Source organism: Kocuria sp. UBA5001 (genome assembly GCF_002398425.1).
In the GTDB taxonomy this organism is placed as follows: Bacteria; Actinomycetota; Actinomycetes; order Actinomycetales; family Micrococcaceae; genus Kocuria; species Kocuria salsicia.
Map to the genome: position 1 here is coordinate 187526 of NZ_DGYR01000001.1, position 57344 is coordinate 244869.

A 57344-nucleotide genomic window follows, 5' to 3' on the forward strand; every position below is an offset into this window, starting at 1 on the left:
ACTGTTCCCGCGGGTCCGGCGCCCGCACCTGTCTCCTGCATGGCACCCAGTGTCCCACGACACGCACGGGGCGCGGCGCCGGGGCCCCGCCGTGCCCCTGAGCCCACGGGCGCGCACCGACGCTCCCCCCGGGTGCCAGGGCGGGCAACCGCGGCACGGACCGCTCTCCCCCCGCGCTTGTATCCTTGGCGGGTGGCTCATCTGATCGGCGGAGAAAACCTGCACCTCGAGTACCCCACCAAGACCGTGTTCGACGCGGTCACCGTGGGGGTGAACGAGGGTGACCGGATCGGCATCGTCGGGCGCAACGGGGACGGCAAGTCCACCCTGATGCGCCTGCTGGCGGGGCGGATCCAGCCGGACTCCGGGAGGGTGACCGTGCGCTCGGGCACCACCGTGGGAATGCTGGACCAGGCGGACACCCTGGACCCGGAGCAGACGGTGGGCCACGCCGTCGTCGGCGACGTCCCCGACTACGTGTGGGCCGCGGACGCCAAGGTGCGGGACGTGGTCGAGGGCCTCGTCGCGGACGTGGACTGGGACACCCCCGTGGGCCGGCTCTCCGGCGGGCAGCGGCGCCGCGTGGCGCTCGCGAGCCTGCTGACCGGGGACTGGGACGTGATCTTCCTGGACGAGCCCACCAACCACCTGGACGTGGACGGCATCACGTGGCTCGCCAGGCACCTGAACTCGCGCTGGTCGAGGACCTCGGGCGCGCTGGCCGTGGTGACCCACGACCGCTGGTTCCTCGACGCCGTGTGCACGGACACGTGGGAGGTCCACGACCGCCTCGTGGAGCCCTTCGAGGGCGGGTACGCGGCGTACGTGCTGCAGCGCGTAGAGCGTGACCGCCAGGCCGCCGTGGTGGAGCAGAAGCGGCAGAACCTGATGCGCAAGGAGCTCGCGTGGCTGCGCCGCGGCGCCCCGGCGCGCACCTCCAAGCCGAAGTTCCGCATCGAGGCGGCCAACACCCTGATCGAGGACGTCCCCCCGCCCCGGGACACCGTGTCCCTGTCCCGCATGGCCGTCTCCCGGCTCGGCAAGGACGTGGTGGACATCGAGGACGTCTCGGTCGCCTTCCCTGCCGAGGACGGCTCCGGCGAGACCCGGGTGCTGCGTGACGTCACGTGGCTGATCGCCCCCGGCGAGCGCACCGGCATCCTGGGCGTCAACGGGGCGGGCAAGTCCACGCTGCTGGGCCTCGTCACGGGCGAGGTGGAGCCCACCTCCGGGCGGGTCAAGCGGGGTAAGACGGTGAAGATCGCCACGCTCACGCAGCAGCTGGACGAGCTCGCTGACGTGGCGCAGGACCGTGTCTCCGACGTGGTCGCGCAGAAGAAGACCTCCTACCTCACCGGCGGCAAGGAGATGACGCCCACGCAGCTGCTGGAACGCCTCGGGTTCACCTCCGCGCAGCTGAAGACCCCGGTCAAGGACCTCTCCGGCGGGCAGAAGCGGCGCCTGCAGCTGCTGCTGATCCTGCTGGACGAGCCCAACGTGCTGATCCTGGACGAGCCGTCCAACGACCTCGACACGGACATGCTCGCTGCCATGGAGGACCTTCTGGACACCTGGCCGGGCACGCTGCTGGTGGTCTCCCACGACCGCTACCTGCTCGAACGTGTGACGGACCAGCAGTACGCGGTGATCGACGGCCGATTCCGCCACCTGCCCGGCGGGGTGGAGGAGTACCTCAAGCTCTCGGCGTCCTCGGCCTCGGGCTCCGCGGCCGGGTCGAAGGGCGCGTCCAACCCGCTGGCGGGCGGCTCTGCATCCGCGGGCTCCGCAGCCCCGGGCACGGCGGCCTCGGATGCCGGTTCGTCCGGCGACGACGCCGCACCGTCGCGTCCCGCGCTCGGCGGCGCCGAGGCGCGTGCGGCCCAGAAGGAGCTCGGCGCCGTGGAGCGCAGGCTGCAGAAGCTGCAGAAGGAGACCGAGTCGCTGGACGCCACCATGGCGGAGGCGGACCCCTCCGACTTCGAGGGTCTCGGCAAGCTCGCGGCCCGGAAGTCCGAGCTTCAGGAGCAGGTCGACGAGCTCGAGATGCGCTGGCTCGAACTGGGCGAGGCGCTGGAGTAGAGGAGCCCCTACCCGACAGGCGGGCGCGGGCGCGGCGCCCGCCCAGTCGCGCCGCTCGGACACCACCGACCACGCCGGAAACGGATCACGGTCTTCGGTCCGCGCCACGGGACCGGTGGCGAGTTGCGAGAAGGGGATCGGGCGGCCCACGTGGCTCCCGCGGGCGGTGACGCGCGAGCGAGTGGCGCAGCGGCAGAAGCCCACCGAGCGAACCCACCGTGCCGACCTCCCCGACCTCGATGCGCCGGGCCAGCAGCCGCTTCAGCCGTCCGGGGCGCAGGGGCCGCACGTTCTCCGAGCGCAGGGCTGTCACGCGGGGGTCCGTCAGGGACGGGCCGTCCTCCACGTTGAGCAGGGCGCGGGCCGTGTGCCGCCAGCGCCCCGAATCGCAGCCGCCCACCACGGCGACGACGTCGAAAAGGTCCATGGGTGCCTTCTGGCTGTCGGAACCGACCGGGTCGAGTCCGGTCGGTGCTTGATAGTTATTCCCACAATTCCTGCCAGGGGCGACACCAGAAATCGCGGCCCCTGCCCGGCGAGTTCCGAGCGGGGCCGCGCAAGGCTGAAGGGAGACTCACTCGCTCCAGCCGTTGCCCTTGATGATCTCCACGAAGTCGTCCCGCTCGAAGCCGGGCTCGAAGTGTGCGAGGACGTCCGCGTTCATGGTGCCGAACGTGGAGCCCGGGCGGTGCGCCATGCCGTGGTGGAACGCGGAGAGGATGCGGTTCTTGAAGTCCGGGCGCGGGTGCAGCTCCACCACGGCTCGGCGGGCATCCTCGCTCACCTCGTCGAAGTGCATGCCCAGCACGTCCGTCTCCACGCCCGCGCTCACGAGGGCGACCTCCGGGGCCATGAACTCCGGGATCCCGGGAGTCGTGTGCAGGGCGATGCCGAGCCACGCGCTGTGCGCCCTGTCCCGGGACGCCCCGCGCTCCATGAGGAACTCGAAGACGTCGTTCGCGCCGTCCACCTCGAAGCGCAGCATCGACTCCTGGTGGTCCTGGGTGAGACCGCGGTCGTGGAACATGGCACCCGCGTAGAGCAGTTCATGGTCGACGCTGAGCTCCTGCGCCTGACCCACCAGCGCACCGAAGAAGAAGACCCGGCGGGAGTGGTGGTAGAGCAGGTCGTCCTCGGTGTCACGGATGTACTCGGTGATCTCGCGGGTCAGTGCGGTGTCCGGCACCGCGATTCCTGCGACGGTATCTGTCATGTCGGTTCTCCTTCGATGGTTGTGCGTGGGTGGGTGTTACGCGCCGAGGTCCACGACCTCGAACTCCAGCAGGGACGCCCCCGTGGCCACGGGCTTCTTGCCGCCGCCGTTCCCGCCAGCGTGGGCGGCCTTGGCGTTGCCGTCACGCCACGCTTCGAAGTCCTGCTGCGTGGCCCACGTCGTCACCACGAAGTAGCGGTTCTCCCCCGCCACCGGCCGCAGCAGCTGGAAGCCCTCGAAACCGGCCTGGCCGTCCACTGTGTGCTTGCGGGCGGCGAAGCGCGCCTCCAGCTCCTGGCCCGATCCCTCCGGGACCTCAATGGCGTTGATCTTCACGACGGACATCTGTGCCTCCTCGTCGGTGTGCTGACCCGTCCACTGTAGGCACAGCCCCCACGAGCTAACGTGAGGTGCGCGGCGGAACCGGACCGGGCGGCGGCGTCGTCGTCGTCGTCGTACATGGTGAAGGTCTGCAGCCCGAGGCTCGCGGCGAGCAGATCGGCGGCGGTGAGCCCGGAGGTTCCGGCCCCGACGACCTCGACGTCGTGGCTGCCAAGCAGCGGTGCCTGTTCTCCAGCGGTGATCTTGTGCATGTGGTCCTCCTGTGCGGTAGGGGGCACTCAGTGCTGCGGGACAGGGCTCTGACCGGGCGTCGCCTCCGGGGCCTGCCGCGGCGTCGTCCCCTGCACCAGCTCGAACTCGCTGCGTCCCTCGGAGACGTCCACGTTGGCGAGCCGCACGGTGATGGCGCCGCCCAGCGGCAGGCCGGGGACGGCCAGGGAGACCTCCACCGCGGGGTCCCGGATCACGATGGTGCCACGCGAGCCGTCCGGCTTCACGTCTACGACCGTGGCTGTGAAGGCCTCCCCCGCATGGGGTGCGAGGGTCATGGCCTCGACCATGTTCACGATGCCCCGCTCGTAGGCAGAGGCCGTGCGGCTGGACGCGGCCATCTCCGCCGGAAGCTGCGGCAGGGCGGCGAGCACCCAGTCGGGAACGGGACGCCCCGCGCTGATCGCCAGGCAGATTTCGCTGCCGTAGCGGTCCACGAGACGGCGCAGGGGCGCGGTCACGTGGGCGTACGGCGTCGCCAGTGCGGAGTGGGCACGCTGCTCGGGGAGCGCACCGTTGAAGGCCTCGTAGCCGGCGCCCCGGAACAGCAGGGTGCACGAGTACAGCATTGCGGCGTGCGCCCCAATCTCGGGGTCGAGTCCGTGCACGAAGTCCGGATAGCTCATGTCCCCGGGCCACGGGATGCTCAGGGCCTCGGCCGTGGTTCGCAGCTTGCGGACGGAGGACTCTGCGGCGGGTGGCAGCGTGCGCAGCAGGCCCACGCGGGCGTCGAGCATCAGACGTGCGGCGGCGATCCCCGTGAGCAGGGAGATCTGGGCGTTCCAGCCCTCCACCGGCAGGGCGCTGCGGTGCACCACGTGCCACTGTTCCTGCTCCACCACCACCTCCTGCTCCGGGATGCGCAGGCTCACGCCGCCGCGCTCACGCTCGATCCGCTCCCGCAGCTGCCCCACGGTGCGCAGCAGCTGCCACGCCTGCGGGGCGGTCCCCGCGTCCAGCTGCTCCTGCACCTCGCGGTAGGTCAGCTGGACACGGCTGCGCACCAGCGAACGCGTGACGGGGGTGCTCTCCAGCTCGCCGCGGGCATCCAGCCCCAGGCACCACAGCACGGCGGGACGGTCCTGCCCGGGCAGCAGGCTCGCCGTGTCCTCCGAGAGCTCCGGTGGGTGCAGCGGTGTGCGCTGGTGCGGCGCATAGAGGGTCTGGCCGCGGCGGTGCGCCTCGAGGTCCACGGGGTCCCCCGCCGTCACGAACGCCGCGACGTCCGCGATGGCGTACCAGACCGTGAAACCGCCCTCCGTCTGCTCGATGAACACCGCCTGGTCGAGGTCCCGAGATCCCTCGGGGTCGATGGTCACCAGGGCGAGGTCGGTGTGGTCGGCCCGCTCCTCCTTCGGGACCGGGGAGCCCGGAGCACCCGGTGGGAATGGGGCTGCGGCCCGGGTGGCAGCGGCGTGGACCTCCGGCGGGAAGTCGTCAGGGATGCCCAGCTCACGACGCAGGGCGTCCAGCGCGGCGACGAGCGGTGGCGGAACGGGACGGGCCTGCTGCGGACGGATGGCCATGCTGACTCCTCACCGGCGGCGGAACCGCGCCCCACCGGGCACCGGGGTCAGGCCCCGGGACCCGACACCGTGGTGACGCGGCCGTGCTGTCCCGATTGTGCCCCCGCCCGCGCCGGGCCACCAGTCACCCGGCGGATTCGACCCGCGCGCCCGGTGCCGGGGCGACCACGGCGAGCGCACGACGTCCTTCCCGCCCGAACGCGCCGACGAACGCCTGCGCGTCCTCGGCCGTGGCGGCCAGGAAGCACACCGTGGGCCCTGATCCGGAGACCCACCCCACCACAGCTCCCAGTTCCACCCCGTGCTCCAGCAGGGTCGCCAGTTCGGGGAGGAGGTGGACTGCCGGGGCCTGGAGGTCGTTGCGGACGAGAGCTGCCAACCGGGGCGCGCTGCCGTGGGCCAGCGCGTCGAGGACCTCGGCGGAGACGGGGTCCGGGGCGGTGCCGGCGGGTTGCTGCTCCACGATGCGGGGGATCATGACGGTGCGGTCTCCCGAGGTCAGTCCCGGAACGCCGTTCGCCGCGTCCCACTGCCGGTAGACCGCCGGCGTCGAGAGCCCCTGGTCCTGGGGGACGAAGACGAGGTGCAACCGGGCGTGCGCCGCAACGGGCTCAAGTTCGGTGCCCGTGCCGCGGCCGATCGCCGCACCCCCGAGGAGCATGAAGGGCACGTCCGCGCCGAGCGCCGCCCCGATCCGGTGCAGCTCCTCAGCCGTCAGCGGCCGGGTTCCCAGGTGGGAGGCCAGCAGCTGGTTGACCGCGACCAAAGCGGCGGCCGCGTCCGCGGACCCGCCGCCCATTCCTCCCGCGACCGGCACCGCCTTGCGCAGGTGCAGGCGCAGCCCCGGCACGGGAATCCCGAGCTCCGCACACACCGCGAGCGCGGCACGCACCGCCAGGTTGCTCTCGTCCAGCGGAATGTCAGCCAGGCGGGCCGTTCCCTCCTCCACCATCCGCTCGTACGCGCTGTCCGGAGCCGGTTCGACCGTGACGACGGCGCCGCTGCCGCGCCGCGCCAGAGCCGGGTCCAGGCTCGCGGACACCGTCTCCCGCAGGTCCACCGCCACGAACAGCGTCTCAAGCGGGTGGTAGCCGTCCGCGGTGGGGCTGCCCACGTGGAGGACGAGGTTCGTCTTGGCAGGTGCGCTCGCCGTGACGGTGGGGTGGGTCTCGGCGGCGGTTGCGGCGGCCCCGGTCATGCCCCTTCCTCTGGGTGCTGGTCGGACGTGAACGACGGGGTGGGGGCGTCCAGCGGCGCGGTGGAGGCGAGCGGTGCAGCGGTGCCTTCCGGCGCATCTTCGGGGACGGCGGCGTCGGCCTCGGCGATGCGCGCGAAGTCCGCGACGTCCAGCTTCTCTCCGCGCTCGGTGGGCTCCACCCCCGCTGCGCGCAGCACCCGCTCGGCCCGCGCACCGGAGCCCGCCCAGCCGCTCAGGGCCGCGCGAAGGGTCTTGCGGCGCTGGGCGAACGCGGCGTCGACCACGGCGAACGTGGGTACGCGCAGGCTCTCGTCGGCGGGAGGCTCCCGGCGGTCGAGGCGCACGAGCCCGGACGCGATCTTGGGCGCGGGCCAGAACACGTTCTTGCCGATCACCCCGGCCTTGCGCACGTCCGCGTACCAGGAGGCCTTCACGGACGGCACGCCGTACACGCGGGACCCGGGACCGGCGGCCAGACGGTCCGCGACCTCGTCCTGGACCATCACCAGCCCGTGGCGCACCGTGGGGAACGTCTCCAGGATGTGCAGCAGCACGGGCACGGCCACGTTGTAGGGCAGGTTCGCGACGAGCGCCGTGGGTTCCGGGCCGTCCCCCAGGTCCCGGACGCGGGCGGCATCGGCCTCCACCACCGTCAGACGGTCCGCGGCCTCCGGGAAGAACCGGGCCACGGTCGCGGGCAGCTGCCGGGCCAGGGGCGGGTCGATCTCCACTGCGGTCACGGACGACGCCGCCGCCAGCAGCCCCAGCGTCAGCGACCCCAGCCCGGGCCCCACCTCCAGGACGTGCTCCTCAGGTCCCAGGTGGGCGGCCGCCACGATGCGCCGGATGGTGTTCGGGTCGATCACGAAGTTCTGACCCAGGGTCTTGGTGGGGCGGATGCCCGCCTGCTCGGCGAGTTCCCTGATCTCCGCGGGCCCCAGGAGCGGTCCGTCTGTGCTGTGCTCGGTCACCGGACAATCCTACGGGCAGGGCGGGCAGGGCGGGCGGGGCACGGTGGGGTTGCCCGGGGCCCGTGCAACACCCGAGGCGCGAAACGCCCGGCAGGCGTTCGATGCAGCGGGCACTTCGTGCCGTAGATGTTCCGCAGCGGGGGCACTGCGGAATCCAGCCCGGTCTGGTGCACCCCCGTCGGACTCCGGCAGCGACCGGCAGGGGGTGGCCGGTGGGTGATGGAACTCCTTGGCGAGAGACATCCTCCTCGGGGCAGTGATCTCAGGCGGGCCCGGGAGTGGTGGGTGCACCTGGCATGGCGCACCCGACACCACTGCGGGCTCGAGGGGGTCCGCAGCACCAGGTCCTACGGCCTGGATCCGGTGAGGGGCCCGTAAGGAACCCTGCTGACCGATCCAGGGGAGGCTCTGGTGGTGACCCCCGGCGTGGTCCGTCTGCCTCATCGAGAACCGTCTCCTCCGGCTGCCGCCCGCCTCCCGAGCTGTCGTGGCGGTCCGTGCGGCACTGCAGCGCAGCGCTGCCGGGACGTGGTCGCCCATGAAGACGCTCGTGCGGCTGATCTCGGTGCACGCGGGGTTTCCCCCACCGATCATGGACCACAGAGTGGCCACCGGCTACGGCGACCGGCACCTGGACCTCGCCTGGCTGCAGAGCATGACCGCTCTCGAGTTCAACGGTCGGGTCCACGGCCAGGACCACGGCGCCTGCAGGGACGAGATGCACAGGCTGGAAGTCCTGCGGGACGAGAGGTGGGCCTTGCGGGGATGCTGGTCCACGATGACCTGAGGGACCGCGCCTCGTGACGAGTGGCTGACGTGGCTGGCCCGCCACCTGTCCACACGCCGCTTTGCTACCCAGAGGACCCCGTCACTGTGGAACGCGGCACAGCTGTCGCAGATCTCAGAAGCCCCTCTAGAACTGCCCGTAGACCCGCTCCGAGTTGTCCCAGATCCGCCCGCACAGAGTCTCCAGGTCCGTCTCCAGCTGCTCGGCCATGCCCCGCACCGTGTAGTTGACCATGTAGGGGGCGTTCGGGCGGCCGCGGAACGGGTGGGGAGTGAGGAAGGGGGCGTCCGTCTCGCACAGCACCAGCGCCGGGTCAGCCACCCGCAGGGCCGCCTGCAGGGGTTTCGCATTCTTGAACGTCACGGTCCCGGCGAAGGACATGTACCACCCGTTCTCGTTGCACACCCGCGCAAGCTCGGGGTCCCCGGAGAAGCAGTGGAACACCGTGCGCTCGGGTGCCCCGGCATCGCCCAGGACGCGCAGCACGTCCGCGTGGGCGTCCCGGTCGTGGATCTGCATGGCCAGCCCGTGGCGCTTGGCGATCTCGATGTGCGCGCGGAAGGACTCCTCCTGCGCGGGGATGCCCTGCTCGGACGTCTGGGCGCGGTCCATGCCGGTCTCCCCGACCACCCGCACCCGGTCTTCGGCGGCCAGCGCGTCGATCTCCCGCAGCGCGTCCTCGAGGGTTCCCACGAGCGCGAGCTCCGGTGTCTCGTTCGGGTGCACTGCCACCCCGGCGAGCACACCGGGCACGGCCTGGGCGGCGTCCACGGCGAAGCGGGAGGACTCGACGTCGCACCCCGCCTGCACCACCCCGGCCACGGAGGCGCCCCGCGCGGTGCCCACGGCGTCCGCCACGGAGACCCGCACGAGTCCGTCCTGCATGTCCAGGTGCGTGTGGTTGTCCACCACCGGGTGCGGCAGCGGCGCCGGCAGTGCCGGGAACACGAGGTTGCGGCGCTGGCCCTGCGGGTCGGTGTGCGCCCGCCGCTCGGTGCCCTCGCCGCTGGCGACATCCTCCCCGGCGTCCAGCGCGTAGCGCTCCGGGCGGTAGGCCCACGGGGTCTCGCCGACCACCGCCTCGCGGGGTGCATCGGCTCGGAACACGGTCTCGGTCAGGGGCGTCTCGATCACCCTCCCACGATAGGCGACCATGTCCTGACCGGAGAGGTTGATCGACCCGTCCTTAGCCAGCGCGGAACGTGCGCCGGTAGTTCGTGGGAGTCACGTCGATCTCTCGCCGCAGGTGACGCCGTAGCGTGCTGGCTGTTCCCAGGCCGGTGCGCTGGGCAATGACGTCGACTGGCAGGTGGCTGTTCTCCAGCAGGTGTCGGGCGGCAAGGACTCGCTGGTGCAGGATCCATTGCAGGGGGCTCTGCCCCGTCTCGGCAGCGAAGCGTCGCGCGAGCTGCCGCTCGGACAAGTGCGCATGGCGGGCCAGGTCGGCAACGGTGAGGCTCTGGTCGAGGTGGTCCACGATCCAGTCGGTGAGTTCGGCGAAGCCATGTGTTGTGGGAGCTGCCGCTGGCTCGATGTATTGGGCCTGGCCACCTGCCCGGTGGGGCGGTACCACCATGCGGCGGGCGATACGGGTGGCGACCCGCGCCCCAAGGTCCTCGCGCACCAGGTGCAGGCACAGGTCGATTCCGGCGGCCACGCCGGCACTGGTGGCGACCTGTCCGTGGTCGACGTAGAGCACATCGGGCTGCACCGTGAAGTTGGGGTACAACCGCTGCAACTCCACGGCGTCCTGCCAGTGCGTGGTGGCCGTCAGCCCGTCAAGGAGCCCGGTTGCAGCGAGGGCGAAGGCGCCAGTGCACACCGACGCGATGCGCGCACCCCTCCGGTGTGCATCGCGAACTGCCTCGAGTGTCGCGAGCTGTGGCCGTTCGTGAGGTCGGTAGCCGGGGATGATGATCGTGTGGGCGTGGTCCAGCGCATCCAGGCCATGGACGGCACCAATGCTGAATCCGCTGGAGGTCATGACGTCGTCACCATCGGGCGTCACCACCTCGAAGGTGTACTCCTCCTCCGCGGGGTGCCCGAAGACCTGGGCAACCGTCGACAGGTCGAAGGCAACCACTCCGGGCAGGGCGAGGGCGACGACGTGGTGTGGCATGCAGCGATCATGGCAGGAATTGCGTGCACTGCGTCATTCCAGCTGCTCGCACTGGACGGGGTGCCCCGGCAGGGTTGAGGCCATGAGCAAGCGCATAGTGATCGACCTGTTCGACGGCGCGGAGGAACTCGACGCCGTCGGCCCGTGGGAAGTGCTGTCGTACTGGACCCAGGCGTATCCGGAGGATGGCTGGCGGGTGGACCTCGTCACCGATGACGGCCAGACCCGCCGGTGCGCCAAGGGACTCCAGGTGGTGCCCACCGGAGCCAAGGCCGACGTGCCGCGCCCCGACCTCATCGTGGAGCCGGGAGGACGCGGCGCCAGGGCACGCCTCGCGGACACTGATCACCTGCGGTGGCTACAAGATGCCGCCGAGAACCGTGCCCTGGTGAGCAGTGTCTGCACCGGCGCCCTGGTACTTGCCGCCGCAGGGCTCCTGCACGGACGCCCCGCCACCACCCACCACGCAGCGTTCGAGGAACTCCTCGCCCTCGACCCGACCATCACGCCATGCCCTGACCAGCGCTGGGTTGACGATGGGCAGATCGTCACCGCCGCCGGCGTCTCGGCAGGCATCGACATGGCCCTTCACCTCGTCGGACGACTCGCCAGCCCCGAACGCGCCCGACAAGTACAGGACGGTGTCGAGTACCACCCGGCGCCGCGCACGTCGCCAATGCCCACAAACCACTGACACATCCCATTCCCAGATCACGGAGTACTCACATGACCGAAACCCGTAACCCCATCCCACCGTTCACCGCCGAAACCGCCGCCCGGAAGGTACAGGCCGCCGAGGACGCGTGGAACACGCGCGAGCCCGAGAAGGTCGCGCAGGCCTACAGCGTCGACACCGTCTGGCGAAACCGTGACCAGACGATCACCGGCCGCAACCAGGTGATCGCCTTCCTCACCGCCAAATGGGATCGGGAACTCGACTACCAACTCCGCAAGAACCTGTGGGCGTTCACCGACGACCAGATCGCCGTGCGATTCCAGTACGAATGGCACGGCCATGACGGACAGTGGTGGCGCTCCTACGGCAACGAACTGTGGCGCTTCGACGCACAGGGCTACATGACCCATCGCGAGGCCAGCATCAACGACCGTCCCATCGGCCAGGAGGAGCGACGCGTCACCCCAGGCCGGGGCGAGCTTCCCACCTGGTGACGCCCCGCCGGCCCACGCCCGGATGCCCCCAGTGTGCCGAAACGACGTGCGGGTGCATGTCTCGGGGCTGGACCATCCGCGCGACAGCACCGGCCAGCTGGCCGGCGACCGCAAGGTCGCCGGCCACTTCGCATCTGAATGGCTCTACGTGTTCCGCCCCCAACGCCGTTCTCACACCCCACCACTGCCTGATTGCCGGCCGTCCCGTGGTTGAGGAGGGCTGGCCGGTCACCGAACAAGACCAGCCAGGCCACGACCAAGCGCTGCATCCAGCTCCGGCTGCGTCTCCGCTAAGGACCGGTCCCGTTGACCAGTCGGCTGGGGATCGCGCCATCGACGGTCCACCGGAACCTTGTCGATGCCCGCCTGAGCCGGCTCTCGCACGTCGACCGCTCCACCGGTGAACCCGTCCGCAGCTACGAGCACGACCACCCCGGGGCGATGCTCCACGTCGACGTGAAGAAGCTCGGCAACATCCCCGACGGCGGAGGCTGGCGCTACGTCGGCCGCCGTCAAGGTGAGAAGAACCGGGCCGCCACACAGGGCAAGCCCCGCAACAAGTACGCCCATCCGTTGATGGGCAAGGCTTTGGTTCACACCGTCACCGATGACCACTCCCGCGTCGCCCACGCCGACCTCGGCGTCACGCACAAGCGGACCCGTCCGTATCGGCCGCAGACCAACGGCAGGATCGAACGCTTCCACCGAACCCTGGCCGACGGTCGGGCCTACGCCCGCTGCTACGCCTCCGAAGCCGAACGCCGGGACGAGCTCGACGGCTGGACTACGACAACCACCACCGGCCACACACGGCTTGCGGCAACCAGCCGCCGTTCTCACGGTTGGCCAACGTCCCCGGTCAGTACAGCAGTCATCGTCACCGCGCCGTCACCGCACGCCACGTGCCCGGGCAATACCGCCGAGTCCATGAATTCCTGAGAACATGGTGGAAATGCCATCCCCTGGCACCCCCGTGCTCGTGAGACGAGGAAATATGGAGCAGTTCGCCGCCCACACGAAGGCTGTCCTGGACCGCATGAACGCGGTCATCGACGGCAAGTCCGCAGAGACCCGCACGGCCCTCACGGTCCTGCTGGCCGGAGGCCACCTGCTGGTGGAGGACGTCCCGGGTGTGGGCAAGACCATGCTGGCGCGGACGCTGGCGGGGGCGATCGGCGGCACGGTCAGCCGCATCCAGTTCACCCCCGACCTGCTGCCCACGGACATCACGGGTGTCTCGGTGTACGACCAGGTGCGCCGGGAGTTCGAGTTCAAGCCGGGCCCGGTGTTCGCGAACATCGTGATCGGGGACGAGATCAACCGGGCGTCCGCGAAGACGCAGTCCGCGCTGCTGGAGTCGATGGCGGAGGGCCAGGTCACCGCGGACGGCACGACGTACCGCCTGGCCACCCCGTTCATGGTGGTCGCCACGCAGAACCCTGTGGAGATGGACGGCACGTTCCCGCTGCCGGAGGCGCAGCGCGACCGCTTTACCGCCCGGATCTCCATGGGCTACCCGGACGCTGACGCAGAGGTCGCCATGCTCACCGACCACGGCTCCGGCTCCCCGCTGGAGGGGCTCGAACCGGTGCTGGACATCGACCAGGCTCGCGCTCTCGTCCAGCACGTGGCCTCCCTGCACGTCTCCACCGCGGTGCGCCGCTACATCGTGGCGCTGTGCCAGGCCACCCGCTCGCACCCGCACCTGCGTCTCGGCGCGAGCCCCCGCGCCGCACTCCAGCTGCAGGCCGCAGCCCGCGCACAGGCCGCGCTCGCCGGGCGCTCCCACGTGCTGCCGGACGACGTCAAGGACGTCGCCGTGGCCGTGCTCTCCCACCGGCTGATCCTCGAGCGCCGCTCCGGCGCGGACAGCGCCCAGGACATCGTCCGCACCATCCTCGACGACGTCCGCATTCCCACCGAAGACGCGCCCCGCACCCGATGAGGACCGCCGCTTCGAAGGCGCGGGTGGACTCCCGCGCCAAGTTCACGGTCCGCGGCTGGTGCTTCCTGGCGGCCGCCGTGGTGTGCCTGGCCCTGGCCACGTGGCTCGGGCGCAAGGACGTTCTCGCACTGTCCCTGTTTCTCGGCATGGTCCCGCTGCTGTCCTCGCTGGCCATGTGGCTCGTGAAGCCGCGGGTGCTGCTCAAGCGCTCCGTCGAGCCGCCCCTGGTCACTCTGGGGGACGCGGCGCAGGTCTCCCTGCGGGTGCGACGCCGCTCGGCGTTCCCCTCCCGCTCCCGCACCTCGGCCGGCGACGCCGCCGTCCCCGGCACCTTCCCAAACGTCGCCTCCGCGAACGGCACCTCGACGGACGGCAACGCACCCGGCAGCACGTCCGCGGCCGGGGGCCCCGCGAACGGTGCGGACCCCGCGGGAGGCACCCGCGCGGCGTCGTGGCGTCGCACCGCGTCCGCGGACCGCGCGGCGGTGGACGTCCACGAGAAGGTGGACCCGCTGCTGGGCCGGGACCAGGACTTCTCGGTCCCGGTCTCCGGGGTGCCGGTGGCGTACACGGTGCGGCCGCGGCGTCGTGGGATCCACGAGCTCGGACCCGCCACGGTGCGCGTGAGCGACCCGTTCGGCGTGGTCTCCGAGCTGCTGGACGTGGCCGAGCGGACGTCGCTGCACGTGGCACCGGACCCGGAGGAGCTCACGGAGCACGGCGCCGCACTGGCGCACGAGTCCGGCAGCGACCCGTCCCGCCGCGCCCAGCCGCAGCCGGGCCCGGACAACGTGACCACGCGCGAGTACCGCCACGGTGACCCCATGCGCCGGGTGCACTGGGCGGCCTCCGCGAAGCACGGGGAGCTCATGGTCCGCCAGGAGGACCCGCGCAGCACCCGCAGGACCGTGCTGGTCCTGGACACCGTGGAGCAGCACTGGCCCGGCGAGCGCGTGTGGGCCGGCGTGCTGGAGTCCACGGAGGAGTTCGAGTGGGCGGTCGGTGCGGCGGCCTCCGTGCTTGAGCACCTCACGCGCCGCGAGACGGTGGTGTACGCCCTGGAGGACCAGGGCCGTGCCCTGCCCCGGGGCGAGTCCGAGACCGCCGAGCTGCGGGACACCGCCGTCACGGACGACACCGCCACGGAGGTGGTCCACGGGCTGTCCCGGGTGGCGCTCGTGAAGCGCCCCGAGCCCAGGCCCGCGGAGGACCAGCTGGCCGCGCGGCTGGACCGCGAGGGCCTCACCCACCCGGTGCTGCTGCTCACCGGCAAGCTCTCCCCCGAGGGCGCGCAGCGCTTCGTCCGGGCCGCCGCGGGCAGTGCCTCACACTCCGTGGTCATGGTCGTGGACCCGCCCGTCGCCCGACCGCAGAGCGCGGACGTGTTCGAGGCCGCGGGCTGGTCTGTGGTCCTGGTGACGCGCTGGACAGACGTGGACGCCGCGTGGCTCGCCGTGGTGGGCGGCGGCTCCCTGATGGCACCGCCTCCCCCTGCGCCGGGTGAGCGGCGCCTGAGCATGGACGAGATGATGGCGCGCACCCGAGGCAGGACCACCGCATGACACCCCCCGACTCCTCCCACCGCTCGACGCCCCAATCGACCCCCCGTTCGACACCCAGCTCGACACCCTGGGACGACGACGCCGCCGCGGCCGATTCCCCCTCTGCGTCACCCACCGCTCGGGGCGCCTCCGCTCCCGCAGCGGCGTCGGGCCCCCTGTCTCGTCCGCCCCGGCCCCGCGTCATGGAGCTGTGCCTGCTGCTGCTCGGGGCCGTCGCCCTGGGCTGCGTGGGGATGGGGGGCGCGCTCGACGGCGGCTGGTGGATCGCCCCCGTGGCCGCAACCGTGGTCACGGTGCTAGTCGTGACCGGTGCGGCACGCTGGCTGCGCCTGCCCTCCGCCGTGGTGACCGTGCTGGGCCTGGCCGCTCTGCTGCTCGCGCTGACCGTGGTGCACCTGCACTCCGCGGCGCTGCTCGGCTTCATCCCCGTTCCCGGCACGCTGAGCGCCGCGTCCGAGCTGTGGGGCTCCTCCGGTGATTTCGTGGCCGGCACGGCCGCGCCGTACCCGTTCCACCCCGGCTTCTCGTTCGTGCTGTGCGCCCTAGTGGGACTCGTCACCGTGTTCATGGAGACCGTGCTCGTGGGGCTGCGCATGGCGGGGCTCGCGTGCCTGGGCATCGTTGCCCTCCTGGTGGTCCCGGGGCTGACCCTGCCCGGAAGCTTCACGCCCCTGGGGCTCGCCGCCGCGGTGCTCGCCGCTCTCGCGCTGCTGGCCGGTTCCCGCAGCCTGGGTGCAACACGTGCCCCCCGGATCGCCCCCACCCCCGGCGGCCTGCCCCGTGCGCTGCTGGTGGTCGCCGGTGTGCTGGCCGTGGTGCTGTTCGTGCCCTCGGTGATGCCCGGCTTCTTCAACGGTGCGTTCCCCCAGGGCAGCTCCCTCACCTCCCAGCGGGCCGCCGGCGTGGGACCCCTTCGGGCTGTGGGCCAGGACCTGCGCTCGCAGGAGCGCACGCAGCGCTTCAGCTACACCGCCTCGGACGACCGCGCGCAGTACATGCGTCTGCTCACCCTTTCGGACTTCTCCTCGGACGAGTGGTTCCCCAGGACGGATGGCCTGGACGGGGACCTCTCCGGGCTCTCGGACGCGTCCCGCAACCCGGTGCCCCGCGGCACCGAGGTCACCAGCAAGGTCACTTTCGACCAGTACGACGAGCACTGGCTGCCCGCTCCCTACGCCCCGGTGGGCGTCGCCGGACTGGGTGAGCAGGGCTGGGCCTGGAACCCGCAGGACCTCTCCGTCCACAGCGAGTCGACGGGCATGTCCGGGGCGAGCTACACCGTGACGTCGACGACGCCGCAGGCCACGCCCGAGACCCTGCGCCGCGCGCCGTCGGCCTCGTCCGACGACGCCATGAAGGACTACCTGAAGCTGCCCCGGGACCGCCCGCAGGCCCTCGCGGACGCGGCCCGCGACTTCGCGCGGGGCGCGGGCACCGACTACGACCGCGCGCTGGCCCTCCAGAACCACCTGCGCCGCGACTTCCACTACGACGTCAACGCACCGCTGGCCCAGGGCTACGATGCCGGCGGGATGGGCTCGCTCGAGAAGTTCCTGCAGACGCGCACGGGCTATTCGGGCCACTTCGCCCCGGCCATGGCACTGATGGCTCGAGAGCTGGGCATCCCTGCCCGCGTGGCCGTGGGCTATCTCCCCACCGCCGCCACGGTGGACGCGAACGGCGGCAGCTCCTACCCGGTGGGCACCGGGGATTCGCACGCCTGGCCGGAGCTGTACTTCGAGAACGTGGGATGGGTGCGCTTCGAACCCACTCCCGGCGTGCCCAGCACCCCGGACTACGCGCCGGACTCCGGGCAGGACGCCTCCGCCGGGTCCTCCCCCTCACCGGGCGAGTCCGCGAGTGGGACGTCCTCGGACGCGCAGCCCTCCGACTCGCAGTCCCAGGGCTCACAGTCCGCGGACGAGCCGTCGCAGCAGCCCAGTACCCCGGGCGCCGACCAGCAGTCCCCGGACGCCCAGCCGTCGGAGGAGGGCGCGCCCGAGGATCAGCGGCCCGCCACCCTGGTCGTTCCCTGGTGGGCACTGGCCGGAGGCGTCGTCGTTGTCGTGCTGCTCGTCCTGGCCGCGCTGCCCCGCTGGCTGCGGCGACGCCGCCGGCGTGCGCGGATCGCCGCGCTGCAGGACAAGAACCTCCCGCCCCAGCGCCGCGCCAACGCCGCCTGGGACGAGTTCCTGGCCCTCGCCGCGGACCACGGCGTGACCGCCCGGCCCTCGGACACGCCACGCGTGGCCGCACGGAGACTCTCCGCGGGGATCCCGGCGGCGGCGTCGGCCGTTGAGCGGCTGGTCGAGGACGTTGAGACCTCGGGCTACGGGGTACCGCACGCGGACTGGACGCCGCGGACCACCCCGGAGGACCTGACCCGGATCCGCAATGAGTTCCGCCGCCGGGCCACGCGGGGAAAGCGTATGAGGGCCGCGTGGTGGCCGGCCTCGCTGCGCGGGGGCTCCCGCCGCTGAGACCCAAGCGCACGAGCCCACCGGACTCACTGAACCCACTGAGCCCGGTGCGACGACGCCGCCCGCTCCCCGCAGCACCACGGGGAGAGGGAGGCGTCGTGCTCAGCCCTGCTCGGCTCGGGCGGCGATCACGGCGTCGTAGAGCCTGCGGGTGCTGACCCCGTACTCGGTGGCGACCTGCCGCGCGGCGGCCTTGAGCTTGATGTCCGAGGTGGCCACGAGCTCCTCGACCACCGCGGTTAGCTGCTCTGGCTCCGGCGCCTGCGCCGGGGCCGCCCCGTGGAGGACCACCACGATCTCTCCGCGGATCTGGTTGCCCTCGGCCCACGCGACGAGACCGTCGAGGTCGTCGCGCAGCACCTCCTCGTGCAGCTTGGTCAGCTCCCTGCACACCGCGGCGCGGCGCTCCCCGCCCATGGCGTCCCGCAGTGCGGCGAGCATCTCGGCCAGGCGGTGCGGGGACTCGTAGAACACCATGGTCCGGGGTTCGGCGGCCAGGGCGGTGAGCTGCGCGGCCCGCTCACCCTTCTTGCGCGCCAGGAACCCCTCGAACGTGAACCGGTCCGTGGGCAGCCCGGAGACCGCGAGCGCCGCGAGGACGGCCGAGGGCCCGGGCAGCACGGTCACCGGCAGCTCCGCCTCGGCCGCCGCTCGGACGAGCGGGAAGCCGGGGTCGGAGACGGTGGGCATCCCGGCGTCGGAGAGCACGGCCACCGTCTTCCCCGCGCGCACCTCGTCCAGCAGCTCGGCGCTGCGCGCGGACTCGTTGTGCTCGTGGTGGGTGACCACGCGCCCTGCCACACCCACGCCCAGACCGGAGGCCAGGCGGTGCAGCGTGCGTGTGTCCTCCACGGCGAGCACGTCCGCGCTCTGCAGGATCTCCCGCAGCCGAGGGGAGGCGTCGGAGAGGTTGCCGATGGGGGTGCCCACGATGACCAGCGCACCGTGGGCGGGGTCCTGGGCTGGGGCAGATGCTTGCGAAGTCACAGGACCACTGTACGAACCCCGTCCAGTCCGGCGCCCTACCATGGGGTCCGTGCCTTCGACCGCTGCCTCCCCCGCCGCCCGGCCGAGTGCCGGGTCCCCCGCGCGCCCGCTGGACGAGCTCCTTCTCCCGGCCGTCACCCGCCTGCCCCGGTACTGGTGGGTCCCGCTCGCGCTCGTGACCCTGCTGGGCGGGGTGCTGCGCTTCACAAGCCTGTCCTCGCCGCACGCCGTGGTCTTCGACGAGACGTACTATCTCAAGGACTCGTACTCGCTGCTGCTGCACGGCACGGAGCAGCAGTGGCCCTCCGGCGCGGACGCCGGCTTCGTCTCCGGCAGCATCCCGGACGTCGAGGACCACCCCTCCTTCGTGGTGCACCCGCCGCTGGGAAAGTGGCTGATCGCGGTCGGACTGTGGCTCTTCGGCGGGGACGACCCGTTCGGCTGGCGCTTCTCCGCGGCGCTGTTCGGCACGGCCTCGATTGCGCTGATCTGGTTCGCGGGCTGGCTGCTGTTCCGCTCGGTGAGCCTCGCTACCGTGGCCGGGCTGCTGACCTCCCTGGACGGGCTGCACCTGGTGGAGTCGCGGCTCGCGCTGCTGGACATCTTCCTGATGTTCTTCCTGCTGCTCGCGTTCGTCTTCGTGCTGCTGGACCGGGACGATGGACGACGCCGCCTCGTCGCCCGGTTCAACCGCTCCGCCCTGGGACCGTGGCTGGGAGTGCGGTGGTGGCGGGTCGCGGCGGGTGTCGCGTGCGGTGCGGCCGCCGCAGTGAAGTGGAACGCGCTGTTCAGCATTGCGGCGCTCGGGGTGCTGGCGGTGCTGTGGGACATGAACGCTCGCCGGGTGGCGGGCGTCCGCCGGTGGTTCACCGGGACGCTGCTCAAGGACGGTCCGTGGGGGTTCCTCACGATGATCGGCGTGGGGCTGGTGACCTACGTGCTCACGTGGTCACGGTGGCTGCTCACGAGCACCGGCTACGACCGCAACTGGGCAGAGCTGAACCCCGGGCAGGGCCCCCAGTGGCTGCCCTCGGCGCTGCGCTCCCTGTGGGAGTACCACGTGGCCGCGTACTCGTTCCACACGGGGCTGGACTCCCACCACACCTACATGGCCGGTCCCGCAAGCTGGCTGTTCATGCAGCGGCCCACGTCCTACTACTACGAGTCACCCTCCGCGGGCACGGACGGGTGCACCGTGGACTCGTGCAGCCAGGCGATCCTCAACCTGGGCAATCCCGCGATCTGGTGGGTGGGCGTTCTGGCGCTGGCGTTCGGGATCTGGCTGTGGGCAGTGCGCCGCGACTGGCGCTTCGGGGCCCTGGTGGGAATCTACGCGGCGGGGTACCTGCCGTGGTTCCTGTACCCGGAGCGGACCATGTTCTTCTTCTACGCGCTGTCCTACTTCCCCGCGCTGGTGCTGTTGATCACCGGCGCCATAGGGGTGCTCACCGGGCGTCTTGCGGTGCCCCGGGGCGGGGCGACGGCGGGCACGCCAGAGGCCGCGACGGATGAGCGGGTGGTGTCTGCCCGCTGGGCCCGGCGCTGGTGCACCGTGACGTTCGTGTTCCTGGTGCTCGTGGTGGCACTTGCCGTGTTCTTCTGGCCCGTGTGGACCGCCCAGACCATCCCGTACGAGCACTGGCGGTGGCGGATGTGGTTCAGGTCCTGGATCTGAGCCGGCCCCGGCCGCCCGCCCAGGGGGCCGTCCGCGGGGTGGCCGCGCGGCGTCGTCGTCGGGTAGTGACGAGCATGACTGCGAACGCACCCACGAGCGTGATCAGCGCAACCGCGATGGCGGCGTCGATCCAGAACTGCGTGGGGTAGAGCCGGATCAGCGTGTCAGAGATGCTGAACGTCCACGTGCCCGAGCTGAAGAACAGCGAGTGGAACGCGGCGAAGAAGTTCTGCCAGCCCAACACGGCCGCCACGCATGCCACCACGAGCAGCGCCACCGTGAGCCACGCGCCCGCGAACCATGCCGCGGAGGCCGCCCCCGGTGCGCGGCGGTGCAGCCACCAGCCGACGAGCACGCTCACCACGAGCAGCACCAAGGCGCTCATCAGCCCCCAGTGCATCACGTGCTGCACGTCGCTCATGTGGGAGACCTCGGCCGGGGTGAACGCCAGGCCGCCCTCCGGGCTCACCAGACCGCCCAGGTACTCCGGCGGGGCCAGGTTCATGATGTAGTCCATCCCGTAGGAGCCGAACGTCATCCGTTCCTCGGTGCTCATCCCCCAGTGGTCCGCGGGGAAGCCGGGCCGGTGGTACTCGAGCTGCAGGAAGACCGGGGTCGCCACGAGACGCGCCCCCAGCCCCAGCAGCAGCACGGGCAGGGACAGCGCCAGGACTGCCTGGAGCAACCGCTGCACTACGGTGCGGCGGGGCAGCGAGGGCGCCGGTTCGGCGCCGGGGTCCCGGGCCCCGCGGGAGTCCCCCGCGGAGCCCGGGTTCGAGGCTGCCAGGCAGCCGCCGGGATCTTCGGCCGAAGCGGCCGGCTCGGAGGCCGCGGGCACGGGCGCGGAAGTGCTCACCAGTTGCCGTGCCACTTCTCGTTCGGGTAGTTCTGGAACGGAATGTTCCAGTCCCCGAGCCCGTCGTCCGGGTCCGCCTGCGGGTAGTTCGTGTTGACCACTTCCACCATGTCGCCCGGGCGGAACGTGTTGTAGATGTAGCTCGCGCCCTCCGGGGGCATGCCCACGCAGCCGTGGGACACGTTGGCCACGCCCAGAACGGAGTACGCGGAGGGCAAAGCCTGGTGCACGAACTCGCCGCTCCACGTCAGCCGGGACACGTTGGACGCGTCGAACGGCGGGTAGTAGTGGGAGTCCCCCGGCTTGAGGTTCAGGGAGCCGGCGTTGAACTTGTACGAGGCGGCCTGTTCCAGGATGACCTTCTTGCCGGTGGTGGATGGCCACTCGGCGTCGCCGAGGGTGACCGGCCACGTGCCCGTCTCCTTGCCGTCCACGTAGGCCACCAGCGTCTTGGTGTTGTTGTCCACGTAGGCGCGCTGCTCGGGGCCGGTGGTGAAGGACACCGTCTTGTTGCCGTTGCCGATCATGCCGTTGCCGAGGTCCGTGCCCAGGATGTTCGCGCTGACCTTCACGGTGGACTTGGGCGTCCAGGGCTCGCTCGGGCGGAAGCGCAGCTTCTGGTCCGAGTACCAGCGGAACGCACCGTCCTTGTGCGCACCCTCCACGGAGATGGCCTTCTCCACGGCGTCCTTGGCGCTCACCGGCTCTGAGAAGTTGAACTCCACGACCTGCCACACGCCGTAGGTCTGCCCGTCCTTGACGTTCATGCTCACGTCCGCCTCGTGCGCGGCGTCCACCGTGCTGAATACGCTCTGTCCAGTGGTGTCACGGCCCCTGTTGCGCGCCGTGTAGTCCACGGTGTAGGTCTCGTTGAACGCCAGGGGCTTGGCCGAGCGCCACTCGGTGCCGTTCTTGCCGATCGCACCCTCGGCCTTCTCACCGGAGTTCGACGCCGTCACGGTCACCTCCGTGAGCGTCCCCGCGTCCGTGGTGACCACCACGGGGTCCACGGGGTTGACCATCGAGGCGTCGGCCGCCGGGATCACCGTCACGCCGGGGGCTTTCGCCGTCGACGACGCACCCGCGGAACCCGAGGCCTCGGCCCTGCCCTCGTCGCCAGAGTCCGCGCCGCACGCGCTCAAACCCACGGCAGCGAGCAGCCCGACGGAGCCGAGGGCGAGGCGCCGGCGCGTGAGGCCGCGCGCGGCGTCGGCCCCGCTGGGCGTGGCGGCAGGGCTGGCAGAGGACGGGGAGAAGGATGCGCCGGGGCGGGAACCCTCGGGGCTCGTTCCAGAAGAGTTGTGGGAAGCGGTCATGGGTACCTCACTGGGGTGAAGCCGGGGGTGGAGCCACGGGCCCGGTACCGGGCGGCCCCGGCTGAGGGCCGGTTTCGGGTGGCGGTCCCGGTCACCCGTGGGTGGGCGGCTGCTATGGCCGCCGCAGGTGCGGGGTCCGCAGCTCCTCCGGAAGGGGCACGAAACGTTCTGACTCGGGCGGACGCCTGTTTGCGTTCGCAATTGGGCGGGTGTACCCACAATACCCTTCCGTATGCGCTGCGGAAACACCGCTATCGGCGGCGCCGCGAGGACCGTCGGCGGCGCGCTGCCCGCCGCGCGCGGCGTCGTCGGCGCGGGGGTCGTGGCCGCGTGCACCGGGACGGGAGGCGTCCTCGTCCGAGGGCTCGGGCCGGTAGGAGACGTCGCGCAGCACGCGGACCCCGGGTGAGGCCGCGCCGGCGGGCTGGGCCGCACCGAGGGACGCGCCGCGGGTGCCGCGGCGCACCACGGGCTCCTCGTCCGGGCGGACGGCCTGGACCACGGCGTCGAGGTCGTCACGGCCCCAGCCGTCCGGGGACTCCAGGCGCACCACGCGCCAACCGCGGGGCGCGGTCAGGGCGTCCGCGTGCACGGGGCAGAGATCGTAGGCGTGCGGCTCCCTGCGCGCGGACAGCGCACCGATCACCGCGGTCGAGTCGGCGTAGACGTAGGTCAGTGTGCACACGGCGTCCCGGCTGCACGTCTGCCGTGAGCAGCTGCGGCGCGGAGCAAGATCCTGGGCCACGCGGCTCACCGGCCCCGGCGGCGCAGCCTGCGCCGCTCGCGCTCGGAGAGACCGCCCCAGATGCCGAACTTCTCGTCGTTGCTCATGGCGTAGTCCAGGCACTGCCCGCTCACGGGACACGCTTCGCACACGCGCTTGGCGTCCCGGGTGGAGCCGCCCTTCTCGGGGAAGAACGCCTCCGGGTCCGTCTGGGCGCACAGGGCATCCGTCTGCCAGGCGAGCTCGCCCTCGGCGTCACCCTCGCTCACGGAGTACACCCCGGCCACGGCCTGCCACACGGACGCGTCCACGCTCTGGACGTCGTGGACCTCCATGTCGTGCAGTTCCTGGGGGGTGTGCGCGGGAGGCTCGGGCTCACGGGGCTGCTTGCGGTCGGAGCGCAGGAGCACGTCCCCGGCCACCTCGGGGTGAGCGGCCAGGAAAGCAGAGGCGAGGTCGTCCAGTGTGGTGACGCCGACGGTGCCGCGGGCCTGGTCCACGGGATCCACGAACCAGTCGACGGGGACGGTGCCGTCCGTGGAACCGGCATCCGAGTCCTCGCGTCCGTCGTGGCGGCGGCGTGCGGCCTCTCCCATGTCTGTCCTTCCGTCCCGCGCATTCGTCTTCTCGGTGCCCTCAACCAGCCCGGTTGTCCCGGCTGCGAGTGGGTTCGCGTGACGGGACGCACCCCTGCCTGCCAGGTGGACCCCCTAATTACACGCGTGTAAGTCCCGGGTAGTCAAGCCGAGTATCCTGGGCTTCCCGGGTTCACCGGCGCGCCGCCCGCGCACCCGGGGCCCGGTCACTTACCCTAAGGAGTTTCTGCGTGGGACGCACACCGAACGATCTCGCAGGGGCCCTCGCAGCGGTCTCCGAGCGGCCCACGCCGGCCCTGGTCTGGCGCGACGGCCCCGAGCGCGTGGAGCTCTCGGGGCGCGTCCTCGTCAACTGGGTGGAGAAGTCCGCGGGGCTGCTTGTGGACGAGCTGGATGTCGCCTCCGGGGACACCGTGCGCATCTCCCCCGCACCCCACTGGCGGCTGGTGGTCCTGAGCCTCGCCGCACTTCGCGTGGGTGCGCGCATCGAGTTCGCCGCGGACGCTGACGCCGTCCTGCACGCCCGCCTGGAAGGCCACGACGACGACGCCGTGGCCGGCACAGAGCTCGTCGTCGCCACCCCGGCGCTGGCCTTTGCGTGCTCCGACCCCCTGCCCGGGGACGCCGTGGACTTCTGCGCCGAGGTGCGCGCCCAGCCGGACACCTACACCGGGTTCGAGGAACCGGACCCCTCCGCCGAGGCGCTGCCCTCCGGCGCGACCCACGGGCAGCTGCTGAGCAGGGCCCTGGAAACCGCCTCCCCGGAAGCCGTCGGCACCGTGTTCCTCCCGCTGGACGACGGCTGGGGAGAGACCACGCTGCTGAGCACGCTGGGGATCGTGGCTTGCGGCGGGGCCGTGCTGCTGGCCGCCGGGCCGCAGGATGCCACCGAGGACGTCCTCACCCAGGAACGCGCCACCCAGCTCTGACGGTCTAATGTTGGCTGGTGGCCCCGCAACGGCTCCGTGGCGGGCCGACGCGCCCGGACGCGCAGACGTCCGGTCTGCCTGTCAGTGCGCGGCCGGAGCCGTCACTCAGGAGGCGCGGCGGGCGTCGTCGTCGGGCTCGGAGTCCGTGTCGTCGATGTTCCCGGTGCCCGCCCCGTGCACGGAACCACCGGACGAGCTGCCCTCGTGGGAGCCGCCGCCGTGGCGGGGACGCTGCTGCGTGTCGTGGTCGTGGCGGTGGACCACCGGGATCTGACCGGTGATGAAGGCGAACTCCTGGTCCGGGCTGTCCGCGAAGTCCGGGTCCTGGTCGAGCTTGGTGCTGAACACCCAAAAACGGTAGGCGAAGTAGCGGAAGACGGTGCCCAGGATGGTGCCGATGATCGTGCCGGAGATGAACGAGGCCGTTGCGGAGGTCAGGCCCAGGACGTAGTAGCTCACGCCCAGACAGCCGAGTTCGATGGCCATGCCGATCCCGTTGGCCACCAGGAACTGCACGAGTTCCTTCTTCTTGTCGTCCTGGCGCTTGTCACGGAAAGTCCACAGCCGGTTGGCGACCCACGAGAAGACGATGGCCACCACGGTGGCCACCACCTTGGCCTTGATGTGGCTGTCCGCGAAGTAGGGCGTGTGCATGAGCAGCCACACGAGCGTGGCGTTGATAGCGAACGCAGCGGCCCCCACCAGTCCGAACTTCGCGAGCTCTTTGACGAACAGTTCCCACAGCGCGTGCGCGCGCTCAACCACGGTGTTCAAGGGTTCGGTCTCACTCTGCTCATCGGGGACGGAGGAAGGTTGGGGGGACCGTCTCGTGCGTGCGTCCCACCCGGACGGATGTCGTCGCGCCCGGGACTCACCGTGGGCGCCGGATGAATGAGTGCATCGTACTCCGACATGACTGGACGTCAGCTGTGGCGATAGCCTGGGAGGGTGAATTCTCCTGAGACAGGTCCTGTCATCGGCGTCGTGGGCGGCGGGCAGCTCGCCCGCATGATGGCCCCCGCAGCCACCGCCCTCGGAGTGGAGCTGCGCGTGCTCGCGGAGAACCCCGAGGTGAGCGCGGTGGCGGCCGTCCGCACCGCTCCCGCGGGCGACTACACCGATCTCGACACCCTGCGCCGCTTCGCCGCGGAGGTGGACGTGCTCACCTTCGACCACGAGCACGTGCCCACTGAGCACCTGAAGGCCCTGGAGGCCCAGGGGGTCGCCGTTCGCCCCGGGCCCGCCGCGCTCGTGCACGCGCAGGACAAGCTCGTGATGCGCCGCGCCGTGGCCGATCTGGGCCTGCCCAACCCCGAGTGGGCGGAGGTCCACACCGCCGAGGACCTCGTGGCCTTCGGCGATCGCGTCGGCTGGCCCGTGATCCTGAAGACCCCGCGCGGCGGCTACGACGGCAAGGGCGTGCTGCGGGTCGAGCGTGCGGAGCAGGCCACGAGCGGCACCGCTGCCGAGTGGTTCGAGCGCTCGGCCGCCGCGGACTCCGAGGAGGGGCTGCTCGCGGAGGAGGCCGTGGCGTTCAGCCGTGAGCTCTCCGCAATGGTCGCCCGCAGGCCGTCCGGCGAAACCGTGGCGTGGCCCGTCGTCGAGTCCATCCAGGTGGCCGGTGTGTGCGACGAGGTGATCGCCCCCGCTCCCGGGCTGGACCCGGAGGTGGCCCGTGCCGCGCAGGCCGCCGCCGTGAAGCTCGCCCATGACCTCGCAGTGACCGGCGTGATGGCCGTGGAGCTCTTCGAGACGCCGGGCACGGAGACCGGGTTCGCCGTGAACGAGCTGGCCATGCGCCCTCACAACTCCGGGCACTGGAGCATGGACGGCTCCGTCACGGGACAGTTCGAGCAGCACCTGCGGGCCGTGCTCGACTGGCCGCTGGGTGCCACGGACGTGGTGGCCGAGGCAGCCGTGATGAAGAATTTCCTGGGTGGGGACAACCAGGACCTCTTCGCGGCCTACCCCGCCGCGATGAGCGCCGAGCCCCGCGCAAAGATCCACAACTACGGCAAGTCGGTGCGCCCGGGCCGCAAGATCGGCCACGTCAACGTGGTCGGGGACGCCCACGAGCTCACGGCGCTGCGCGAGATCGCCACGCACGCGGCGAGCATCCTGCGCGACGGCGAGGACCGCCACGCCCGGCCCACCGCCGTGGACAGCGGGGGGACGACGACGTGGGGCGCGGTCCCAGCCGCCCAGACTGGCGTACCCCTGGTGGGGCTCGTGATGGGTTCGGACTCGGACTGGGCCACCATGCGCGCGGCCGCCCAGGCCCTCGAGGAACTGGGCGTACCCTACGAGGCGGACGTGGTCTCGGCCCACCGGATGCCGTCCGAGATGCTCGAGTACGGCCGCACCGCCCACGAGCGCGGGCTGCGAGTCATCATCGCGGGGGCCGGCGGCGCCGCCCACCTGCCCGGCATGCTCGCCTCCGTGACCCCCCTGCCGGTGATCGGCGTCCCCGTGGCTCTGAAGACGCTGGACGGCATGGACTCCCTGCTCTCGATCGTGCAGATGCCCGCGGGCGTGCCCGTGGCCACCGTGTCGATCAACGGTGCGCGCAACGCCGGTCTGCTCGCCGCGCGGGTGCTGGGCTCGGCGTCGAGCACCTCCGCGCAGCAGCTGCGGGACCGGTTGCAGCACGTCGCCGCGGAGCTCTCCGAAGCCGCGCACCGCAAGGGCTCCGCCCTCCGGGAGGCCGTGGCCCGCGGCGCGAGCTCCAAGGACTGAGCCGGCGCCGCCGCACCGGGGTGGGCTGTCGGCCCAGGTCCAGGTGAGCGGGGCACAATGAGCCACTCGTGTCCCCTCCTCGGTGGGGCCACGGACCGGTGGGCCGCAGCGTCGGCTCCCCGCAACACCGACTTCCCCTTCAGCACGGAGTTGCACGTGAACGGATCAACCGACCACACGGAGGACGGCCGTCTCCTCCCCTCGGCCACACGCGCCTACGACGAGGTGCCCCCGGCCCGCGGCGCCCACCTCGACGGCGCGCACGTCGGTGACGCACACCCGGACGGTGCGTTCCCCGACGACGCCGCGCAGGACCTCCCTGCCGAGGGTGCCTCGGCCGTCCGCGATCCCGAGGACGGTCCGCGCCGCGCCCGAACCCGGGTGGGCGAGCCCCTGCGCAGTCCGCGTTTCGCCGCACCCGCCACCCGCACGAAGCGGGCCTGGTGGCTGCTCGGTGCCACGCTGCTGGTGCCCGGCTCCGCCCAGCTCGTGGCGGGCAAGCGGCTGATCGGACGGATCGCCGTAAGGATCACCGCGGTGGTCTGGGCGCTGGTCGTGCTCGCCGTGCTGCTGTGGTTCGTGTGGCGCACCGCCCTGGTGTGGCTGCTGACCAATTCCGTGACCTCTGCCCTGCTGATGTACGGGCTCGTGGCACTAGCAGTCGGCTGGGTGCTGCTGTGGTTCGACACACTGCGCACCATCCGCCCCGGGCTGCTGGGGGACAGTGCCCGGCGCGGCGTCGTCGTCGCCACTGTGCTGGCCATGGTCGTCACCGGCGGCGGGCTCGGATACGCGGCTCACCTGGTCTCGGTGGCGCGCGGCGCCGTCTCGGGCATCTTCGGCGGGGGCATGCCCTTCTCCGCGGCGGACGGGCGCTACAACATCCTGCTCATGGGCGGGGACGCCGGCGAGGACCGCGAGGGGAGGCGCCCGGACTCGATGACGGTGCTCAGCATCGACGCGTCCTCCGGCCAGACCGTGACCATCTCCCTGCCCCGCAATCTGCAGAACGTCCCCTTCCCGGAGGACTCCCCCATGCACGGGGTCTACCCTGAGGGCTTCAACTGCGGGGACGAGTGCATCATGAACGCCGTCTACACGGACGTGATGCAGAACCACAAGGACCTCTACCCGGACGTCGCCGATCCCGGGGCACAGGCCACCAAGGAGGCCGCCGAGGGCGTCACGGGCCTGAAGATCCAGGCGTACGCGCTGATCGACATGGACGGCTTCGCGTCCCTCGTGGACGCCCTCGGCGGCATCGACCTGAACGTGGGCGGACGGGTTCCCATGGGCGGTGGCACCAACCTTGACACCGGCGAGAAGAACCCCATCCTGGGGTGGATCGAGCCCGGTGTGCAGCACATGGACGGTTACCACGCCCTCTGGTACGCCCGCTCCCGCGAGGGCGCCACGGACTACGACCGCCAGGCCCGGCAGCGCTGCGTCCAGGCCGCGATGCTCGCCCAGCTGAGCCCGGTCACGGTGGCCACCAAGTTCGACGAGCTCGCGAGCTCTGGCCAGCAGATCCTCGAGACGGACATCCCGCAGTCCTCGATCGGCTCCATGGTCACCGTGGCCACGAAGGCCAAGGACCACGAGCTGCAGGCGTACGCGGCGGGTCCTCCCTACTACGACCAGTCCTTCCCCACCTACCCGGACTACGACCAGTTCCGCTCAGACCTGGCGCAGCTGCTCGAGAAGGCCAGCGGCAACGACGCCCAGGCGGCTCCGGCGGCGGGCGGCGCGGCGTCATCGTCCTCCGGCACGGCGAACGCCGCGACGGCGGGATTCACCTCGGGTGGCGGCTCTGTCACCGGTGGAGGAGCCGGAATTGGGACCACCGCGGTGGTGCCGGCGGCGCTGAAGGTGCCCACCGAGGAGACGCTGTCCCCGAATGGCACCTGCTCCGTCCCCTGACGGGCACGGGGCATCGGTGCAGCGGTACAGGTACAGGTACAGGTATAGGTACAGCCTCATCGGTACAGTGGAGCCGTGGCAAACATCCTGCAGTCCCCCGAGTGGGCCCAGTTCCAACAGAGCATCGGACACCGTGTGATCCAGGCCGAGGGCCCCGGATGGCGCTACCTGGCCACCGTGGAGGGCGGTCGCACGGGCCGCTACCTCTACTGCCCGTACGGCCCGGAGGCGGACTCCCCGGAGGCCTTCGACCGCGCCCTCGCGGACCTCACCGCCCAGGCTCGCGCGAACCGCTGCTGGTTCGTGCGCGTGGAGCCGATCAACGGGCACACCGTGGACGGGATCGAGACCGCGGAGGCCTCGCTGCGCCGTCGTGGGATGAAGCGCGCGCCGCGCCAGGTGCAGCCGGGGCACACCCAGCTGATCGACCTGCGCAAGGACTCCAAGGACCTGCTCAAGGCCATGAAGTCCACCAACCGCAACCTGTACCGCAACAGTCACAAGAAGGGCGTGAGCATCGAGCGCTCGCAGGACCCTGCTGACGTGGAGCACCTGCTGCGGTTCCTGGACGACACCGCGAAGCGCCGGAACTTCAACCGGCAGCAGGACGACTACCTGCGCGCCGTCGCCGCCTCCCTGATGCCGGTGGACGCGGCGAGCCTGTACCTCGCGAAGCTCGATGGCGAGCCGATTGCGGCGTCGCTCGTGTACGACTCCGCGGACACCCGCACCTACGCGCACGCCGCCATGGACCAGGAGCACCGCAAGCTCTCCGCGGGCATCCCCCTGGTGGTCACCATGGTCATGGACGCCAAGGAGAAGGGCCTCACCTGGTTCGACCTCTTCGGCACCGCACCAGAGGGCGCAGGACCCGAGCACGAGTGGTACGGGTTCACGTCCTTCAAGAAGTCCTTCGGCGGTGAGCCGGTCGCCTACCCGGGCACCTGGGACCTTCCCGTCTCCCGTGCCGGGTACACGGCGTACAGCGGTGTGCGCGCGGCCCGCGAGGGACTCGGATCGCTCGCCGGAACACTGCGCGAACGGGCCGGGAGCCTGCGGGAGCGCCCCGGTAGTCTGCGTGAGCGCCTTGGCGGGCTGGGCAGCCGGGCGACGACGCCGCGCGGGAAGAAGGACGACGCATGAGCCGCACCGCGCTGGTCACGGGTGCCACGGGAGGGATCGGTCGGGCGTTCACGAAGGCCCTGCACGAGCGCGGATACGCGCTGATTCTCACCGGGCGCAGCACCGAGAAGCTCACGGAGTTGTCACAGGAGGCCACCGGTGGTGCCGCACAGATTGTCGTGGCGGACCTGGGCACGCAGGACGGCATCGACACCCTGGTGGACGTCCTGGAGCGCAACCCCGTGCACCTTCTGGTCAACAATGCGGGCTTCGGGACGCACGGCGAGTTCGCCGCCCTGGACCTGGACCGTGAACTGGAGGAGCTCACCGTGAACGTGCGGGCGCTGATGACGCTCACGCACACCGCCCTGCAGTCCATGACGGTCGCCCGCAGCGGTGCCATCATCAACGTGGCCTCGGTGGCGGGCTTCCAGCCGCTTCCGTCCATGGCCACGTACAGCGCGTCCAAGGCGTTCGTGGACAGGTTCACCCTGGCCGTGGGCGTGGAGGCCCGCAAGCACGGCGTCCAGGTGCTGAGCGTGAATCCGGGGCCAGTCGACACGGACTTCTTCCGGGTGGCGGACGCCTCGGCCATCGACCTCGGGCGCTCCGCGAAACCGGAGGACCTCGTAACCGCCACGCTCACCGCGCTGGAGAAAAGGCGGCCCCGGGTGGTCTTTCCCCGGACCTACCACGGCCTCGAACGGATCGCCGGTCTGCTTCCGCAGTCCCTCACGGCTCGCGTGGCGAACCTCGTCTCCGGCAGGGCGTAGCCCCGACGGGGCTCACCAGCGGGCGGCGTCCCGGACGGCCGCGCGACCCTCCGCGAGGGCCCGGCGCAGCAGGCCGTCGGCCGCCGGCTGAGTCTCGGGCGCCGTGGCGTCCGTCGTCCCGGTCTCCAGGTCTGTGCCTCCGAACTCTGGCTGTGCCCGCCGCTTGCCGCGCCTGGCGCGTTTGGCTCCTTTGGAAGACGGAGTCTTCTTGGCGGACGTGGTGTGCTTCTTTATTGCCCTCTTCTCGGCTTTCGCCGCCTTGGCGGCCTTGCGCGACGGGGCGGCGTCCTGCTCGGCGACGTCGACGGCGTCGTCCGCGGACCCAGCTCCGGCGAGCCCGACGTCAACGGCCCCAGTCTCGACAACCTCGGCTGCGGCGTCGTCGCGCCCCGCGCCTGCAGCGTCCGTCTCGGAACCCGCCCGGTGAGTGGGGCCCGAGGTGTTTGCGGGGCTCATGTGCTCCGGGAGGATCTCCTCGCGGCGGTCCTGCCGGGAGCGCCGGCCGAGCACGCGGCGCCGTGTCTTCTCGGCGCGGCCCGCGATCTGGAACTCTCCCACCAGGGGGTACTCCCACGTGCCGAGGACCTCCACGTCCTCGGTCGCGAGCTCGCGCAGCACCATGGGCTGGCCGGCCTGGTCCGGATCCCCCGCGAGCACCTTGTGCACGAGCCGTTGCTGGAGCTGGACGAGACCGGTGAGCAGCAGGGCGTCGTCCACCCCGAGCTCCCGGGCGCGGTCCGTGAAGCCCAAGCGGTAGATCATGGCGGCCTCGCCCGTGTGCACGAACCACAGGTAGCCCAGGGCCTTCTCGGGCCCGTCCTTGGGGCGCTCGGTCGCCACCAGGAACACGGAGTTCTCCCCCACGGCGCGCAGCAGCTCACGGATGTGCTGGGTGCGCAGGCCCACGTGGGAGAGGTCCCGGTCCTCGGCGTTCACGCGCCGCACCCGCACTCCCGAGTCCCTCAGACCCGCGCGGCAGCGCTGCAGAGTCTCGCTCGACAGGCGCTTGGACAGCTCCCCATCGGTCTCGCCGAGGCGCACCACCAGGTGGCGGGGGCCGGCTTCACCGCGGCGGGGCTTGTCACGACGGCGGTAGCCGGCCTCCGCGAGCTCATCCGCGAGTTCCGTGGTGGCGTGGGTGTCCGGGCTGACGCGCAGCACCGCGGCGTCGTGCACCGTGCGGGAGTGCTCCTGGAGTGCAGCGAGCACGGCCACGAGGTCACGCGGGTCCTTCACGTGCAGGGACTTGGCGTCCACCACCGTGTGGCGGTCCTCCGGGTAGACCAGCAGCTGGCCGTACCCCACGGTCTGGTTGCCGCGATCCACCCCCACCCGCTGCACGCGGACGTCGTCGCGGGTGAGAGCCTCGGCCTCGCCGATGCCCCACAGCAGGTCCGGGTGCCCGCCTGTGACTCGCACGCGGGCGTCCCAGCTCTGACGGTTCCCGCAGGGGGTCACGTTCAACGTCACGGTGTCTGTCCTCTCCTCATGCCCATGAACACCGCGACCCAGCTTAGCCGGGCGCGGGCCCCGCCCCGGTCGCCCATGCGAACGGCGCGCCCACCCGGAAAGGGCGGACGCGCCGTCGACGTCGTGGGACGTCAAGGTCACTTCTGGTGGCGTTCGTACTTCTCCCACTTCTTGGCGAGGTGCTCGGCCTCGACCATGCGCACCGTGCCGGAGCGGGAGCGCATCACGATGGACTGGGTGGTGATGGTGCGCCCGCGGTAGCGCACGCCGCGCAGCAGGTCGCCGTCCGTGATGCCGGTGGCGGCGAAGAAGCAGTTGTCGGAGGTGACGAGCTCGTCCGTGGTGAGGATCCGGTCCACGTCCAGCCCGGCGGCGGCCGCCTTCTCACGCTCGGCCTCGTCCGTGGGTGCCAGGCGGCCCTGGATCACGCCACCGGTGGCCTTCACGGCGCACGCGGTGACGATGCCCTCCGGGGTGCCGCCGATGCCCATCATGATGTCCACCCCGGTGCCCTCGCGGCACGCGGCGATCGCGCCGGCCACGTCCCCGTCCAGAATCATTCGGGTGCGGGCGCCGGTCGCGCGGATCTCCTCCACGAGGCCCTGGTGCCGGGGTCGGTCCAGGACGCACACGGTGACCTGGTTGGGCTTCACGCCCTTGGCCTTGGCCACCAGGTGGATGTTCTGCTTCACGGGCAGTCGCAGGTCCACCATGTCCGCGGCCTCCGGACCCACCACGAGCTTGTCCATGTAGAACACGGCCGAGGGGTCGAACATGGAGCCGCCGTCCGCCACGGCGATCACCGCGAGCGCGTTGTTCATGCCGAGCGCGGTCAGGCGCGTGCCGTCGATGGGGTCCACCGCGACGTCCGAGGCCGGGCCCCTGCCGTCACCCACCTGCTCGCCGTTGAACAGCATGGGTGCCTCGTCCTTTTCGCCCTCGCCGATGACCACGGTGCCGTTGAAGTCCACGGTGGAGAGGAAGGAGCGCATGGCGTCCACCGCCGCACCGTCCGCGCTGTTCTTGTCACCGGCACCCACCCAGTGGCCGCCCGCGATCGCCGCGGCCTCCGTGACGCGCACCAGTTCGAGCGCCAAGTTGCGGTCCGCTGCATTTCCCGAGCTGCCGTACTGGGTGTTCTCTGCCACGTTGTTCCTCACCTTCGAGTTTCGGTGCGCCTCACCACCACCTGGGCCCGGGCGCCACCACGGTTGCCCCCAGCATATCCCCGGGCCTGTCCTGTTGGGCGGGTCCGCGCGGGCACGGCACAATGGAGGACGTGAGTTCTTCTGCTTCCGGGCCCTCCCGCGATCCCCACCCCGCGCCGTCGACGTCCCCTTCCGGCGCAGCCCCCGATGACGCCGCCGCGGCAGGCACCGCCGCGACGGACAGCGCGGGCGCGGAGGCCACAGACACCCCGGGGGCCACGGCGGGCGCCGACCAGCCCACCCCGCAGCTCACCACCAAGCAGGCGTCGCGGATCAACGCCCCGGTGCGCGGGATGGTGATCTCCATGCTCGTGCTGCTGCTCCTGCTGCTGCCGTTCCTGTGGCTGCAGCCCCGCCCGGACGCCCAGCCCTACCGGGCGCACGTGGACGTTGCCCAAGAGGCCACCTTCGCCGCGGACCAGGCGTCCTTCACCCCGGCCGCACCGGACCTCGGGGAAAGCTGGAGTGCCAACTACGCGCGCTGGGACGAGAAGTCCCAGGACGGTGTGCCGCTGTGGAACGTGGGCTTCCTCTCCCCCGACTACCACCTGGTGGACATGGTCCAGACCGCCGAGTCGAACCCCACGTGGCTCGCCCAGCGCACGGAGCTGGTGCCCGTGACGGACGAGAAGGAGGTCGCGGGCGTCACCTGGCAGATCCACCACCGGGACGCCTCTGGCAAGCAGGACGCGTTCACGGCGTGGGTGGGCACTCTCAAGGACTCCACGGTGGTGCTCAGCGGCGACGCCCCGGACGCGGACTTCCAGCTCGTGGCGGAAGCGCTCTCCCGCTCCTGAGTGCGCGCGCCGGTGCCGCCCCAGGCACCCGGCGCCTCGGCGGGGTTACCCTGTAACGGCGGCGCGCAGTATCACGCCGCGTCACCCCTCCTCGAGTCATGGAGTCCCACCGTGAACACTGAGACAGCCAGCGTGGACCACGCACCCGGCACCCCCTCCGAGGCCTGGCGGGCCCTGCAGGAGGGCAACTCCCGGTTCATCTCCGGGGACAAGCTGCACCCCCACCAGGACGCGCAGCGCCGCGAGAGCCTCGCCGAGTCGCAGAAACCGTTCGCCGTGATCTTCGGCTGCTCGGACTCCCGGCTCGCCGCGGAGATCATCTTCGACCTGGGCCTCGGGGACGCGTTCGTGATCCGCACTGCGGGCCAGGTCATCGACAACGCCGTGCTCGGTTCCCTCGAGTTCGCGATCGACGTGCTCGGCACACCGCTGATCATGGTGCTCGGCCACGACTCGTGCGGCGCGGTGACCGCCACAAAGAACTCCGTGGAGTCCGGTGAGCTTCCCACCGGTTTCCAGAGGGACCTGGTGGAGCGCATCACCCCGTCCGTCCTGCAGGCACAGCGCTCCGGGAACGCGGACCTGCAGGACATGGTCGTGGAGCACACCAAGCAGACCGCGGCACGCATGCTGGACCAGTCCACCGTGATCTCCGGTGCTGTCTCCCGCGGTGAGGCCGCCGTCATCGGCGTGTTCTACCACCTTGCGGACGGCAAGGCCGAGCTGGTCTACAGCGACGATCCCCAGATCAGCTAGTCGCCCAGGCGTTCGACGAGCAGGGAATCCCTGCTCGTCGCCGTTGTCCTGAGTACCAGGACCTGCTGCACACGGACCAGACCCGCGAGGACACGTGGCGGCGCGGCGTCGTCCACCTCCCTCCGACCTCACCGGGCGCGGCAGCGCCAGGGCTCCGGTCCCGACGTCGTGCCCGGCCGACGTCGCGGGTCTGACCACGACGTCGTCACGAGCCCGGATCGCGGGGCGCTTCGTCGGGCGCCGAGGGGCGCGGTGGCCGTAAACTGGCGACATGGCTGAAAACACTGAGTACCGCATCGAGCACGACACCATGGGCGAGGTCCGCGTTCCCAAGAACGCCCTCTACCGCGCGCAGACGCAGCGCGCCGTGGAGAACTTCCCCATCTCGGGCAACACGTTGGAGCGCGAGCACATCAAGGCGCTCGCGCAGGTGAAGAAGGCCGCCGCGACCGCCAACGAGGAGTTGGGTGTGCTGGACGCGCAGCGCGCCCAGGCCATCCGCGACGCCGCGGACGCCGTGGCCGCAGGGGAGCACGACGGCGAGTTCCCCATCGACGTGTTCCAGACCGGTTCGGGCACCTCCTCGAACATGAACACCAACGAGGTCCTGGCCACGCTGGCCTCCCGCGCGCTCGAGTCCGCCGGAGTGGAGGTCCACCCGAACGACCACGTCAACGCGTCGCAGTCCTCCAACGACGTCTTCCCCACCTCCGTGCACGTGGCCGTGACGAACGCGCTGATCAACGACCTCAAGCCGGCCATGGACGTCCTCGCCACCTCCCTGGAGAAGAAGGCGGAGGAGTTCAAGACCGTGGTGAAGTCCGGTCGCACGCACCTCATGGACGCGACCCCTGTGACCCTGGGCCAGGAGTTCAGCGGCTACGCGGCCCAGGTGCGCTACGGCATCGAACGCATCGACGCCTCCCTGCCCCGCGTGGCGGAGGTCCCCCTGGGCGGCACCGCCGTGGGCACCGGCATCAACACCCCGGACGGCTTCTCGGCGCGCGTGATCGAGCTGCTGTCCGCGGAGACCGGCCTTCCGCTGACCGAGGCGCGCAACCACTTCGAGGCGCAGGCCAACCGTGACGGCCTGGTGGAGGCCTCCGGGCAGCTGCGCAACATTGCGTACTCCTACATGAAGTTCATGAACGACATCCGCTGGATGGGCTCCGGGCCCAACACCGGTCTCGGTGAGCTGCACATCCCGGACCTGCAGCCCGGCTCCTCGATCATGCCCGGCAAGGTCAACCCGGTGATCTGCGAGGCGACCATCCAGGTGGCCGCGCAGGTGATTGGCAACGACACCACCGTGGCTCTGTCCTCCACCAACGGTGCGTTCGAGCTGAACGTGGGCATTCCCGTGATGGCCGCGAACCTGTTGGAGTCCATCCGCCTGCTCGCCAACGTGTCCCGCGTGGCCGCGGAGAAGATGGTGGACGGGTTGCAGGCCAACGTGGAGCGCTGCACGTTCCTGGCCGAGGCGTCCCCCTCGATCGTGACCCCGCTGAACAAGGCGATCGGCTACGAGGCCGCCGCAAAGATCGCCAAGCACGCCGTCGCGAACAAGATGACGGTGCGCGAGGCCACCATCGAGCTCGGCTACGTGGACGGCGAGAAGCTCACCGAGGAGCAGCTGGACAAAGCGCTGGACGTCACCACGATGACCGGCAACTACTGAGCTGATCCCGGGCGGCCCGCCGGGCTCGCACGGACCCGGTCCTGAGACGCAGAACTCGGCCACCCGATGTTTCGGGTGGCCGAGTTCCGTTCTGTGATGCTGCGGCCCGGTGGTGATGTGGTCCTGCGGTCCGGGGACCGCGTCGGCGGAGGGTTGTCAGGTCTTCCACCGGGACCACGCCGCCTGGCGCGAGGTGCCGGCGGCACCGGCCACGGCGGACCACGAGGCCGCCTCCGCCACGGAGCGGGCACTAACCCCCAGGTGCTCACCCGCCGCCGCGCTGATCCGCAGCAGGGCCTGGAACGCTTCGGGATCCCCGCGGCCGCTCAGCTGCGCGAGGGCCCGCAGCGCCGCGTCCTCGAGGTCGGACACGGAGGGTTCGGGGCCGGACGGGGCGGGTGTGTGGCTGCTCACGGATCCCATCATGGCACCACCCGCCCCGATCTCGGGAACCGGGGCGAGTGCCGGACTCACCGTCCCTCGAGCACGAGTTCAAGGGTGTCGTCCGGGTCGTCGAAGCCACGGGTCCACGAGACACCGGGCCACACGTACTCGACCGTGCCCAGGTCCGGGCGGTAGTGGGCGGTGAACAGCGTGCCGAACCCGGCCGAGTAGTGGTCCTGGTGCAGGGGATCCCGCAGGAAGCTGTCCCGCGCCTCGGCGGCGCTCACCCCCTGCTCGGCGGATGCGTCCAGGAACTCCAGGCGCTCCACCGAGTGGAACTGCGCGGCCTTCTGCGGGTACTCCGGGGTCTTGCCGCGGTGGTTGGTCGCGGTGCACGCGTCGAAGAACTCGGTGTCCTGCCCCGGGGCCACGAAGGCGGTGAAGCGCTCACCGCTGACGTCCACCACGGTGACGTTGTAGGACATGGACACGGGCAGCCCGCGCAGCAGCTTCCTCGCCTGGGCAGCGGTCTCCGCGACCTCCAGCAGGTAGCGGACCACCAGGGGGATCGCGAAGCCGGGCCCGGAGCCGGGACGCCCGCCGAACGTGAGGGACACGGCCAGACCGGCGTCGTTCATCCCGTCCAGCAGCCCCCACAGGCAGTCGCCCGTGCCGATCACCTTGCGTCCGGTGAACTCGCTCGAGTACACCGTGGCCTCCCACAGCTCCGGCACGTAGTCGTAGTTGCGGGTCAGGGACGTCTCCTCCCCCACCGTCGCCAGCTGCGAGCACGCCGGTGCGAAGGCGGGAAGGTTCCACATGGTCAGGAAGCGCGCTGCGTCGCCGTCACCGCCGGTCTGCGCCACGAGCTCGCGCCATGTGGGCACCAGCTCGGGCATGTGCTCCTCGAGCCTGCCACGGGCTTCCTCGAGGCTCGGGCGGGTGCCGGGACCCGTGAGGTACCACGAGCGGTACGCGGGCCAGGTGGCGTCGAAGAGCGCCTTCCAGCGCGGGCCGGGCGTGGCCTCGTGGATCCCGTAGACCGTCACCGGGTAGGCGCGGGCCGGGGCCTGCCACGTGCTCCAGTCGGTCTCGAACGCCTCGGTTCCATGGTCTTCGGCGCCGCCGACGTCGCCCGCGGCGGGCGTTCGACGGCGCGCACCCCGGGTGGGCAGATCGCCCCAGGCTCCTGGGCTGCCGGTCGCGAGTCGCGCGGAGGCGCGCACCCAGTCCACACGGGCCCAGTCGATGGCAGCCCAGTCGACCCCCGCCCATGCGGTCGGAACGGCGGTGGTGGTTCCCGCGGAGCGGGCGGAGCCGTCGTTGCGGGAGACGTTCTTTGCGGATTTTGTCATGCGTCAAGCAAACATTGACGCCCCGCCCTGCGTCAACCCCGACTTGACGGTGCGCTGCCCCACCAGGGCCTGTCTCGTTCGCCACATAGATTCCGGGAGCCCCCGGGAACGGGACTAAGCTGGCGCGCAGCGACTTTTTCCACTACCGCCGCACGGCACGGCCGCGGCGGCCCGCCTCCCGAGGAGAACGCGTGAAACTTGCAGACCAGATCATCCAGCAACTCATCGCCGCGGGCGTCGAGCGCATCTACGGCGTGGTGGGCGACAGCCTGAACCCGATCGTGGATGCGGTCCGCCGCTCGGGGGGCTCCGCCAAGGGCGGCATCGACTGGGTCCACGTGCGCCACGAGGAGGCCGCCGCTTTCGCCGCGAGCGCCGAGGCGCAGGTGACCGGCAAGCTCGCCGTGTGCGCGGGCTCGTGCGGTCCCGGCAACCTGCATCTGATCAACGGCCTCTACGACGCCAACCGCTCCGGTGCCCCTGTGCTGGCGATCGCCTCCCACATCCCCTCCCAGTACATCGGCTCGGGGTACTTCCAGGAGACGCACCCGGACCGGATCTTCACCGAGTGCTCCGTCTACTCGGAACTCGTGAGCACGGCCAAGCAGTCGCCCTCCGTGGTGGCCTCCGCGATCCAGTTCGCCGTCACGAGCCCGGGCGTGTCTGTGGTGACGCTGCCCGGTGACCTCGCGGACTCGGACATGGCCGCCGACGCCCGTCCCTACTCCGTTCCCGCCCCCAGCTCGATCGTGCCCTCCGACGAGACGATCGCCCGCATGGCCGAGGCCCTGAACTCCGCCAAGAAGGTTGCGATCTTCGCGGGCATCGGCGTGTCTGGCGCGCACGACGAGGTCATCGCGCTCGCGGACACGCTCAACGCTCCCGTCGGCCACTCGCTGCGCGGCAAGGACCAGATCCAGTTCGACAACCCGTTCGACGTCGGCATGACCGGGCTGCTGGGCTACGGCGCCGCGGCCGAGGGGCTGCACGACGCGGACGTCATGGTCATGCTGGGCACGGACTTCCCGTACGACCAGTTCCTCCCGGACGTCACCACCATCCAGGTGGACACCAACCCCGCAGTGATTGGACGCCGCACGGGCGTGACCGTGCCGGTGTACGGGGACGTGAAGTCCACGATCCTCAAGCTGCTGCCCGAGCTGCAGCCCAAGAAGGACCGCTCCTTCCTGGACAAGACCCTCGCCAAGCACGACAAGCTGATGAACAAGGCCGTGGGGGCCTACACCCGCAAGGTCGAGAAGATCACCCCCATCCACCCGGAGTACGCCGCGTCCGTGCTGGACCAGGTGGCTGCCCGGGACGCCGTGTTCACTGCTGACACCGGCATGTGCAACGTGTGGACCGCTCGCTACATCAACCCGCTCGGCACCCGCCGCGTCCTGGGCTCCTACCTGCACGGCTCCATGGCCAACGCCCTGCCCCACGCGATCGGCGCGTCCATGGCGGAGCCGGGCCGCCAGGTGATCTCGGTCTCGGGCGACGGCGGGCTGTCCATGCTCATGGGCGAGCTGCTCACGCTCGCCGCGTACGACCTGCCGGTCACCGTGGTGGTCTTCAACAACTCGACGCTCGGCATGGTCAAGCTGGAGATGCTCGTGGACGGGCTGCAGGACTACGGCGTGGACGTCCCCCACACCGACTACGCGGCGATCGCCCGCGCCGCCGGGCTGCAGGGCATCCGCGTGGAGAAGCCCAAGGATCTCGAGTCGGCGTTCACCACCGCGCTCTCGCACCGCGGTCCCTCGCTCGTGGAGGTCATCACCGACCCCAACGCGCTGTCCATCCCCCCGAAGATCAAGAGCGAGCAGGTCTTCGGCTTCGCCACGGCCATGTCCCGCATCGTGCTCAACCGCGGTGCCGGCGAGGCCGTGTCGATGGCTCGCTCCAACCTGCGCAACATCCCGCGCGGCTGATCCGCGCAACTGGCCCACGCTCCGGTTCGGACGCCTGACCCGCTCTCCGGCCCGGGCGACGACGCAGCTCGGCCCGTACGTGCCGAAGGCCCCGGGAACCCCTGGTTACCCGGGGCCTTCGTTGTCTCCGGCTCGTGAACCATCACGGTGGTGTGAATCACACGCGACGGATATGCTCACATCTGAGAGTGAAGCACTTCACTTTTGTGCCCCTTTTCTCCCACGGATCGTCCGGCACGTGCCTGCCGGGAAAGAGGATCGCCATGTCGAGCGTGCAGTACGAACACGTCACCTGTCATTACCCGGGCGCCGAACGCCCCTCCGTCAACGATCTCAGTTTGAACATCGCCGACGGAGAGTTCCTGGTTCTCGTGGGGCCCTCGGGCTGCGGCAAGTCCACGACCCTGCGTATGCTCGCGGGCCTCGAGGACGTCAGTGATGGCGCCATTCGGATCGGGGGCGAGGACGTCACCCATGTGGCCTCCCGCGACCGGGACATCGCCATGGTCTTCCAGAACTACGCGCTCTACCCGCACATGAGCGTGCGGGACAACATGGGATTCGCTCTGAAGATCGCCAAGGTTCCCGAGTCCGAGCGCAACCAGCGCATCGAGGAGGCGGCCAGGATCCTGGACCTCACCGACTACCTGGACCGCAAGCCCAAGGCCCTCTCCGGGGGTCAGCGGCAACGCGTGGCCATGGGCCGAGCGATCGTGCGCTCGCCCCAGGTGTTCCTGATGGACGAGCCGCTGTCCAACCTGGACGCCAAGCTGCGTGTCCAGACCCGCACCCAGATCGCGTCCCTGACCCGCCGACTGGGCGTGACCACGGTGTACGTGACGCACGACCAGACCGAGGCCATGACCATGGGTGACCGGGTCGCGGTGCTCAAGGACGGCCGCCTCATGCAGGTGGACACCCCGCGGGAACTCTACGACCGCCCGGCCAACGAGTTCGTCGCCGGATTCATCGGCTCGCCCGCCATGAACCTGTTCCGCACCGCCGTGAGCCCGCAGCACACCGTGGAACTCGGAACGCTGTCCTGGCAGTTGAGCGCGGCCGCGCGGGAGGCGCTCACGGGACCAGAGGTCACCGTGGGGGTGCGTCCCGAGGATCTCGTGATCTCCTCCGAGGGTCACGGACTGGCCGTGGTCGCGGACGTCGTCGAGGAGCTTGGCGCGGACGCGTACGTGTACGGCCACCTGGACCAGCGCACCGCCCAGCACGTGACCCCCGTGGCCACGTCCCACGGCGAGGACGAGGACACCGTTCCCAACACGGGCCTGAACACCGAGGCGGATGCGAGCCCACTCGTGATCCGCGTGGACGGTCGGCAGCCACCGCGCGTGGAGACCACCGTGTGGGTGGCCCCCGATCCCGAGCGCGCCCACCTGTTCGACACCGCCACGGGCCTGCGACTGCCCGACTGATCCCACGCCGCGGGCTCCGCTCAGCCGTCGGTGCCCGGACCCCCCCCTTCCGGACCGACGAGGAGAACGACACCGTGAACGACACCGCCTTCCAGATCCCCACAGAGATGCGCGTGAGCGTGCTGAGCGCCCCGGGTGAGATCCACGTGGAGCACCGCCCCGTCCCGCGCCCTGGACCGCACGACGTGCTGATACGGATCGCGTCCGTCGGCGTGTGCGGATCGGACACCCACTACTTCGAGCACGGGCGGGTCGGCAGCTTCGTGGTCGAGCACCCGCTCGTGCTGGGCCACGAACCGTCCGGCACGGTGGTTGCCGTGGGCTCCGAGGTCACCGATCGGCACCCGGGACAGCGTGTGTCGTTGGAACCCGGCGTCCCCTCGGCCTTCTCCCCCGAGACGCTGGGCGGGCACTACAACCTGGATCCAGCGGTGCGCTTCTTCGCGACTCCCCCGGTGGACGGTGTGTTCAGCGAGTACGCCGTCCACCCGGCGGCCTTCGCGCACCCCGTCCCGGATTCCGTGTCCGACGATGCCGCCGCCCTCCTGGAGCCGTTGTCCGTGGCCGTGAGCGCGGTGCGCGCTGCGAACGTGACGTTGGGCGACCGTGTCCTGGTCAGCGGCGCGGGCCCCGTGGGTCTGCTCGCGGCACGGTGTGCCCGGCTGGCCGGGGCCGTGTCCGTGGTGGTCACCGACACCCGGGAGGACCGGCTGCGGGTCGCGGAGGCCTACGGCGCCACCGACACCTTCACGGTCGCGTCCGCTCCCCCAGACACGGCACCGTTCCCCGGCTCCGGGTACACCGCCCTGGTGGACGCGAGCGGTGCGGAGGCCGCGATCCTCACGGGTATGCGCCGCTTGGCTCCACGCGGCAGGATCGTGCTCGTGGGCATGGGCTCGGACACCCTGTCCGTTCCCGTTCCACTCCTGCAGGAACGGGAACTGCAGCTCACGGGCATCTTCCGCTACGCCAACACATGGCCCACCGCGATCGCCCTGGCGGCCTCCGGGGACGTGGACCTGGACGCCCTCGTGACCTCCCGACACACATTGGGCGAGGTCCCCGCGGCCCTGACCGCGGGGACCTCGCCGGGGGCACTCAAGGCGATCGTCACGCCCTGAGCCCGCGCGCCGTCGGCTACTTGATGGCACCCATCGACAGACCACGGACCAGCTGCTTCTGGGCGACCCAGCCGGACAGCACCACGGGCAGGGACGCCAGAACGCTCGCGGCGGAGAGCCGGGCGAGGTAGAGACCCTCGCTCGTCATGGTGGACACGAGCATGATCGGGACGGTCGCGGCCTCGGCCGCGGTGAGGTTCAGGGCGAAGAAGAACTCGTTCCACGCGAAGATCACGCAGATCAGTGCGGTGGATGCGATGCCCGGGGTGACCATGGGGATCAGGATCGAACGCATGGTGGTCATCAGCGAGGCACCGTCCATCTGGGCGGCCTCGAGCACCTCGCGCGGCACCTCCTGGAAGAACGAGCGCATCATCCACACCGCCAACGGAAGGTTCATGGCGGTGTAGAGGAACACGAGCGTCCACACGTTGTCGAGCACCTTGAGCTTGCCCGCGACCACGTAGATGGGCATGATCACGGCCACCACGGGCAGCATCTTGGTGGAGATGAAGAAGAACAGCACGTCCCGGGTCTTCTCCACGGGGCGGATGCTCACCGCGTAGGCGGCGGGAACGGCCAACAGGATCACCAGCAGGGTGGAGACCACGGTCGCCACCGCCGAGTTCCAGAAGTACCCGCCCGCGCCGGCCTCGAAGACCGCCTTGTACTGGTCCAGCGTGGGATCGAAGAAGAACGTGGGCGGGTCGGACGCGGCGTCGGCCTCCTGCTTGAAGGACGTCAGGACGAGCCACAGGACGGGCATGAAGAAGCCGATGGCGACCAGCCACGTGAACAGGGTCAGGGCCGCGGAGCCTGCCCCGGAGGAGTTCCTGCGGGAACGACGCGGCGCGCGGGACGGCGCGGTGGTCGGGGCGGTGGCCGGGGTTCCGGCCGGGGACGCGGCGGCGCTGGTGCTCATCAGTTCTGCTCCGTCCTCATGAAGCCCTTGAAGATCAGACGCAGGGCGAAGTTGGCGATGATGATGGTGGCCACGACCACGACCACACCCATGGCCGCCGCCTGGCCGATGTCGAAGCCCAGGAATGCGCGCTGGTAGATGTAGTACGGCAGGTTCGCGCTGCTTGTACCCGGACCACCGGCGGTCATGAGGTAGATCTGGTCGAACGTGTTGACCACGTAGATCGCGCCCAGCAGGACGGACAGTTCGATGTACCGGCGCAGGTGCGGCAGCGTAATGTGCACGAACGTCTGCCACCGAGTGGCGCCGTCCATCTGAGCCGCCTCCAGGACGTCCCGGGGCTGGGACTGCAGACCCGCCAGGATGAGGAGCATCATGAACGGCGTCCACTGCCACACCAGCGCGATCAGGATGGACAGCACCGGGTAGGACGAGGTCCAATCGATCGCGGGGATGCCCACGAGGCCCAGAAGCCAGTTCACCAACCCGAAGGTGGGGTTGAACATGGACACGCCCCACAGGGTCGCGGAAGCCACCGGCATGATCAGGAACGGGGTGATCAACAGGGTGCGCACGACGCCCCGGCCCCGGAACTTCCGGTCCAGGAGCAGAGCGAGGACCGTGCCCAACACAATGGCGGCCAGGACGCACCCCAGGGTGTAGATCACCGAGTTCAGTGCGACCTGGCGGAAGGTGCTGTCCGTGAAGATCGCCGCGTAGTTGGCCAGACCCACGAACACGTCCGAGGCGGGGTTCAGCAGGTTCCACGAGCGCAGCGAGTACCAGATGGTGATCAGGAACGGGATCTGGGTCGCGATGATCGTGAAGATCAGAGCGGGCAGCAGCGGGAGCCTGCGTGACATCGCGTCGTGACGACGGTGCTCGTCACCGGTGGCCGGCGAACGGCCGACACCGTGCGGGCCGGCCAGGGCGCGCACGCGGGTGGAGGTCGAGGAGGACGACATGGTCACTGCCCTTCTTCACGCTGGTAGGTACGGGCCACTTGCTGCGCGTACTCCTGGGACTGCTGCAGGGCCTGGTCCACCGAGGTGCTCCCCGCGATCGCGGCCGACATCTGCTGTCCCACCCGGGTTCCCAGGTCCTGGAACTCGGGGATCGACACGAACTGCAGCCCCTCGTACGGCACGGGATGTGTCATGGAGGTCTTCTGGGACGCCCCGTCCATGGCTCGCAGCGTGGGTTGGGCGTAGGCCTGGGAGATCTTGCGGTACTCGGGGATCTCGTACGTGGAGTAGCGCGAGCCCGGGGGAACGCGTTCCCACCCGTACCGTTCACCCACGGTCTTGATGTACTCCTTGTTCGTCATCCAGCTCACGAAGTCCCACGCGGCGTCCTTGTGCTCGGAGGTCGTGGGGATCGCGAGCGACCAGCTGTACAGCCACCCCGCCGCATCCGTATGCATCACGGGGGCGGGTGCGTACCCGTTCTTGTGCGCCACGGTGGAGGACGCGGGGTCCTCGATCGAGGAGACCATGGCGGTCGCGTCGTACCACATGGCCGAGCTGCCCTGGCTGTAGCGGGTGATGCAGTCCCCGTACCCGGACGTCGCGGCACCGGGTTGACCGTGCGTGCGCACGAGGTCCACGTACTCGGTGACCGCTTCCTTCGTCTCGGGGGACGTGAGGGTGGGGTTCCAGTTCTCGTCGAACCAACCACCGCCGTAGGTGTTCATGACTGTGCTCAGCGGTGCCATGACCTCACCCCAGCCAGCCAGACCGCGCAGGCAGATCCCGGAGACACCGTTCGCAGAGTCGTCCAGCTTTGCGGCGAGCTCGGCGACCTGGGGCCACGTGGGCTTCTCCGGCATGGTCACGCCGGCCCTTTCGAAGAGTTCCTTGTTGTAGACCAGGAACGAGGACTCGCCGTAGAACGGGACCGAGTACATGTCCCCGTCCTTGCTCAGGGCGGTGCGGATGGAGCCGATGAAGTCCTTGTCGTCATAGCCCTCGGTGCGCTCGATGTAGGGCTGCAGGTCCTCGATCCACCCGTTCTCAGCCCAGATGGGAGTCTCGTAGTTGGAGATCATCACGACGTCGAACTCACCGCCGCCCGTGGCCACGGACGCGGTGATCTTGGCCCGCGCCTCGTTCTCGGGCAGGGACACGAACTTCACGTCCACTCCGGGGTGCGCCTTGCGGAACTCGTCCTGCAATTGCATGGCGTCCTGCATCTGGGGGTTGGACACGATCGCCACGACGATCTGGTTCGTGGAGTCGTCCGCGGCGGCGGCGCAGCCCGTGAGGGTGAAACCCGTGAGCGCCGCGACAGCGGCCGCCGGCCACCACGCCGAGCGGCGCGTACCACGCCGTGCCCTCCGGGGCGGATGATCGGAGGCACAGGGCCGGCCCCTGAATCGTGGAGTCATGATCTTCCTTGTCCTCGTGGCACGTGCTGCACGGGAGGAATCAGCGGTCGAACCTCGGAGCCCCGTCAGAGTCTCATATGAGATCACCGCATTCCTCAGGTGTGCTGTGATGCTAGTCATATAGACTCAGATGAGCAAGGCCCTCGGGCACGAATGATGACCCCGGATGCGGTGAGACATGCCAACCACGGCCCCCTGGCCCCCCACTGACCCGGGCCAACGCCAGCGTCTGCTCGCGCACCTGGCCCACGAGTACTTCGTGGAGGGCACGTCTAAGATCGCACTCGGTAAGAAGTCCGGGCTCTCCCGCTTCCAGGTGGCCGCACTGCTGCAGGAGGCGCAGGACACGGGGATCGTCCGTATCGAGATCGCGGTGCCGCTCGAGAACTCGGACGAGGACCTCGCGCGCGCGGCGGGGCTGCAGCGGCTCGTCACGGTGGGCTCCACGCAGTGGCCCGCGGACCGGGAGGCTCTGGGCAAGGCCGTGGCCCGGGAGATCACGCGTGTCCTGCATGACGACGACGTCCTGGGCATCTCGTGGTCCCGCACGCTGCGACTCGCAGTCCACGACCTGCCCGCGCTGCCGCACAACGACGTCATTCAGCTCGCGGGCGCGCTGAGCACCGACGACCACGCGTCGGAGTCACCGCGGCTGCTCGCGCCGCTGCGCTGCCGCTCGGCCTGGCCGCTGTGGGCGCCGCTCGTGGTGGAACAGGCCGATTCGCTCAAGAAGTCCCGCGAGGTCGAGCTGACGCTGCGGCGCGCCGATTCGCTCGACGTCGCCGTACTCGCCGTGGGCGGGTGGTCTCCCGACACCTCCACGGTGTGGCCCCGGATCGCGGACGACGTCGCTCGCGCCGCCCAGCGCGCCGGTGCGGTCGCGGAGGTATCGGGGCACCTGCTGGACGCCGAGGGACACGAACTGGACTCGCCCGTGAGCGGGATGATCGTTGCCGCGAGCGTAGCGCAGTTGCGGGCGGCGCGACGGAAGGTGGCCGTGGCCTCGGGCGGCGACCGCGCGCCGGCGGTGCTGGCGGCCGTCCGGGGCGGTCTCGTGGACCATCTCGTGTGCGACGCAGCCCTGCGCAACGCCCTTGAGGACCTGCTCCCCCGCACCGCTGCGGCCGGGAACGGGTGACCCCCTGCCACTCCCACGCCCATCCGACTTCCACGGAAAGGACCCCATGACCACGGTCGTCGGCATCGATTCCTCCACGCAGTCCTGCAAGGTCGTGGTGGTGGACACGCACACCGGGCGGACACTCGCCCACGCGAACGCACCGCACCCGGACGGGACCAGCGTGAATCCCGCGGCGTGGTTGGACGCACTGCGCACCGCCTGGTGGGACGCCGGGGTCCCGGGTCGCGGTGACGTGGTGGGCGTGGCGGTGGCCGGTCAACAGCACGGCATGGTGGCCGTGGACCGCCACGGTGAGCCCGTCCACGACGCCCTGTTGTGGAACGACGTCCGTAGCGCGCCCCAGGCCGCGCGAATGCTCGCCGAGCACGGGACCGAGTGGTGGGTGGAGCGCGTGGACATGGCGCCCGTCCCCTCCCTGACGCTGTCCAAGCTCGCGTGGTTGCGGGAGAACGACCCCGAGGCCGCCTCACGGGTGGAGCGCGTCATGCTCCCCCACGACTGGTTGACCCTCCAGTTGTGCGGTGAGTTCGTCACTGATCGCTCGGACGCCTCCGGCACGGGCTATTACGACGCCGCCCACGACCGGTACCGCCCCGAGCTGCTCGAGGAGTACTTCGGTGCCGTTCCGCAGCTGCCCCGTGTCCTGGCGGCGGGCGGGGCAGCGGGAACGCTGGGCCCGGAATGGGGCTGCGGCAGCGGCGTCGTCGTGGGCCCCGGCGCCGGGGACAACGCTGCGGCCGCGCTGGGACTAGGCCTGGGCGAGGGCGAGGTCACGATCTCCGTGGGGACCTCGGGCACGGTGTTCGCGTGCAGCGCCGAGCCTCCCCGGGACCCGAGCGGGGTGACGGCGGGCTTCGCGGACGCCACGGGCCGGTTCCTCCCGCTGCTGTGCACGATCAACGCCGCGCGTGTCATGACCTCCACGGCGGAACTGCTCGGCGTGGGGCTCGACGAGTTCACCCGTCTGGCCACGTCCGGGGCCACGGACGCCGGTGGCCTCACGCTGCTGCCGTATTTCGACGGCGAACGCACCCCGAACCTGCCCCAAGCCACCGGGCGACTGGACGGGATGACGCGCGCATCCCTCACGCGGGAGAACCTCGCGCGTGCCGCCGTGCTGTCCGTGGCCAATTCGCTCGCGGACTGCTTGAGCGTGCTGCGCGGGCTGGACGTCGCGGTCGAGCGGGTCCTGCTGATCGGCGGGGGCGCCAGGTCCGAGGCGCTATGCAGCGTCCTGCCGGACACCCTCGGGATGCCGGTGGACGTGCCGGACACGGGCGAGTACGTGGCGTTGGGCGCCGCGCGGCAGGCGGCGTGGGTCACCACCGGGTCCTTCCCGGAATGGGAGCGTTCGGTGGGTCGGCGCCTGCACCCCACTTCGGACACCGGTGCGCAGCGGTTCCGGCAGCGGTACGGGGACGCTCGGGCGAACCTCCAGACCGAACTCGCGGCGGACCCCATGGAGCGGCGGCCCGAGCCGACGGGCTGAGACGGCGAGGGGGGAGCACCCCGGCGCGCTCTGCTGGGACACAGTCACCGGGACCAGCCCGTGCGGCCGCTCCCGGTCTCACGAGCCGTGCCCGACGCCGCGGATGCCGCCCGGTGTCGCGGGCCGTGCGTGCCCGCGCACTCTCCGGCTACCGCGTGAACCGGACGACTGCGTCCTCGATCGTCACGCGCGCCCCGCGCTCGTGGAAGCTGCGTAGCGCCTCGACGTAGGGCCGGGTGAACTCCTCGTGCTGCGCCAGATCCCCGAACAGGTCCGTGTCCCGCACGAAAGCGAGCTCGTCCTCGGACTGCCGGGCCGCGGCGGCCATGACGCGTTCCTTCCGGCCGTCCACCACGGTGATGGGAGCCCCGTTCTCGTCCGTACCCTCCGCATAGCGAGCCCAGGAGGCCACAATCGTGGCACCGAGATCGACCGGTCGGCCGCTGGCCAGGTTGTCCTTGATGACCGGGACCAGCCACTTGGGGATCCGGTCGGAGGACTCGGCGCACAACCGCGCGAGGGTGTCCTGCACGTGGGGATTGGAGAAACGCTCGATCAGTTGCTGCTTGTACTCGTCCAGGTCCACGCCGTCCACCGGTCGCAGCGTGGGGGTGGCCTCACGGTTCATGTACCCCAGCAGGTAGGAGACGAAGGTGGGGTCCTGGCAGACTTCGTGCGCGTACTCGTATCCCGCCAGAAATCCCGGGTAGCACAGGGCCTGGTGACTCACGTTGAGCAGTCGCAGCTTCATGAGTTCGTAGGGCTCCACGTCCGGGACCACCTGCACGCCGGAGTCCTTGAACGCGGGGCGGCCGTCGGTGAACGCGTCCTCGAGCGCCCACTGGGCGAACGGTTCCGCGACCACGGGCCATGCGTCCTGAACACCGAACTCCTCGGCGATCATGAGGCGGTCCGCGTCCGTGGTCACGGGCGTGATCCTGTCCACCATGGAGTTGGGGAACATCACCTCTTGTTCGACCCACTCCGCGAGCTTGGGGTCACGCAATCGCGCGTACGCCGTGAACTGCCGGCGGGCCATGTCCCCGTTGCCCTGGATGTTGTCGCAGGACATGACCGTGAACGGGCGGGTGCCCGCGGTGCGCCGTCGGGCGAGTGCTTCGACCACGAGGCCGAAGACCGTGACCGGGGGCTCTGCCTCGCCGCCCTGGGCGGCCACGCGCGCCTGCTCGAGGTCGTGGGCCACCGCGGGGTTCTGGGCGTCGAACTCGCCCGTGGCCTGGCTGAAGTTGTACCCGCCCTCGGTGATGGTGAGCGAGACGATGCGCGTGGCCGGATCGGTGAGCTGCGCCATGGCCCTGTCCGGCTCGGCCGGTGCGAACACGTAGTCCACGATGGACCCGATGACCCGCGGTTCCAGGGTGCCGTCCGGGTGCTTGAGCACCAGGGTGTAGAGGTGATCCTGGTCCGCCATGACCTGTTTCATGGCGGCGTCCCCGGGGAGCACGCCCATGCCGCAGATGCCCCAGTCCAGATCCTTGCCATCGTTCATGAGGCGGTCCACGTACATGGCCTGGTGCGCGCGGTGGAAACCTCCCACTCCGAAGTGCACGATCCCCACCGAGACCTCGGAACGGTCGTAGCCGGGGACCGGGATGTCCAGCTCGCCCAGCACGGACTGGGAAAGTGTCATGGCATCCTGGGCGGATGTGTCCTGCTGCATGGCTGCTCCCATCAGAAACCCGGGAGTGGCCGGTGTGACCCACCCCACGTACCAAAAATATCAGATGAGAAATTCTGGCGCTCATCAGAGCATTGCGAGACCCGTCGGCGCGAGCGGCAGGCCTCAGCGTTCGAAGGCGGTGCGCCCCGTGAAGGCGAGCGCCGCCCGCAACCGTTCCGCCTGGTGCTCGGGCATCGGGGGTAGGTCCTCCACCGGGTACCACCCCACGGCGAGGGACTCGTCGTCCGCCACGCGGGCCTCCCCGGACACGTAGCTGCACAGGAACGTGTGGTCCAGGAACTGGCAGCGGTCACCGTTGGGGAATTCGACGACGTCCCCGGCCTTGATCCGCACGAGGTCGTCCACCGTGACCTCCACACCGGTCTCCTCGAGGCACTCGCGGCGCGCGGCGACCCCGGGATCCTCCCCCGGTTCCACGATCCCGGTGATCAGTCCCCAGTTCCCGTTGTCCGCGCGCCGCCCCAGCAGCACCCGGCCCTCGTGCAGGACCACGGCAGTGCACCCGGGCAACCACAACAGGTCGTGATCGATCTTGCGGCGCAGGTGGGCGATGAACTCGGGAACGGGCACGGGCGTCTCCTCCTGTGTGGGCACGGCTGCGTGGGGACATCGAGGCGGGTGGCGTTCACAGGAACGCCACGACACCCAAGCTTCCCACGATCATGAACGGCCCCAGGGGGATGCGACTGCTCGCCCGGGCCCGGCGCATGACCAGCAGCACGGCACAGAACAGCCCGGCCAGCACGAACGTGGCCGCGAGCGCGAGCACCGTGTGGGTCACGGACGAGAATCCCGTGAGCAGCCCCAGGACCCCCGCGAGCCGCACGTCCCCCATGCCCATGCCGGCGGGGTTGATCAACCGCAGGGCCAGGAAGAGTCCCTTCATGATGAGCAGACCCCACAGCATCCACCACAGGCGCACGGTGTCGTGCGCGAGGACGGCGGAGGCGCCCAGCAGGAGGGCGGTCACGGGATACAGCGGGCGCACCACCCGCCCCGGCAGGCGGTGGTACCGGATGTCGGTGGCGGCGAGCCACACTCCTGTGCATGCGAGCACCATGACGGCCAGGGCGCATGCCACCGCGGCCAGCTGTGCGCCGACCGTGGCTTCCTGCAGGTGCGCCCCCACGAAGCCTCCGATGCTCGCTGTGTCGGGCTGAGGCATGAACTCATCCTAGACACCCCGCTGTGGTGCGGGTCATGAACGGCGGCCCGTGTGGAGCACGGGTTCGTAGACTGGGCCCATGATCGCTCCCTGGCAGAGCAGGCCCGCCCGATCGACCGTGTCCCAGGAGTCCTTTGCCGCGCTGTGCCGGTCCTCCCCGTGGCGCTGGGACACGGTGCGGTTCACACTGTCCTGGGTGAGCGAGAATACGGACACCACCGCCCACCCCGTGCGCGTGTGGCTGCGCCGGCCCTCCGATGTGCGCGTGGAGACACTGCAGGGCGCCGTGCTGTACACGAGTACGTGCCTCGAACGCTCCCGGGACGACTTCTACGTGGCGGACACGTCCCGCTCCTGGTTGCTGCCTCCCGCGCTCGTCTCACCGGTCTACGACGACGGCGGCCTCGTGGTCCGCCGCCCCGAGGCCGCCTACGGGGACCCAATCTTTGGGGGCGGGCGCTGGCAGGCCATCCTGGACCCCGTGGAATGCGTGGGCCCCGCGCCCACCCCGCCCTACCTCGCGGAGCAGCGCCCCTCGCTGTTGTCCTCCGTGGTGGCCGGGGCCTTCGCCAAACGCCGGGTGTGGTGCGCGACCGTGGAGCCCACCGTGCGCTACCGGCCCGTGACCGCGAACCACCCGCTCGCCCCGGGTCCCACGCGGATCGCGGTGGACACCGCGACCGGCGTCTGCGTCTACTCCCACGTGCTGCGCGGACCGTACGCGGGTCAGGGCCACCGGCTCGTGATCGAGGCGGTGGACGAGTACCAGCTGGACGACCTGTTCACGCAGCAGGACTTCAACCTCACGGACGTCTCCCGTCACGTGCCGTGGCCCGTACTCCCGGCCTGAGCCGCCGCCCGCGATCCGCATCGGGAGGATTCCCCAGGGGCCGTGCTTCTCGGGTGTCCAGGGCGCGCAGCGCGTTCGGACCTGACGTCGACGCCGCGGGCTCGGGACGACCACGCCGAGTGGGGGCAGACGACGCCGCCCTCCCAGCCTGGCGCCTTCGGGTCACACGTCCTGGCGCTCGAGCAGGTCGGTCACGAGGGCCGCGATGGGTGAACGCTCGGAGCGCGTGAGGCTCACGTGCCCGAACAACTGCTGACCCTTGAGCGCCTCGACCATGGCCATGATGCCGTCGTGACGTCCCACCCGCAGGTTGTCCCGCTGGGCGACGTCGTGGGTGAGCACCACCTTGGAGTTCTGCCCGATCCGGGACAGGGCGGTGAGCAACACGTTGCGTTCGAGCGACTGCGCCTCGTCCACGATGACCCACGCGTCGTGCAGGGACCGCCCGCGGATGTGGGTCAGGGGCAGCACCTCGAGCATCCCGCGCGCCACAACGTCGTCCACGACCGCGGGTGAGACCAGGGAGGACAGCGTGTCGAAGACCGCCTGACCCCACGGGTTCATCTTCTCCTCCTCGGTGCCGGGGAGGTAGCCCAGGTCCTGGCCACCCACCGCGTAGAGCGGGCGGAACACCATGATCCGGCGGTGTTCGCGGCGTTCCAGAACGGCGTCGAGCCCGGCGCACAGCGCGAGCGCGGACTTGCCCGTTCCCGCGCGACCACCCAGGGAGACGATGCCCACGGCCGGGTCGGTCAGCAGGTCGATCGCCAACCGTTGTTCGGCCGAGCGCCCCTGCACCCCGAAGACGTCCCGGTCCGCGGCGACCAGGCGCGCCCGCCCGTCCGGCTCGGTCCGGGCGAGAGCGCTGCCCGCGGACGAGCGCAGGACCAGACCCGTGTTCACGGGAAGCTCCCGGGCGCCCGGCACTTCCGTGCGGCCTTCGGCGTAGAGGCCGGAGACGACGTCGTCCGCGACGTCCAGGTGGGCCACGCCCGTGTACGCGTCGTCACCACCGATCCACTCACCGCGGTACTCCTCCGCGGCAAGTCCCAGGGCGGAGGCCTTGAGCCGCATGGGCAGGTCCTTGGACACCACGCACACGTCGTGCCCCTCGCCGGAGAGGTTCGCGGCCACACTCAGGATGCGTGAATCGTTGTCCCGCAGCCGGAAACTCTGGGGCAGCACCGTGTCCGCGACGTGGTTGAGCTCCACCTGCAGGCACCCGCCGTCCGCGAGGTCCACGGGCCGGTCCAGGCCGCCGTGGGTCACGCGGAGGTCGTCCAGCAACCGCAGCGCCTTGCGCGCGAAGTAGCCCAGCTCCGGGTCGTGGCGCTTGGCCTCGAGCTCGGTGATCACCACCACGGGCAGAACCACGCGGTGCTCGGCGAAACGGAACACGGCGCGCGGGTCCGAGAGCAGCACGGACGTGTCGATCACGTACGTGCGCACACCGGCCGCGGGGCCGTCCTCCTCGGGCGCACCGGATCGGACGGGGGTCACGGGGGTGTCGATGCTCATGGGGCCCTTTCTCTGCGAAGTCCTTGGCCGGTGTGTCCGGCACCTCTCACGCTAGGGAGGCCGATCAAGGGTGGCGCGCCCCACCGGTGAACGGCGCGTGAACTTCCGCCATGAGCTCGTGAACGGGACCGGTAGAGCCGGCTCAGCCGCCGAAGCGGCGCTGCCGACGGGCGTAGTCGCGCAGGGCGCGCAGGAAGTCCACGCGCCGGAAGTCCGGCCACAGGGCCTCGCAGAAGTAGAACTCGCTGTAGGCGGACTGCCACATCAGGAACCCCGAGAGCCGCTGCTCCCCGGAGGTGCGGATCAGCAGGTCCGGATCCGGCTGGCCGCGGGTGTAGAGGTGCGCGGAGACGTCCTCGATGCTCAGGGCCTGCGCGGTGGCCTCGAGAGACTCCCCACGGGACGCGGCGTCCGTGAAGACCTCACGCACGGCGTCGACGATCTCCTGCCGCCCCCCATAGCCCACCGCGATGTTCAGGTGCGGGCCGGGGTTCTCCGCGGTGCGCTGGACGCTGCCGGCGAGCTGCTCCTGCAGCTCCGGGGGCAGGGTGGCCAGCGCCCCGACCGCCTGCATCCGGCAGATCCCCTCCTCCTGCAGCTGCCGGGTGAGGTTCGTGATGATCTCCAGCAGCGCGGTGAGCTCCTCCGGCGGCCGGTTGAGGTTCTCGGTGGAGAGCACGTAGAGGGTGACCACCTGGATGTCGAGCTCGTTGCACCACCGCAGAAACTCCACGATCTTGCGCGCCCCGGCCCGATGGCCCTCCTCCGTGGAGGTGCCGAACTGCCGGGCCCACCGGCGGTTGCCGTCCACGAGGACTCCCACGTGGTGGGGCAGCTCCTCCTGCGAGAGGGTGCGCGCCAGGCGGTGCTCGTAGAACGAGTACATGACTCGGGGGAGCCTCATGACGGTCGTGCCCCCTGACTCTGCTCGGGCCTGTGCGGATTCACATCCACTAAACTACCCGTAGCGCCCGCCCAACACGGCAGCGCCCCACGACCGCCGTGCCGGTGGGAACAGTCACGGAAGGCAGTGTGATCCCCCATGCGAGACGACCGCGCCGGAGGCCGTGACCCGTACGATCCCCCCACGGTGGTGCGCCAGACACGCAACGGGCCGGTGACCGTGGAGCGCAAGCCCTCGTGGCGCGGCTGGATCCACGCCGGGTTCAGCCCCGTGGCCACCGCACTGGGGATCATCGCGGTGGTCGTTGCTCCCACCGTGCAGCTGCGCCTGGCTTGCGTGGTCTACGCCGTCACGGCCGTGCTGCTCTTCGGCACCTCCGCCGTCTACCACCGCTTCTACTGGAGCGCACGCATGAACGCGATCCTTCGGCGCATGGACCACTCGAACATCGCGCTCATCATCGCGGGCACCTACACCCCCCTGGCAGTGAGCTTCCTGCCCGGACGCAGCGCCGCGGTCCTGCTCGCGGTGATCTGGTCCCTCGGTGCCCTGCTCGTCCTCTTCCGGGTGTTCTGGCTCGGCGCCCCGCGCTGGCTCTACACGCCCCTGTACGTGGTCATGGGCTGCCTCTCCGTGGTCTACCTCCCGGCGTTCTTCGGGGTCAACGTGCCCGCCACGGTCATGCTCATCGTGGGCGGCGCGCTCTACATCGGCGGCGCCGTCTGCTACGCCCTCAAGCGGCCGCGGCTGCGTCCCGCCACGTTCAGCTTCCACGAGGTGTTCCACGCGTGCACGATCGGCGGCTTCGTGTGCCACTACATCTCCATCATGCTGGCGATGTTCGCGGGCTGACCCCCCGGCTGTCACGACGACTCCGCCCCCGCCCCCGGGCAGGCCCGGGTCAGCTCATCGGCCGGGTCACCCCAGCAACCGCCCGACCTCCTGCGGACTGTGCACCGGCAGCTCGCAACGCCCGTCACGGCACAGCCACACCGTGAACCCTGTGCCGGGGTGCTCCGGGGCCTCCGTAGCCTCTGGCGTCATGGGGACCCCGTACGGTGCCACGGCGGCGTCCAGCACGAGCACGTCCACCACGCGGCGGGCCCTCACGGCGTCCCTGAGTTCGCGGACTTGTGCAGGATCCGCTGCTGAGACCACCAGCAGTGCGGGCGGGTCCTCCCGTTCCAGCACCGCCGAGACCATTCCACCGGCGGCGGTAGGGGCCTTCAGCACCACCCCCGTGGCCTGGGCAGTCAGCCGCTCCACGAGGTCGCGCGTGGCCATGCCCGCCGTCCGGGGCTGTGAGAGGTCCGTGAGCCACCGGGCGAGGACGGCCGGGGTGGACGGGGCGACGTCGTCGAACGGCTCGGCACGGCCCGTCGCCCCGGCCGTCACGAGGGTGGGGTCCAGGCGCGCAGACTCAAGGACGGCGTCGTCGCGCACGAAGCGCTCCACGGTGACTTCCGCAAGCGCGCGGCTGCGCTCGTACCAGACCCCGTCCCCGGTCGCGCGGTACAGAGCAAGCTGCCCCGCCCCCAGCCACGCGTAGTCCTCGAGCTGGCCCTCGTGCGGGTCCACCGCATCGCCGCGGGAGGTCCGCGCGAGCCGCCCTGTCGCCGCGTCCCGGTGGTGCTCCCACAGGAACTCCGCGGCCGCGCCCGCGAGGTCGAGCCACTCGGGGGCGTCCAGGAGCACGGCGGCGTCGGCGAGGCCCGCGATCATCATGCCGTTCCACGCCGTGACCACCTTGTCGTCCCGGTGTGGCGCTGTACGCTCGAGCCTGCGCTGCCACAGCGCGGCACGGAGGGACTCGTCCAGGATCCCCGTGACACGCCCCC

Annotated in this window: 51 protein-coding genes and 2 pseudogenes (1 of these 53 cut by a window edge); 25 read left to right on the top strand and 28 right to left on the bottom strand. The window is 70.7% G+C overall.

Features of this window, described 5'->3' with window-relative positions; translation table 11 throughout:
* The first annotated feature begins 192 nt into the window (after positions 1 to 192).
* Positions 193 to 2079, top strand: a complete 1887-nt coding sequence (locus B3G12_RS00860) for an ABC-F family ATP-binding cassette domain-containing protein (protein WP_290498620.1) — start codon at positions 193 to 195, stop codon at positions 2077 to 2079.
* A gap of 85 nt (positions 2080 to 2164) precedes the next feature.
* Here B3G12_RS00860 and B3G12_RS00865 read toward each other — a convergent pair whose 3' ends face one another.
* The 7 genes from B3G12_RS00865 to rsmA form a co-directional block, all read right to left on the bottom strand.
* On the bottom strand, positions 2165 to 2506 hold the full coding sequence (locus tag B3G12_RS00865; protein WP_055084317.1) for a hypothetical protein: 342 nt from the start codon (positions 2504 to 2506) through the stop codon (positions 2165 to 2167).
* 147 nt (positions 2507 to 2653) lie between these two features.
* Positions 2654 to 3292 carry an HD domain-containing protein gene (locus tag B3G12_RS00870; protein ID WP_055084315.1) on the bottom strand — a complete coding sequence of 213 codons (639 nt, stop codon included), beginning with the start codon at positions 3290 to 3292 and terminating at the stop codon, positions 2654 to 2656.
* 36 nt (positions 3293 to 3328) lie between these two features.
* The gene (locus tag B3G12_RS00875; protein WP_094393589.1) at positions 3329 to 3637 is read right to left on the bottom strand and encodes an antibiotic biosynthesis monooxygenase family protein; all 309 of its coding nucleotides are present in this window, start codon (positions 3635 to 3637) and stop codon (positions 3329 to 3331) included.
* Positions 3625 to 3885, bottom strand: a complete 261-nt coding sequence (locus B3G12_RS00880; RefSeq protein ID WP_290498623.1) for an NAD(P)-binding protein — start codon at positions 3883 to 3885, stop codon at positions 3625 to 3627. Before B3G12_RS00880 ends, B3G12_RS00875 begins: the two co-directional genes overlap by 13 nt.
* A 27-nt stretch (positions 3886 to 3912) precedes the next feature.
* Complete coding sequence (locus B3G12_RS00885; protein ID WP_290498624.1) at positions 3913 to 5430, bottom strand: RNB domain-containing ribonuclease; 1518 nt, start codon at positions 5428 to 5430, stop codon at positions 3913 to 3915.
* A 124-nt stretch (positions 5431 to 5554) separates the two neighbouring features.
* Positions 5555 to 6628, bottom strand: coding sequence for a 4-(cytidine 5'-diphospho)-2-C-methyl-D-erythritol kinase (locus B3G12_RS00890; RefSeq protein WP_144942359.1), 1074 nt, complete (start codon positions 6626 to 6628; stop codon positions 5555 to 5557).
* The gene (gene rsmA, locus B3G12_RS00895) at positions 6625 to 7599 is read right to left on the bottom strand and encodes a 16S rRNA (adenine(1518)-N(6)/adenine(1519)-N(6))-dimethyltransferase RsmA (RefSeq protein ID WP_244944773.1); all 975 of its coding nucleotides are present in this window, start codon (positions 7597 to 7599) and stop codon (positions 6625 to 6627) included. Before rsmA ends, B3G12_RS00890 begins: the two co-directional genes overlap by 4 nt.
* A gap of 592 nt (positions 7600 to 8191) precedes the next feature.
* Here rsmA and B3G12_RS00900 point away from each other — a divergent pair.
* The gene (locus B3G12_RS00900) at positions 8192 to 8386 is read left to right on the top strand and encodes a hypothetical protein (protein ID WP_290498627.1); all 195 of its coding nucleotides are present in this window, start codon (positions 8192 to 8194) and stop codon (positions 8384 to 8386) included.
* Positions 8387 to 8512: 126 nt separating this feature from the next.
* Here the strand turns inward: B3G12_RS00900 and B3G12_RS00905 are convergent, their stop codons facing one another.
* Positions 8513 to 9517, bottom strand: a complete 1005-nt coding sequence (locus tag B3G12_RS00905) for a TatD family hydrolase (protein ID WP_290498748.1) — start codon at positions 9515 to 9517, stop codon at positions 8513 to 8515.
* A 55-nt stretch (positions 9518 to 9572) separates the two neighbouring features.
* The gene (locus tag B3G12_RS00910) at positions 9573 to 10505 is read right to left on the bottom strand and encodes a GlxA family transcriptional regulator (RefSeq protein ID WP_144942362.1); all 933 of its coding nucleotides are present in this window, start codon (positions 10503 to 10505) and stop codon (positions 9573 to 9575) included.
* 82 nt (positions 10506 to 10587) lie between these two features.
* Here B3G12_RS00910 and B3G12_RS00915 point away from each other — a divergent pair, with 82 nt between their 5' ends.
* From B3G12_RS00915 to B3G12_RS00940, 6 genes and pseudogenes are all read left to right on the top strand, one after another.
* Entirely contained in the window at positions 10588 to 11199 is a 612-nt protein-coding gene (locus B3G12_RS00915; RefSeq protein ID WP_144942363.1) for a DJ-1/PfpI family protein, read from the top strand.
* A 32-nt stretch (positions 11200 to 11231) separates the two neighbouring features.
* The gene (locus B3G12_RS00920) at positions 11232 to 11675 is read left to right on the top strand and encodes a nuclear transport factor 2 family protein (protein ID WP_144942364.1); all 444 of its coding nucleotides are present in this window, start codon (positions 11232 to 11234) and stop codon (positions 11673 to 11675) included.
* Between the two features lie 216 nt (positions 11676 to 11891).
* Positions 11892 to 12520: pseudogene (locus B3G12_RS00925) on the top strand (integrase core domain-containing protein); the annotation flags it as partial.
* A 107-nt stretch (positions 12521 to 12627) separates the two neighbouring features.
* The gene (locus tag B3G12_RS00930) at positions 12628 to 13620 is read left to right on the top strand and encodes an AAA family ATPase (RefSeq protein ID WP_414672714.1); all 993 of its coding nucleotides are present in this window, start codon (positions 12628 to 12630) and stop codon (positions 13618 to 13620) included.
* Positions 13617 to 15182, top strand: coding sequence for a DUF58 domain-containing protein (locus B3G12_RS00935; protein ID WP_290498631.1), 1566 nt, complete (start codon positions 13617 to 13619; stop codon positions 15180 to 15182). Before B3G12_RS00930 ends, B3G12_RS00935 begins: the two co-directional genes overlap by 4 nt.
* A 182-nt stretch (positions 15183 to 15364) precedes the next feature.
* Positions 15365 to 17662: a transglutaminase TgpA family protein gene (locus B3G12_RS00940; protein ID WP_290498633.1), complete on the top strand. Its 2298-nt coding sequence runs from the start codon at positions 15365 to 15367 to the stop codon at positions 17660 to 17662.
* A gap of 102 nt (positions 17663 to 17764) precedes the next feature.
* Here B3G12_RS00940 and rsmI read toward each other — a convergent pair whose 3' ends face one another.
* The gene (gene rsmI / locus B3G12_RS00945) at positions 17765 to 18649 is read right to left on the bottom strand and encodes a 16S rRNA (cytidine(1402)-2'-O)-methyltransferase (protein WP_260983339.1); all 885 of its coding nucleotides are present in this window, start codon (positions 18647 to 18649) and stop codon (positions 17765 to 17767) included.
* Between the two features lie 40 nt (positions 18650 to 18689).
* Here rsmI and B3G12_RS00950 point away from each other — a divergent pair, with 40 nt between their 5' ends.
* On the top strand, positions 18690 to 20324 hold the full coding sequence (locus B3G12_RS00950) for a dolichyl-phosphate-mannose--protein mannosyltransferase (protein ID WP_145010573.1): 1635 nt from the start codon (positions 18690 to 18692) through the stop codon (positions 20322 to 20324).
* On the opposite strand, the gene B3G12_RS00955 is transcribed toward B3G12_RS00950, so the two are convergent.
* The 4 genes from B3G12_RS00955 to B3G12_RS00970 form a co-directional block, all read right to left on the bottom strand.
* Positions 20308 to 21180 (bottom strand): TIGR01906 family membrane protein, encoded by an 873-nt coding sequence (locus B3G12_RS00955; RefSeq protein ID WP_290498638.1) that lies wholly within the window; start codon positions 21178 to 21180, stop codon positions 20308 to 20310. The two genes, B3G12_RS00950 and B3G12_RS00955, sit on opposite strands and share 17 nt — an antisense overlap.
* Positions 21177 to 22496, bottom strand: a complete 1320-nt coding sequence (locus tag B3G12_RS00960; RefSeq protein WP_144942370.1) for a L,D-transpeptidase — start codon at positions 22494 to 22496, stop codon at positions 21177 to 21179. Before B3G12_RS00960 ends, B3G12_RS00955 begins: the two co-directional genes overlap by 4 nt.
* Positions 22497 to 22608: 112 nt before the next feature.
* Complete coding sequence (locus tag B3G12_RS00965; protein ID WP_414672715.1) at positions 22609 to 23181, bottom strand: DUF3499 family protein; 573 nt, start codon at positions 23179 to 23181, stop codon at positions 22609 to 22611.
* A gap of 65 nt (positions 23182 to 23246) precedes the next feature.
* A complete protein-coding gene (locus tag B3G12_RS00970; RefSeq protein WP_144942372.1) occupies positions 23247 to 23816 on the bottom strand; it encodes a WhiB family transcriptional regulator in 570 nt (189 codons plus the stop codon).
* Between the two features lie 230 nt (positions 23817 to 24046).
* On the opposite strand from B3G12_RS00970, the gene B3G12_RS00975 reads away from it, so the two are divergent.
* Entirely contained in the window at positions 24047 to 24745 is a 699-nt protein-coding gene (locus tag B3G12_RS00975) for a TIGR03089 family protein (protein WP_290498649.1), read from the top strand.
* Positions 24746 to 24850: 105 nt separating this feature from the next.
* On the opposite strand, the gene B3G12_RS00980 is transcribed toward B3G12_RS00975, so the two are convergent.
* The gene (locus B3G12_RS00980; protein ID WP_313960149.1) at positions 24851 to 25510 is read right to left on the bottom strand and encodes a GtrA family protein; all 660 of its coding nucleotides are present in this window, start codon (positions 25508 to 25510) and stop codon (positions 24851 to 24853) included.
* A gap of 183 nt (positions 25511 to 25693) precedes the next feature.
* Here B3G12_RS00980 and B3G12_RS00985 point away from each other — a divergent pair.
* From B3G12_RS00985 to B3G12_RS01000, 5 genes and pseudogenes are all read left to right on the top strand, one after another.
* Positions 25694 to 26875 (top strand): annotated as a pseudogene (locus B3G12_RS00985) (5-(carboxyamino)imidazole ribonucleotide synthase); the annotation flags it as partial.
* Between the two features lie 102 nt (positions 26876 to 26977).
* Positions 26978 to 27481: a 5-(carboxyamino)imidazole ribonucleotide mutase gene (gene purE / locus B3G12_RS12410; protein ID WP_371413768.1), complete on the top strand. Its 504-nt coding sequence runs from the start codon at positions 26978 to 26980 to the stop codon at positions 27479 to 27481.
* Between the two features lie 156 nt (positions 27482 to 27637).
* Entirely contained in the window at positions 27638 to 29401 is a 1764-nt protein-coding gene (locus B3G12_RS00990; RefSeq protein ID WP_290498654.1) for an LCP family protein, read from the top strand.
* Positions 29402 to 29476: 75 nt separating this feature from the next.
* A complete protein-coding gene (locus tag B3G12_RS00995; RefSeq protein WP_290498659.1) occupies positions 29477 to 30544 on the top strand; it encodes a lipid II:glycine glycyltransferase FemX in 1068 nt (355 codons plus the stop codon).
* Positions 30541 to 31296, top strand: a complete 756-nt coding sequence (locus B3G12_RS01000; RefSeq protein WP_290498661.1) for an SDR family NAD(P)-dependent oxidoreductase — start codon at positions 30541 to 30543, stop codon at positions 31294 to 31296. The genes B3G12_RS00995 and B3G12_RS01000 overlap by 4 nt, the downstream gene beginning before the upstream one ends.
* A 12-nt stretch (positions 31297 to 31308) precedes the next feature.
* On the opposite strand, the gene B3G12_RS01005 is transcribed toward B3G12_RS01000, so the two are convergent.
* Both B3G12_RS01005 and glpX read right to left on the bottom strand, forming a co-directional pair.
* Positions 31309 to 32766 carry a hypothetical protein gene (locus B3G12_RS01005; RefSeq protein WP_290498662.1) on the bottom strand — a complete coding sequence of 486 codons (1458 nt, stop codon included), beginning with the start codon at positions 32764 to 32766 and terminating at the stop codon, positions 31309 to 31311.
* A gap of 137 nt (positions 32767 to 32903) precedes the next feature.
* Positions 32904 to 33914, bottom strand: coding sequence for a class II fructose-bisphosphatase (glpX, locus tag B3G12_RS01010; protein WP_144942380.1), 1011 nt, complete (start codon positions 33912 to 33914; stop codon positions 32904 to 32906).
* Positions 33915 to 34045: 131 nt separating this feature from the next.
* On the opposite strand from glpX, the gene B3G12_RS01015 reads away from it, so the two are divergent.
* From B3G12_RS01015 to B3G12_RS01025, 3 genes are all read left to right on the top strand, one after another.
* The gene (locus tag B3G12_RS01015) at positions 34046 to 34771 is read left to right on the top strand and encodes a DUF4245 domain-containing protein (protein WP_244944778.1); all 726 of its coding nucleotides are present in this window, start codon (positions 34046 to 34048) and stop codon (positions 34769 to 34771) included.
* 111 nt (positions 34772 to 34882) lie between these two features.
* Positions 34883 to 35527, top strand: a complete 645-nt coding sequence (locus tag B3G12_RS01020; RefSeq protein ID WP_144942382.1) for a carbonic anhydrase — start codon at positions 34883 to 34885, stop codon at positions 35525 to 35527.
* A gap of 271 nt (positions 35528 to 35798) precedes the next feature.
* Complete coding sequence (locus B3G12_RS01025) at positions 35799 to 37205, top strand: class II fumarate hydratase (protein ID WP_126874777.1); 1407 nt, start codon at positions 35799 to 35801, stop codon at positions 37203 to 37205.
* 156 nt (positions 37206 to 37361) lie between these two features.
* On the opposite strand, the gene B3G12_RS01030 is transcribed toward B3G12_RS01025, so the two are convergent.
* Positions 37362 to 37619 (bottom strand): hypothetical protein, encoded by a 258-nt coding sequence (locus B3G12_RS01030; protein WP_126874776.1) that lies wholly within the window; start codon positions 37617 to 37619, stop codon positions 37362 to 37364.
* A gap of 56 nt (positions 37620 to 37675) precedes the next feature.
* Entirely contained in the window at positions 37676 to 38944 is a 1269-nt protein-coding gene (locus B3G12_RS01035) for a C45 family autoproteolytic acyltransferase/hydolase (RefSeq protein ID WP_290498666.1), read from the bottom strand.
* A gap of 191 nt (positions 38945 to 39135) precedes the next feature.
* Here B3G12_RS01035 and B3G12_RS01040 point away from each other — a divergent pair, with 191 nt between their 5' ends.
* The 3 genes from B3G12_RS01040 to B3G12_RS01050 all read left to right on the top strand — a co-directional run bounded on the left by B3G12_RS01040 (position 39136) and on the right by B3G12_RS01050 (position 43429).
* Positions 39136 to 40878 (top strand): pyruvate dehydrogenase, encoded by a 1743-nt coding sequence (locus B3G12_RS01040; RefSeq protein WP_290498668.1) that lies wholly within the window; start codon positions 39136 to 39138, stop codon positions 40876 to 40878.
* Positions 40879 to 41141: 263 nt separating this feature from the next.
* Positions 41142 to 42308, top strand: a complete 1167-nt coding sequence (locus B3G12_RS01045) for an ABC transporter ATP-binding protein (RefSeq protein WP_290498670.1) — start codon at positions 41142 to 41144, stop codon at positions 42306 to 42308.
* Between the two features lie 74 nt (positions 42309 to 42382).
* Positions 42383 to 43429, top strand: coding sequence for an NAD(P)-dependent alcohol dehydrogenase (locus B3G12_RS01050; RefSeq protein ID WP_290498672.1), 1047 nt, complete (start codon positions 42383 to 42385; stop codon positions 43427 to 43429).
* Between the two features lie 16 nt (positions 43430 to 43445).
* Here B3G12_RS01050 and B3G12_RS01055 read toward each other — a convergent pair whose 3' ends face one another.
* The 3 genes from B3G12_RS01055 to B3G12_RS01065 are packed head-to-tail and all read right to left on the bottom strand — an operon-like array spanning position 43446 to position 46737.
* On the bottom strand, positions 43446 to 44351 hold the full coding sequence (locus B3G12_RS01055; RefSeq protein WP_290498673.1) for a carbohydrate ABC transporter permease: 906 nt from the start codon (positions 44349 to 44351) through the stop codon (positions 43446 to 43448).
* Positions 44351 to 45316, bottom strand: coding sequence for a carbohydrate ABC transporter permease (locus B3G12_RS01060; protein ID WP_290498674.1), 966 nt, complete (start codon positions 45314 to 45316; stop codon positions 44351 to 44353). Before B3G12_RS01060 ends, B3G12_RS01055 begins: the two co-directional genes overlap by 1 nt.
* Positions 45317 to 45318: 2 nt before the next feature.
* Positions 45319 to 46737 (bottom strand): ABC transporter substrate-binding protein, encoded by a 1419-nt coding sequence (locus tag B3G12_RS01065; RefSeq protein ID WP_290498676.1) that lies wholly within the window; start codon positions 46735 to 46737, stop codon positions 45319 to 45321.
* Between the two features lie 178 nt (positions 46738 to 46915).
* Between B3G12_RS01065 and B3G12_RS01070 the strand changes: the two genes are divergently transcribed.
* Both B3G12_RS01070 and xylB read left to right on the top strand, forming a co-directional pair.
* The gene (locus B3G12_RS01070) at positions 46916 to 47875 is read left to right on the top strand and encodes a sugar-binding transcriptional regulator (RefSeq protein WP_290498678.1); all 960 of its coding nucleotides are present in this window, start codon (positions 46916 to 46918) and stop codon (positions 47873 to 47875) included.
* A 46-nt stretch (positions 47876 to 47921) separates the two neighbouring features.
* Positions 47922 to 49367 carry a xylulokinase gene (gene xylB, locus B3G12_RS01075; protein ID WP_290498680.1) on the top strand — a complete coding sequence of 482 codons (1446 nt, stop codon included), beginning with the start codon at positions 47922 to 47924 and terminating at the stop codon, positions 49365 to 49367.
* Between the two features lie 148 nt (positions 49368 to 49515).
* Here the strand turns inward: xylB and B3G12_RS01080 are convergent, their stop codons facing one another.
* The 3 genes from B3G12_RS01080 to B3G12_RS01090 form a co-directional block, all read right to left on the bottom strand.
* The gene (locus B3G12_RS01080) at positions 49516 to 51018 is read right to left on the bottom strand and encodes a mannitol dehydrogenase family protein (protein WP_290498682.1); all 1503 of its coding nucleotides are present in this window, start codon (positions 51016 to 51018) and stop codon (positions 49516 to 49518) included.
* A 153-nt stretch (positions 51019 to 51171) separates the two neighbouring features.
* Positions 51172 to 51639, bottom strand: a complete 468-nt coding sequence (locus tag B3G12_RS01085) for an NUDIX hydrolase (RefSeq protein ID WP_290498683.1) — start codon at positions 51637 to 51639, stop codon at positions 51172 to 51174.
* A gap of 55 nt (positions 51640 to 51694) precedes the next feature.
* On the bottom strand, positions 51695 to 52234 hold the full coding sequence (locus tag B3G12_RS01090; RefSeq protein WP_290498684.1) for a prepilin peptidase: 540 nt from the start codon (positions 52232 to 52234) through the stop codon (positions 51695 to 51697).
* Between the two features lie 79 nt (positions 52235 to 52313).
* Between B3G12_RS01090 and B3G12_RS01095 the strand changes: the two genes are divergently transcribed.
* Positions 52314 to 53084, top strand: coding sequence for a hypothetical protein (locus tag B3G12_RS01095; protein WP_290498686.1), 771 nt, complete (start codon positions 52314 to 52316; stop codon positions 53082 to 53084).
* 162 nt (positions 53085 to 53246) lie between these two features.
* Here the strand turns inward: B3G12_RS01095 and B3G12_RS01100 are convergent, their stop codons facing one another.
* Both B3G12_RS01100 and B3G12_RS01105 read right to left on the bottom strand, forming a co-directional pair.
* Entirely contained in the window at positions 53247 to 54602 is a 1356-nt protein-coding gene (locus B3G12_RS01100; RefSeq protein ID WP_290498688.1) for a PhoH family protein, read from the bottom strand.
* 142 nt (positions 54603 to 54744) lie between these two features.
* Positions 54745 to 55506 carry an isoprenyl transferase gene (locus B3G12_RS01105; protein WP_290498690.1) on the bottom strand — a complete coding sequence of 254 codons (762 nt, stop codon included), beginning with the start codon at positions 55504 to 55506 and terminating at the stop codon, positions 54745 to 54747.
* A 138-nt stretch (positions 55507 to 55644) separates the two neighbouring features.
* On the opposite strand from B3G12_RS01105, the gene trhA reads away from it, so the two are divergent.
* A complete protein-coding gene (gene trhA, locus B3G12_RS01110) occupies positions 55645 to 56358 on the top strand; it encodes a PAQR family membrane homeostasis protein TrhA (protein WP_144942386.1) in 714 nt (237 codons plus the stop codon).
* Between the two features lie 66 nt (positions 56359 to 56424).
* Here the strand turns inward: trhA and B3G12_RS01115 are convergent, their stop codons facing one another.
* A protein-coding gene (locus B3G12_RS01115; protein WP_290498691.1) for a thioredoxin domain-containing protein crosses the window boundary here: on the bottom strand, positions 56425 to 57344 show its end. It continues 1207 nt past the right edge of the window; only the last 920 of its 2127 coding nucleotides appear in the window; its start codon lies off the right edge, out of view; the stop codon is at positions 56425 to 56427.

Coding starts and splice junctions, on each gene's coding strand:
- B3G12_RS00865 (WP_055084317.1), bottom strand. CDS start 2,506: ATGGACCTTTTCGACGTCGTCGCCGTGGTGGGCGGCTGCGATTCGGGG.
- B3G12_RS00870 (WP_055084315.1), bottom strand. CDS start 3,292: ATGACAGATACCGTCGCAGGAATCGCGGTGCCGGACACCGCACTGACC.
- B3G12_RS00875 (WP_094393589.1), bottom strand. CDS start 3,637: ATGTCCGTCGTGAAGATCAACGCCATTGAGGTCCCGGAGGGATCGGGC.
- B3G12_RS00880 (WP_290498623.1), bottom strand. CDS start 3,885: ATGCACAAGATCACCGCTGGAGAACAGGCACCGCTGCTTGGCAGCCAC.
- B3G12_RS00885 (WP_290498624.1), bottom strand. CDS start 5,430: ATGGCCATCCGTCCGCAGCAGGCCCGTCCCGTTCCGCCACCGCTCGTC.
- B3G12_RS00890 (WP_144942359.1), bottom strand. CDS start 6,628: ATGACCGGGGCCGCCGCAACCGCCGCCGAGACCCACCCCACCGTCACG.
- B3G12_RS00900 (WP_290498627.1), top strand. CDS start 8,192: ATGGACCACAGAGTGGCCACCGGCTACGGCGACCGGCACCTGGACCTC.
- B3G12_RS00910 (WP_144942362.1), bottom strand. CDS start 10,505: ATGCCACACCACGTCGTCGCCCTCGCCCTGCCCGGAGTGGTTGCCTTC.
- B3G12_RS00915 (WP_144942363.1), top strand. CDS start 10,588: ATGAGCAAGCGCATAGTGATCGACCTGTTCGACGGCGCGGAGGAACTC.
- B3G12_RS00920 (WP_144942364.1), top strand. CDS start 11,232: ATGACCGAAACCCGTAACCCCATCCCACCGTTCACCGCCGAAACCGCC.
- B3G12_RS00930 (WP_414672714.1), top strand. CDS start 12,628: ATGCCATCCCCTGGCACCCCCGTGCTCGTGAGACGAGGAAATATGGAG.
- B3G12_RS00935 (WP_290498631.1), top strand. CDS start 13,617: ATGAGGACCGCCGCTTCGAAGGCGCGGGTGGACTCCCGCGCCAAGTTC.
- B3G12_RS00940 (WP_290498633.1), top strand. CDS start 15,365: ATGGAGCTGTGCCTGCTGCTGCTCGGGGCCGTCGCCCTGGGCTGCGTG.
- B3G12_RS00950 (WP_145010573.1), top strand. CDS start 18,690: ATGGGGTCCGTGCCTTCGACCGCTGCCTCCCCCGCCGCCCGGCCGAGT.
- B3G12_RS00960 (WP_144942370.1), bottom strand. CDS start 22,496: ATGACCGCTTCCCACAACTCTTCTGGAACGAGCCCCGAGGGTTCCCGC.
- B3G12_RS00970 (WP_144942372.1), bottom strand. CDS start 23,816: ATGGGAGAGGCCGCACGCCGCCGCCACGACGGACGCGAGGACTCGGAT.
- purE (WP_371413768.1), top strand. CDS start 26,978: ATGGGTTCGGACTCGGACTGGGCCACCATGCGCGCGGCCGCCCAGGCC.
- B3G12_RS01000 (WP_290498661.1), top strand. CDS start 30,541: ATGAGCCGCACCGCGCTGGTCACGGGTGCCACGGGAGGGATCGGTCGG.
- B3G12_RS01025 (WP_126874777.1), top strand. CDS start 35,799: ATGGCTGAAAACACTGAGTACCGCATCGAGCACGACACCATGGGCGAG.
- B3G12_RS01035 (WP_290498666.1), bottom strand. CDS start 38,944: ATGACAAAATCCGCAAAGAACGTCTCCCGCAACGACGGCTCCGCCCGC.
- B3G12_RS01045 (WP_290498670.1), top strand. CDS start 41,142: ATGTCGAGCGTGCAGTACGAACACGTCACCTGTCATTACCCGGGCGCC.
- B3G12_RS01055 (WP_290498673.1), bottom strand. CDS start 44,351: ATGAGCACCAGCGCCGCCGCGTCCCCGGCCGGAACCCCGGCCACCGCC.
- B3G12_RS01060 (WP_290498674.1), bottom strand. CDS start 45,316: ATGTCGTCCTCCTCGACCTCCACCCGCGTGCGCGCCCTGGCCGGCCCG.
- B3G12_RS01065 (WP_290498676.1), bottom strand. CDS start 46,737: ATGACTCCACGATTCAGGGGCCGGCCCTGTGCCTCCGATCATCCGCCC.
- B3G12_RS01070 (WP_290498678.1), top strand. CDS start 46,916: ATGCCAACCACGGCCCCCTGGCCCCCCACTGACCCGGGCCAACGCCAG.
- xylB (WP_290498680.1), top strand. CDS start 47,922: ATGACCACGGTCGTCGGCATCGATTCCTCCACGCAGTCCTGCAAGGTC.
- B3G12_RS01080 (WP_290498682.1), bottom strand. CDS start 51,018: ATGACACTTTCCCAGTCCGTGCTGGGCGAGCTGGACATCCCGGTCCCC.
- B3G12_RS01090 (WP_290498684.1), bottom strand. CDS start 52,234: ATGCCTCAGCCCGACACAGCGAGCATCGGAGGCTTCGTGGGGGCGCAC.
- B3G12_RS01095 (WP_290498686.1), top strand. CDS start 52,314: ATGATCGCTCCCTGGCAGAGCAGGCCCGCCCGATCGACCGTGTCCCAG.
- B3G12_RS01100 (WP_290498688.1), bottom strand. CDS start 54,602: ATGAGCATCGACACCCCCGTGACCCCCGTCCGATCCGGTGCGCCCGAG.
- B3G12_RS01105 (WP_290498690.1), bottom strand. CDS start 55,506: ATGAGGCTCCCCCGAGTCATGTACTCGTTCTACGAGCACCGCCTGGCG.
- trhA (WP_144942386.1), top strand. CDS start 55,645: ATGCGAGACGACCGCGCCGGAGGCCGTGACCCGTACGATCCCCCCACG.